Genomic DNA, 57,671 nt, shown 5'->3' on the forward strand with positions numbered 1-57,671 from the left:
CCGTCATCTCCCTGCTTGAGAATAAACACCTTCTGAGCGTCCGAAAACTTCGATGCTTTCATGCCTTCCACTCCTTCTTCCAGCCAGGAAAATAGCGCGGAAAACTCTCATTATAAACGGTCCAGTTTTAAGGGAGCAGAGCAGTCGAAGCTCCTCAGAAATACGCAATGCTCTCGAAGCGGAAGCTGCTTCTTGAGGTGCAACTATCAGAAAATTGAGCGGTCCCGTTTAGCGCCGAGATCGTTTTGCTTTGATCATCCGTCACAAACGGTTCGAAGCTGCTTTTACAACGGGGCAAGGTCAAGATGACACGCAACTGGAGCGTCATACCGGGCGTGAATTAGGAACGTCGCGCCCGTTTCGTCGAAACCGCGACCCTCGCAATAGCTGCGCTTGCCCTCAATATTTGGTGTTCTCGATTAGTTAACTCGACGACGTGGTGAAAGCTTGCTCAGCCAGCTTTTCCATTGCTGACCGAAGATGCAATTTGATGTTACGACCGATCAGCCTTCCAAACAATGGGGCAAGAAAGCCACGAAACTCGACAGTATGCGTGATCATAGCCTCACTACCAGCGTTGTCACTAGGAAAATAGTAATGGCCAAAGTCCAGCGTTGTAAGTGGCAATCGCGCCCGATCTACAAAGCTTTCGTTGGGCACAACTTTAACCAATTCGAACGTGACTTTAGGCCCTTGTCGAGGCTTCATCGTGCCTTTTGTTCCCTCCACAAAAGGGCCATGAAGAATAACCCATTCCAATTCACTGTCCCATGTTGGCCAGTGTCCGGAGAAGACCATAAAGACCAAATCTGGCTCGCATTTGCTTGTAAAGTAATAGTCTCGCTGTGTTTCCAAATAAACATTCTGATCCGCCGATGAAACGATTTTTTGTTCGGTTATTGATTAATAGTGAATGGACGACGTCCGATTAATCGCATAAGACTAAAAGGTAAATAATTACAATAAAATCAACTTTTTATAATATTATTAGAGAATATAAAAATCCAGATCGAACGATTTCCTAAAATATAATGCACAAACTTGAAATTTTCTGCTTTAAGAAGCCCCCTACCGGGTATTGTTTTTATCGACAACCAAGGGCAGCCCTACAATGGATTATCACTGAAAAGCTGCCCAAAATGGAAAACTTTTATTTAAGCAGATATGGCGTAGTATCCGTCTCGCAAAAGTCTTGTCATCATTGATTGGAAAAAAAAGTTTTCCAGAATTCTATATCCATATTCAGAACAAATGCTCTCCGGATGGAACTGTACGCCTTCAATGCACCAGTCTTGATGCTTGAGACCCATTATATAATTGTCTTCAAGCGACCTTGCTGTCACCTTAAGTGGCGAGTTTTCCTGTTGCGCCGAATCGTCTGCAATCAGTGAATGATAACGAGTTACCTTAAATTCATTTGGTAACCCGCTGAAGCAGTTTGTTCCAGAGCAACGAATTGTGCTAATCTTGCCGTGAAGTCTCTTCTCTGCTTGAACTACTGGTAAGCCGTAAAACTGGGCGATTGCCTGCATTCCAAGGCAAATTCCAAAAATTGGAACCTTGCCTTCAGCGTGTCTAATGATGTCCAGATACCCACACTCCGTTGGATGCCCCGGCCCCGGTCCCAAGATGATAGCGTCATAGTTTACGACAGCATCCAGTCTAACATGATCCCATCTGACGATCTCGGAATCATGCCCCATTACATCAATATAATTTTTTACGATGTAAACAAAACTATCGTATGCATCAATAAGCAAAACTCTCATCACAAAGCTCCTTGTCAGTAATAGCAAGATATGTCGAGCTTAGCTTACTGATTGTTTCATTCCATTCACCCAATGCTGTAGATTCTTCAACCACACCACCAGATGCCCTTATACTATACTCTCCGTCCTTCCAAATCGCCGTTCTAATACATAAAGCGCTAATCATAACATCATTGAAACCAAAGTACCCCAAGGCTCCTGCGTAGATACCCCGTGGAGAACGCTCAATTTTTTCAATAATCTCTACAGCTTTCAATTTCGGTGTCCCCGTCATTGTACCAGCAAGGAACGTCGCAGCCACCGCATCGAACTTATCCAACCCCCCACTCAATCTCCCGGTGACGTTTGATACAAGATGAATTACATGGGAATATGCTTCAGTTGCCATGAGCTCATCGACCGCAAGGCTCATAGGCTGACAGCAACGTGCAATGTCATTCCTACAAAGATCAACAAGCATCAAGTGTTCAGCTGTCTCTTTTACATCGCTTTTCAGGCGGTCCGACGCCTCTTTTCGTTTCTTTTCGTCAGTAGGGTTCCTAACAGTGCCCGCAATTGGTCTCATCACCACATTTCTTTGGCTGTCCAGATTTGTAAACATCTCCGGACTCGCACCAATTAACGTCACATCGTCCGCCGTCGTGAAGAAATACATATAAGGTGAAGGATTCTTCTTTCGCATTCTCATATAGACTTCGAAAGGCTCTAGCTTTGAGCGTATGCGTATCTCATGACCAAGCTGAATTTGGTATATGTCACCAATATCTATATGATGCTTAACTTTCTCAAACCAACGAAAATACTCTTCTCGGCCTACACTAGGAAAAGCTTGATATTCGGGGTTTACGGGCAGTTCCCCATGACTAACCTCTGTTTCCAAAAGTGCTTTCAATTCGTCTAGGGAGAACGCCTCTTCTCCTTCAACAAAGTTCGCCGTAAGCGTACACTGCCCAGTCTGTAGATCGTGCTGAACGATACCCCGATATACTGCGAGGGATATTACAGGCACTTCTTTGTCCCTACACAGACAGCGTTCAATCTCCTCAATCATGAATATTGTATCGTAACCGAAGTAACCAAACCATCCTAATCCGTCGACGCCGCTTGCAGGCGTTTTCATCATAAATTGAGCTTCGGTATTCCGCAGCAGCGCAAACAGCTCCTCCGCATTGTTTACTGGAGCTATATAGACATCAGAACATTCCACTCCCAGCATAGCTGCCACAGCCTTTGCGACAGCCGCTGATGTAAAATTCATAAATCTGGCCTGCCCGTTCATTACGCCGAACGAGAACATCGGGGAGAACCCCAAAACAGTTTGATTGCAATCACGAGCTGGACCGCCGAGCGATTCCAAAAAAATAACTCTTTGCTTGAGTATTTACGACGCAAATTGACATACAAATCAATCGAACTAAATTTTCTATCTATTTGACAAACCTGCCTATCAATTGAAACTTTCAATATAATTATACTTAATAATTCTCTCGTTAGGCCTTTCGCACTCTGCTTTGCAGGCCGTAATACTATTCGCGATCTCTATACTGCGTAACAAAAGCTGCTCTAGTGCGACCTTCTCTTCTGGGTCGGCAATTTCTTTAGTTTCTTCATTTCCATGAATTAGAACAGGAAACCCCGCCCCAGGAACAACCATCCGGTTAAGAAGCATATTATTGACGAGTTGATCGTGAACATGACCAAGATTGTACTTGCGACCAATCACGACCGGGCAACCAATTTTGTTAATCAATGGCCTCGTAAATCTCAGATAACCAACACCTGCTCTCTCCAGAAATATCTGCATCAGATGCCCCATCCCAAAAGCATGAACCGGGCACACATAAACAACTATGTCAGAACCAATCATCTTTTTGATCACTTCCGGCATATCGTCTTGTTTTTCACATGCCGAACTTCTGTAATTGCAGCTAACTTTCCCTTCACCACAATTATTGCATGCGGAATAATTCAAATGACATAGTGAAATAATCTCCGAATTCACTCCCTTCTCACTAAAGAATACTTTTATTCTTTTGGAGACGGCCGAAGCGATACCATTTCCCCTTTCCGAACCCGATAATATCAGAGCCTTCAATATTTCTTTTCTTCTTCATTATTTCTTTTGATAAAAAGAATATACTTATAACTACGATCACCATTCCAACAATATCCTTCGGCGTTATCTTTTCTCCAAGACAAAGGTAGCCAGCGAACATTGTGATGAAAGGACCGAGATTATTTGCACCCGCGACAAGCGAGGGCCCGCATCGCTTGATGCCCCACGCTAAAAAAAACGATGGAAATACAGTGGAGAAAAGCGCTAAACAAATCGGCATAAGCATGCCGTTAAGATGGTGCGATATAAGCGTTGGTTCATTCATTGCGGTTAATGGGGCAATGGATGGGAGAGCGGCGACCAGCATAGTGCGAGCGTTAAATCCCACTGGCCCAAATCTCTTTATTCCGTTAGCACTGACCACCATATAGAAGGAGTAACTCGCAGCGCTAATTATCACGAGTCCCGCGCCATATACTGTTGTAGCGCCTGAAGATATCTTATCTCCTTCTATAAAGGATACTGCGATACCTGCCCACGACAGCCCACAGAATAATATTGCTCGCTTGCTATAGGTTTTTCTTTCCAGAAAAAATGAGATCAGCATAGTGAACATTGGAATTGAGAATAGAAGTGTTCTCTCCAGACTTACAGGAATATATTCAAGGCCAGATATATCCGCCATACCTGATATATAATATAAGCAGGCACAAACAATAATTGTCTTTATGGACCCATTGCCTATATCTTCTTTCTTTTTTACAAACAGAAGCGCTGCGAGAAAAAGTGGAAAAGAAATGAGCATTCTTAACCCCATTATACTGCTCGCAGAATAGCCGCTCTCCATGGACAATTTTATAAAAATCGATTTAAGGGAGAACCCAAGAACTGACAAAAAAAATGATAATGAAACTCATGGGATATTTCCATCGCTTGATACCCACAAGTGTCGATATCAATCTCCAATTTATGTTCAAAGGTATTCATTTTTATCGATTGAGAATTAGAAACATGATTGTATCGAGAAAGTATTATGTTGAATTTACGGTTCGTAACATACTTATCAATCACCCTGATTGAATCGTAACCAAATCATTGATCGCAACAGCGTGCTCGACATCAATCAAGCACTCGACATCAATCAAGCAATTGAGGCGTGCAGTCTATAACTTGAAGTAGGCTAAGCGTTCGTCAGCGTTTATAGGCTATAGAGTCCCAGAGCTTCTTTAGTATCCTCCAGAGTCGACTGGGTGAGCTTTTGCGCGTTCCTCGTTCCCTCACGAATGACATCGCGCACCATGCCAATATCGGTCGCGAACTCACTGCGCCGTTCGCGGATCGGGCCGATAATATCCGTTAAAATCGACGACAAGCGGTGCTTCAGAACGCTATCCCCCAACCCGCCCTTTTGGTAATGCGTTTTTAATGCGGTTAATTCATCGACGTTTGGATCAAAGGCATCGAGATATGTAAACACCACATTTCCTTCAACCTTTCCGGGGTCACTAACACGGAGATGGCCTGGATCTGTGTACATCTGTTGAACAGCTTTCCTGATATCATCGTCCGTTGCCGAAAGAGAAATTACATTCCCGAGCGACTTCGACATTTTTGCTTTTCCATCGAATCCGGGCAACCGCCCGACCTTCGACAGAAGTGCGCTTGTTTCTGGTAACAACTCACGCCCAACAAGTCGATTGATACGGCGCACAATCTCATTCGTTTGCTCAATCATGGGCAACTGATCTTCGCCGACAGGAACCACTGTTGCTCGAAACCCGGTGATATCCGCCGCCTGAGAAACAGGATAACAAAGAAACCCCGCTGGGATATCGCGCTCAAAACCGCGAGCGCGGATTTCTTCCTTTATGGTGGGGTTGCGCTCCAGGCGCGCCACGGTGACGAGATTGAGGTAGAGCATTGCCAGCTCAGATAACGCTGGCAGTTGGGACTGTAAGCAGATCGTGGTGAGACCCGGATCAATTCCAACAGCCAAATAGTCGAGCGCAACCTCTGTCACGTTCGTTGTAATTTTGTCTGGATTGGACATGTTGTCGGTGAGCGCCTGCAGATCAGCCAACAGGATGAACTGCTGATGGCTCTCTTGCAACGCAACCCGGTTTCTAAGCGAACCAACAAAGTGGCCGATATGCAATGGTCCTGTCGGTCGGTCACCGGTGAGAATAATCGGCCTGTCTGCAAGAGGGCCAACACCGAGGTCTAGTTCACGAGTCATGAGAGATCTCCAATCGTCAGGCATCAACCAACAGCAGCGACTGCTTGTGCACAGGATTGATTACGGTAAAGATGTGCAACTCCGCGCTCTGCGCTTTCCAGCGCTCCTTCCACCCAGCCTAGGTGTTGGGTGAACAAGTCTGAACAGACGCATGCATCATCGTCGATTGACCAGAAGCCAGACCCAATAAAGTTGACGCCACTTTTCCAAAAGGAGATGCCTTCATCCCAGAATTGATGACCACTGCCCGTAGGCTTCGGAATGGCATCCGACACAAGTCCGAAAGGCAAGTGGTCAAGCATCGCCTCAATAAATGCGGAATGGACGTTCCTGTCGTTTTTAAGGGCTTTTTCCAGCAGTACGGCACTTTCACCGTCGGCATATATGAGCAAGTTATTCGCATCGGCAGGGAAATAGGCCTTTCGAAATATCGTATCCGAAGACACGCAACGGCCTTCGATGTGCGTGCCTGCCCACCATCGGTCAGCATAGGAGAAATAGGCCTTCGTAAGCGGCACAGCACTTATGCTCTTGCGAAAGAACGCAGACATATTCAAACCGCGAAGCTTCTGTATGCTCCAGATTGGTATTGCAAATACGACTTTATCAAAACCCTGCGACTGAAGACCATGAGGGGTCTCGAAGCAAAGTTCATATCCGCCGCCGTTGCGCGGCATGACTTCCGTCAGCTCGTGCTCGAGCGAGATCGTCACATCGCGCTCAATCTCGCTGACCATCGCTGCTGTAAGCGCACTGAAGCCATGCGAAAAAGCTAACCACTCCGACAACTCACCTTGGAACAGACCGCAAGTCTCTGGATGATGCTGGAGCAATTCATACCCATCATCGAAAGTAAGGTCCGGGTTCCGGAGAGTGTCGTATCCGGTCATCGTAACCAGACATTCGAATTTATACCTGCCAATCGAGGACAGCGCCGCTTCCTCCAGAGTTAAGCGCTGGCTCTCCATTGGTGACAGCGAACCACGCAAATCGCCTAAATCACTACAAAAGGACTTTAGCAGTTCAAGCGAATGCTGATGAAGACCGTACTGCAATGGTTGTAATGGGAAAGAAAAGGGTTTCGTCGCGAGACCATATTTGTCAACCAGCTTCTTGAGGCGAATGTGCCTTGAAGGATTAAACCGGCCTGCCCCAAGTTCCGCCACACCGCCAGTATCATCAATGCTTCGAGAAAAAACGCGCCCCCCGATACGATCAGTTTTCTCAAAAATCGTTACGTCAGAGACGCCGCGACGGCGAAGCTCTCTCACTGCCGTAATCCCAGCGACGCCGCCGCCGACCACTGCGCACTTTCCTGTCATGCCTATTCTCCATCAAACGCGACGCGCAACCAGCCATCATAGCCGGGGCCGAATATCAAACGTTCGCTTCCACATCACCGGAAGCCTTGATCCGCGTAATTTTGGAGTAATGTGTCTTTCCGTCTTCGCCGACGCTGACGGTGTCAGTATATCCAACCGTTCTTCCGACCTCCCCCTCGAAGTAGGTCCTGACATTGTTTGCCCAAATATCTCCCTTGTCGGTGAAATTCAGCCGATTACCGTTGAGCATAAGATACCCGTTAGCAGTCAATTCACTCACCTGCTTTTCGAACACATCGAGAAACGGGGAACCAAATCGGGTCTGGAATGGCGCAAGATCAAGGTCGCGCATACGCAGTCCCATAACAGCAAACCGCTGCATCCGCTCGCGTTCAGTTGTTAGTTTGATGCCGTCAATCGGCAACTCCCCGGGATTCTGCTCAATGAATTCCATGTATTTCACCGTCGAACGAATTGAGCGATAGGTGAAACCTGCAAGGTAGCCGTGTGAACCTGCGCCAAGAGCGAGGATATGATTCGACTCGGCATTCATTCGAATGTAGCGGCAGTCTCGTCCCGGCTTTGCCCAGTCGCGCACGGAATAACGATTGGTGTAAGGGCTGTTCTCGATCTGAGCCAACGCACTTCGGTACATCTCTATTTCCCGATTTTCGTCAGGCACCGGAAACTTCTTGTTCTTGACGTAATCAGCAAAAAAAATCGTATTTTCGAGAAGCACCAAAGGATAGACTGTGAGATGCTGGACTCCCGTCTGGAGCACCATTCGCATATCATCAGCCCATATTTCGTCAGTTTGCCCGGGCAAATTGTAGATCATATCGAGATTTATGTTCTCAAAATGAGATTGCATCTTCTCGATACCAAGCAACAGCTCATCAGCACCATTACGCATGTGAAGATGCGCTTCGCGGATGTCCCGGTTGAATGTCTGAATGCCTGCGGAGATGCGGTTCACACCTCCATGCTTAAGTGCATCGCAGCGCTCAGTGTCGAAGTTTTGAACTATACCCTCACATGTAATCTCGACACCTTCCGCAATAGGCAAAAAGCGCCTGATTGCTTGCAAAAGGCGACCAATTTGATTGGCATTGAGAGAGTTCGGGGTTCCCCCACCAATATAGACAGCATCTATATTCAGTGACTGAACATAGGGCTTGCGTCCGTACCGTTCAATCTCGTCTAGCAACGCGCTGATGTAACGCTCCTTAACGGGTTCGGAACTGACCGCTTTGTTAAAGCCACAGAACGAACATATCTGATCACAAAACGGAATATGCACGTATAAAGTACTATTCGGGAATGGAGTAGAACGCTCATCAAGACGGCGCGTAATATCCTCGCGCTTCGGAACATCATTCGGTGCCGGATAGGTACTGGATCCGATAGGCTCGCGATGACTGAATTGAATGCTTTTCAAAATGGACTCCTTCATAAACAACGAATTGGACTTTCAAAATCAATTAGGCAAGAAGGAAGGGCTATCATTTGATGAAATTGAAAAAAATACCTTAGTTATCACATTTATTTGACAACAATTTGAAGAAATTATAAACACTTCTTTATATTCTATTTAAGAAATATTATTTTATATACTTATTATATAAATTTCATCTCAATAAATTACTTCTTAAATATACATAATATTTATGTTTGCAATCCAGCCCAACAACGCATCATGTCCTCAACCTCCGGTTTGCACGGATATTTTTCGTAGGCATCGGGGTCGTTTGAGCCAATACCGACCAGAAGGCCCAGCAATGTTAGTAAAGATGTTCAATCCTATTCCCCAAATCACCCTCAAATTTGCGCAGAAATTACGAGATGATAAAATAAAATAAAATCCCCCAATATAGCGAACAAAGATCAATGAATAGCGGGAATATTTCCAATATCATTGATTGCAAATCGGGGTATTTTCTCTGCCGATTTGCTTTATTCGTCTTGGCCGCCCGACATGTTTTCCCCTGAGCTTGGCAGCCTCCATACCCGCTTTCGTCCGTTCACTGATCAAACTGCGCTCAAACTCTGCCAAAGCTGCCATCATGTGAAACACCAATCGTCCTCCGGCAGAGCTTGTGTCGATATTCTCAGTCAGCGAATGGAATTCGATACCCCGCTTTCCCAGTTCACTCATCAGCGCGACAAGATTGATCAATGAGCGTCCAAGACGATCCAATCGCCATACAACAAGCGTATCGCCGGGGCGCAGGCTTGCCATTGCCTTCTGCAACCCTGCCCTTTCGGCTATTGCACCGGATACGCCCTCATCGATAAAGACCTGCTCGCACCCCGCTTGCTTCAGCGCATTGAGCTGTAAATCCACCTTCTGCTCATCCGTTGACACACGAGCATAACCGATCCTTTTCTGCGTAAAGTATAAATTGCTGGCGCTTTCGAGCGCGCTGTTACCAGTATTCACGAGTTGGTTTCTCTGCCTTTCGTTCAGTATTCGCGCCGCTTTCATGGCTGTCGAGGCCCTAAATTGTTTACAGGAAAGGCAACCCTTTTCGAGATCAAGCCCCGTCAACAATTTTTACAGGAAATATTTTCGTCATCCGCCCTCTGTCGGCACAATGACTGCATTTTTGACTTTGGTTTTTCTTCGAACGGGTTTTCGCCGGATTTCTGTGAAAGGGTTCCGTTTAAGAAACTCCCTGACTGTCAGCGGGGGGCAAACTGATGTCAGCATCAACTTTGAAGGTCGCACGAATATCGTTGGCGCTGCGTGCACGGCGCTGACGGTCAGCATGGCTGTAGCTGCGGTTTGTCAGCTACAGCCATGCCCAAGTGCGGCGGCGAAAGCGGGCAAATTCGATCTCTTCCCCTAACGCACATCCCTAACGATGGGGCACTTCGTTAGGGAAGTCGCGCAGATTTGCGATCAAAGCCCGCACAGCGTGGACGCGGTGCATGCGACGAAAGCTGTCGAATGAGTGGAATTTCCAGCGCCAAATCAAAGCATTGCCGGACAGCGTCAACGCCCCGTCAGCCTCAAACGCATTCGCAGACAGCAATCAACACCCCAATCAATGAGGTATCGAATTGATGAAGCTATCCGAACCTGGTGTAACGGCTGTCTCCGGCGAAATCGTCCAGATCAGCGCCAGCATATCGCAATTGGACGTGAGCAATCAAAACGTCAACCGCCTATACCCATTCATCATGCTGAAGACAGGCAATGGCGACGTCATCCGGATCAACGATCTCGTCGCAGATGTTCACATCGACCAGCATGTCGGCGTAGGACTGAACAGCACGTTTTATCTGATCAAAATTCGTCACATGACAAAGTTCAAACAGATAAACCTCGCACTGGCAGCCGTGAGCGAGAATGGCACAGGCATCATCGACCTGCCTCAGCGCCTGATCACCTCTCTCTTCGTAATGAATATTTTTATCGGCTGTGTTTCGATCTTTTTCTGTGTTGGGCTTTTAGGCCCAGAGCTTGCCTATTTCTTCGGCTTTCCCGCCATTGTTCTGGGCGCGCTGATCGGCTTCGGTTTTTTTGCCCATCTTCTGCGCTCCGCAATGAGCTTCGCAAGGGCCAGAACCAAGGCTGAACGCCTGCGCAAGAAGCTCATCGGTGCAGCCAACGACCGCGACGCCTATCGCGGCATGGCGGTGAAAAACATCTAAAGTACAGACCATCGACAGGTGGGGGCAGCGGTCGATCATCTGAAACAGCAAGAATGGTGTCAGATTTTTCTGATCGTTATGGAATCTGTAACTTTGTACTCGTGGATGGCTCTATGATCGCCCACGAGCCACAAACAAAAGCGGCACCCGTCGATGCCGCTTTCAGCGCGTTTATGAGGAGTGAAAAAAGACGCGCTGGAATTTAATTATGGTCGAATATTCTATCGGCGCAAAGCCGATCTTGCGCTGCGTTTCTACCGGGCAGAAACAGGTGTTTCCGTGTCAAATCGTTAACATCGAGATAGTCCAGAGCTTTTCCCTCAGCATAGGTCTGAAACAGGCTGTTCCGACGATTTGCCGATACGATTTTCTGTCATGCCGAATAATTCAGTTCCGAGCGATGCCAACATCATGCCGACACTTCCACCGCAACATTCATTTGTGTTCGCCAGCAAACCGGTTGCGCGACTGGCCCTGCTGGAACGACCGCCAGCGGTCGAAGACGTATTTCATCCGGCCAGCCTAAAATGGCCGGACGGAAAGAACCAGTTTGTGGGCCGTGATTTGCGATGCGCCAGACGAAAACATTGTTGACCGTGACAGAGCTGGTGTGGCGCAAACGGTCCTTGCGTCTGTACCGAAAAGCCTAATCCTAAATTTTCCTGCCGCAGTCGGCATTTTCCGGCCCTGCAATACAAGCTGTCCTATTCCTATAACCATGTCGCTTTGCTGCTTCACTTCGTTCTGTCGTAGATGGATCTGGCATTTCCGATGCGGTCGCACATCGGATCCATAAATCGTTAGGCGGCGTGGACGAATTGATCGAAGCTTGATTCAAGACTGCTTTTTAGAGGCAGTCATGAGCCGAGGCGATCTGAGCGAATCCGAATGGGGTGTTTTGAAGGATTTGCTTCCGATTGAAGCCGTCAATCGGGGACGGGGGCGTCGTCCGGAGCAAAATCGAGCAATCATCAACGGCATACTTTGGAGACTTCGTTGCGGTACGCCGTGGCGGGATGTTCCACCCAAATACGGCAATTGGAATACGATCTATCGACGCTTTCGGCGCTGGAGCGATGCCGGGGTCTGGGAGGCTGTTTCGATCACGCTCGCTGAGATCATGGCTGACAGCGGCCACTACAGCATCGATAGCACCACAGTTCGGGCCCATATTTCGGCAGCGGGCGGAAAAGGGGGATTCCTCGACGCGCTCTTGGTCGCTCGCGGGGCGGGTTCACCAGTAAACTTCACTGTCTGGCTGATGCCAGAGGAAGACCGCTTGCCTTCCATCTGACGGTTGGCGAAGCCGCAGATTGCAAGGCTTACGACACTCTGATCAGCTTACCCGAGCAAGCGCCACAGGCGCTTCTTGCTGACAAGGGATATGATGCGGATGCCATTCGTGATGATCTTGCCAGCCGCAATATCAAGCCCGTCATTCCTGGCAGAGCAAACCGCCGCGTGAAGATTGAATATGATCGCACGCTGTATAAACAGCGCAACCTAATCGAACGGATGTTTGGCAGACTGAAAATCAACCGCGCCATTGCTACTCGATACGACCAACTCGCCGAGAGCTTCATCAGCATGGTTCATATTGCTACCGCAAGATACTGGCTCAAATGCGTCCACGCCGCCTAGAACAGGCCGTTTCTGGCGTTTTCTATGGCAAACGCTCCCTATATCGGGAGTGACGGATTTAATGCGAAAAAGACTGTTTCTGTGCCTTGCAGATACAAATCTCCAGTTTGGCTCACCCCGGAACAAAGTTTCCGCGATATAGGCAGCAGAAAAACCCTAACCTGTTCGGACGTAACGAAATTCGTCCACATCTGAATTTCGTTACGCGAATTGGCAGTGGCCGTGAGCTGGAGTGGACGCGTTGTCTGGCAAGAAACGACGCCACGTGACACGGCTCGAAATTCCAACTGCGGTAGGAAAATTTAGGATTGGGCTTTTCGGTACAGACGCAATGCCCGTTTGCACCGCACCCGCTCTGTTGCGGTCAATAATGTTTTCGTCCGGTCGATCTCAAACGTGTCAACAAACTCGCTCTTTCCATCCGGCCATTTTCGACACAACGGTTGAAAATACTATTTCCTGCAAAGTCCTTAGAAGCAGTACGAATCAAACGTCACATCCTGGCTGCGGATTGCCGATCTGCCCCATCTGTCTGTCGCGCTTTTGATTATCTCTTCGAGACAACAACCGTCTCGGCGAGATAGGCAATATTTCCGTTACGAAAATACGAAGTAATGGGGAGAGTAGCGTTACGCACGTTCCGTCAGATGCTTTTCAATGCCGCTGATTTCGACAAACCGTTCAAGGTCCGGGCGGATCAGTCTGGAAACGCGTCTACGCAGGACAGGAAGGGTCTTTTCTTCGACAAACCCCTCTTGCTGCAATATCCGCATTGTTCCGAGTAATAGCGCACGTAAAACCGCTCTTTCTGACGTTTGGGCAGTTCCCCGCTCAACAACATCGGCCAACACAGCGACAACTGCAGCTAGCGCCGTATCGACACGATCCGCTTCAGGCTCTCCGGCAGCCTTCAGCCGCGCGCGATAACGAGCCTGTCGTTCGGCCTTACATCTGTTGATCGGATTGGCTGGTCGTGGCATGCTACGCTCCTTGCTCGTCTGTCTCTACGAGATGATCAATGCAAGGCCTGCAAGCGACAATCCATCTCTACGAGACGAGTCCAAACACCCGAGAAGGAAAAGGGTGGAACCTGCGCGATGCAGGCTAGGCACCCCGGAAAGGCCCCCTCCCTTTTCCATACTATATATAAAGAAACGGGACGGATTTTTATAGGAAACAACAACTATTTGTTTTTTATATATTTTTTCATGCATCACTTGAAATTATTCCGAACGAGAACCGTCTCTTCTGCCCACCGCCTCACCATTCGAGTACCAGGTGAAACAGCTGTTACGCCGAAATTTCACAAGGTTCATCCGTCTCGCAAAAAACAATTGGCGCTCCCCTATAATCGCATCCATCGCTTCGAGGCTGCCATTTGGGAACACACATCGCTACGAGACGAGAAAATGCCTTGATAGCGCCTCTGCGAGACGGAGCGGCAGCCAACATCCTATAGCGCGGGAGCGAAGCGGCAATTGGAATGCTCCCACAAAGCAAGCATAACGCCTCCTCCTCACAATGCCGATTTCAGCGAGCGCTCGCGGTTCTCAATGCCAAGCAATACATACGTCGGCTTTCCACATTCCTGGCGATCCCGTGAAATCGGACGCCGCAAGCTCGATTCTGCATCCGCCATACCGCCAAACAGGAATTTCAACATGTTTCCGAAAGTCGTAACGAGACAGAGTTCGTATTGTGAGGAATATAGCTTTTCGCGCGTCCCGGCAGGAAAGAGTGACCTGACCGGGAAATTCCTATATCCACGAAAGTGGCCTGCTCTCGCTATTTCATACTATACATAGAAAAACGGGACAATATTTTTGTAATTACATTGTCTATGTGATTTTATTGAAATTTCTATATAATGATCAAATAATTTTCCCAACGTTAGGTATTCAAAAGCGGCGACATCCACTTGCCCTGGCGCTCCAGTTCCGCAAGTTGGTCGCAGCGATCCAGCACTGCTGGAAGCGTATATTCGTACTCACCCATTTCGGCAATTACCGATTCAAGAATGACATCCCTCAGACAGCAAAGCCTCGTATGACTGTCGGGCGCAATGTCGCGAATACGGCTCATAAAAGTAAGGGTCCGCTCGATGTCGTTAAAGTAATTGACGGGATGGGGTTCGTATTCAGCATACGATCTCAGATGTGACACATAGCTGCCGACAAGGCGGGTAGCTTTTCTGATATGCGGGTCCTGCACCCTGCTTGCAAGGGCAGTCAGATCGGCAGGAAAATCGTCCTGATAGCCTTTACGGATAGCCAGTTCGAACAAGTGATAGAGCGGTCCTGGATCAAGCAGCGGGCGCGTCAGTCGCAAGAGAGGTTCCAGTTGCATTGGGTTGGTGAAGTGCGGCCATATCCCTATCCTCATTACCGCCAGCACGTCGCGAACCCAGACATCTTGCCAGAACAGTTCCCTCGATACAGGCTTGGCGGGCAGGACGACGCTACGGGTTTTCCCAAAACGACGTTCATCTTCCATCCAGATCAGGATGTCCTTGATGCCCCTAATACGGCGACCGCGCCGGATGGCGATACAATCACCATGCATGAACAGGTGAAAGCCGAGATCGGCATGTGTGACGGCGGACAAATATTCAGGCAGCTTTTTGCGGCGCGTTGACCATGTCGAAGCAGCAGTTCCCGGTAACGGTTCTGCCACTTTAGCCCAGACTGCTGCCGCGAGATCGTCAACCCGGACAAGCCCCATGCCGTCACGTGGCATTGTCGCATCCAGTATCTGTGCCAGCCAGCGGATCTTCACCGGAAGCGCGTCTATTTTTTTATTCCGGAGGGGCGCTATCCCTTGCTGACGCAAATGCCGCGCCACCGTCGTTTTTGATTGACCACCGATTTTGGCGGCATTGCGCACCGTTGCCTTGCCGTAGATCTCATCCGCAAATTCAAGCAGCGCTGTCGCAGACAACTCTGTTGCAGCCCTCTCCTCCCGGCTACGTGCGGGCTTTCGTCTTGGCGGATTATATCGCTTGATGGTCCAGCGCGTCACATCGGTAACCAGTTGACTGGCTTCAGACTCTGTCAATCCGCTGCCAGCTTCATCACCCGCCAGCCACGCTGCCAGCGTTGCCGTACAATGTGCCTGCAATCCGCGTTCGTCCTTCCCATATTTCGAAACGAATTGATAGGCTGTCTTGCATAGATGGCTGAACGCATCCGGATTGGCACTCATGAGCTGGCACAGTCATTCGATTGGTTGTTGAAAGGACAAGTATGGCAGGGGTGAGGCTATAACGGCAAGCTCGCCTGAAACTGGCTTTCGAGGATTTCGACTTCGTAAATGACTTTCATCTTGGTTACGGATCACGCATTCGCAAGCGGTTGCTGTTCAGCGAGAAGTCGATAAAGTTGCTCGAAATGCGGAGAGAGAACAAGACTAGAGAGAGGTTGTACGCGGGCATAAGGGTGCGGCCGCAGCTATAGCACTCGAAGCTCATCGGTACGAAATGAAAGACACCCCAGCAACCAAAGAGCCAATGATCGAGCTGCTTCGCGATGAAGGGCATCGCGTGGTCCAGATCAACGAACGCCTATGGCGGCTCGATGCTCAACCAAATATCGTGAACTCATGCCGCAGAACCTGCGGGAATCATTCGAGAGCTGGCTGACGAGCTAGTCCAAAACAGCCCGGGCCCCGGCATATAATCCCCAAAACATATCTCACGAAACATGCGTCTTACGACATAAAGCCAATTATGTTGTCTGGAGCACAAACCACCTACGCAAATTCGTTTTGGTGGCGGTAAAACAAAGCCCGCGAAAGTTATATCTGCAAGTCATTGATTTTATTGGGAAAAAGTGGTGGGCGATGAGAGACTCGAACTCCCGACATCTTCGGTGTAAACGAAGCGCTCTACCAACTGAGCTAATCGCCCGACTGATTTGTCAGTCGCGTGAGAGCCGTTTAGGCAATTCATGCGACAAGCGCAAGAGCAAATTTTGGCAATTCGCACAGTTTCGACCATTTTTCCAAAATGACCAAATTCGATGCGCCATAAACACTCAAACTGTCGGTAGCTGAGCGGACGATAGAGTTGTGTTCAAGGGGATCGGGCCGGCGCTGCTAATGCCACGTAACATAGGGCGTTCGATAAAAAGCACAGCTGCCTTTGGCTTCTAACGCACAAATATGACGCTGATTTAAAAATCAGAAGAAACTAATTCTATTTTATCACATTTCACTAATTAATCTTTCTTGAATTTTCCCCGTGGGGAAAATCGCATTATCTCGCAATGTATTTGGAACATGGAGAAGAATTATAATGCGTAATGTCATTCGCGTTTCTTTGACCGGCCTCTTTCTCGGTGCAAATCTCACAGCAGCCCTCGCGCAGGCGACGCCTGAGCAGATGGAAATGGCTTATAGTGCGGCCCGCAATCAACTGGGCGTGCTGACCTATTGCAAGGACAAGGGCTATACCGACGATGCAGCCATCGAAATCCAGAACAAAATGCTTGGCTTGATCCCTCCTCCCGCCGATACGTCCAAGGCCGAAGCTGCCGAAGAAACCGGCAAGCAGGGCAAGGTTTCCGTCATGGGTATGGAACAGGATCTCGCCACCAGCGCAAAGGCGCAGAATGTTTCGGAAGAAAAGCTGTGCCAGACCATGGCAGACGCCGTGAAGCAGGCCGGTGCGCAGCTCCCAAAGTAAGCGCCGCTGGATAACCGAAAAGAACCCCGCTCAGGCGGGGTTCTGTTTTTAGGGCCTTGTGCGTCGGAAACGATCGTTCAGCCCCAATGCTTGGGTATATTTCAGCAATTTATTAATCATACAAAGCGCTTATCTTCTGTTTACCATGCAACTTAAGAGCGCAAAAAGAATTGCCCGTGTAATTTGGCTCCAGGTCAAGACGACCAGCTAATAAAAGCAGAGTCTCAGGAGCAACACCATGTCCAAGCTTTTCTCGCGTTTTCGCAAAGACGAATCCGGCGCAACCGCAATCGAATACGCGTTGATCGCAGCGCTCATCGCCGTCGTTATCATCGGCGGCGCAACAACGCTCGGCACGAAGATTAGCCAGAAGTTCACAGACATCGCCACCACCGTCGAAACGGGTAAGGCTCCGACGGAATAATAATCCGCACTCCAAAAAAGCCGCCACTTACATGGCGGCTTTTTTGTTTGACTTAAATTTATCTGTAGCGGCGCTGCTTGGCGGCGTAATTTTGTACACCCGAATTGTAGCTATCACACCGTAATCTTTAGTGATTTTGCCGCTTCACGCCGTTTCTGCATAATGTTTGTCGAAAGAATGTTTGCCAAATGCTGCAACATTCAGCGATGTACAGCGTTTGAGCTTTGAAGGAGCGAAGGCCATGTCATTAAAATCACTTCTGATCGCCGTTGGCATAGGCATATCCGGACTGACGCTCACCGGGTGCGTGTCCGAAGGCTATTATGGCAGCGGCGGCGGCTATTACGACCCTTACTATGTGCAGGGCAGCTATATCGGCACCGGCGTTGTCTATGATAGCGGACGCTATTATCGCAATTACCCGCGTTATTATCGTGATTCACGCTATCGCGATTACCGTTATCGGGATCGCGACCGTCGCCCGAATTACAACAGACCAGACCGCCCGCGCCCGCCGCAAGGTGAGCGTCCGCGTCCACCGCAAGCCGAGCGCCCATCGCAACCACGCCCGGAAGCACGGCCTTCGGGCAGCAACAGACCCCGCGCCTATATCAGACCGCGAGGCAATGAGCCGCGGTAGGTCGAGAGTCATAAAGGCTGCGAAATTCGCAGCCTTTTCTTTTTCAGAGCTTGATCACATATTCCTTGCGGGTGGTTTCCAGCACGTCCCAGCTGCCCTTGAAGCCGGGGCGAATGACAAAACTGTCGCCCGCCTTGACTTCACGGCTTGCGCCGCCCTCCTCGCTCACGATCGAGCGACCGGAGAGAATATGACAGAACTCCCATTCGTCATATTCGATCCGCCATTTTCCGGGCGTGCTTTCCCATATGCCGGCAAAGAGCGTGCCATCGGCATTTTCTTCCAGATTCCATGTCCGGAATTTTGGATCGCCGGAAAGAACGCGCTCCGGCAGCGGAGCGCCCTCTTCCGGTTCAATGCCGGTCAGGTCGAAGTCGAGAAACCGGCTCATCCGGTCAGACCTTGGCAAGAGCCTGTTCGATATCGGCTATAATATCGTCGGCATCCTCGATGCCGATAGACAGGCGCACGACATCCGGACCAGCGCCAGCCGCCACTTTCTGCTCGTCACTCAGCTGGCGGTGCGTGGTCGAGGCCGGATGAATCACGAGCGAACGCGTGTCGCCAATATTGGCAAGCAGCGAGAACAGGTCGAGGCTATCCACGAATTTCACGCCTGCATCATAGCCGCCCTTGAGGCCGAAGGTGAAAACCGAGCCTGCGCCCTTCGGCGAATATTTCTGCTGAAGCGCATGATATTTGTCATGCGGCAGCCCGGCATAGTTCACCCACGATACCTTCTCGTGACCATGCAGCCAGGAGGCAACCTTCTGGGCATTGTCGCAATGGCGCTGCATGCGCAACGGCAGAGTTTCCACACCGGTCAGAATCTGGAAGGCGTTGAATGGCGAAATCGCCGGGCCGAAATCGCGGAGACCCAGCACACGGGCCGCGATGGCAAAGGAGATATTGCCGAAGCTCTTATGCAGTTCCAGACCGGCATAATCCGGACGCGGTTCGGTCAGAAGCGGATAATTGCCCGACTTCGCCCAGTCGAAGGTTCCGCCGTCGATGAGGATGCCGCCCATGGAATTACCATGGCCGCCAATGAACTTGGTCAGCGAATGCACGACAATATCTGCGCCGTGTTCGATCGGGCGCACGAGATAGGGCGAAGCAAGCGTATTGTCTACGATCAAAGGCAGGCCATGCTTATGGGCGATTTCGGCAATCGCTTCGATATCCACGACTATGCCGCCCGGATTAGCGAAGCTTTCAATGAAGATTGCGCGCGTCTTGCCATCGATCTGCTTGGCAAAGTCGGTCGGATTGCTGGCGTCGGCCCAGCGCACCTGCCAGCCGAAGGATTTGAACGACTGACCGAACTGGTTTATCGACCCGCCGTAAAGCTGGCGCGCAGCGACGAAATTATCGCCGGGCTGCAAAAGCGTATGGAAAACGAGCAGCTGCGCGGCATGCCCCGATGCCGTTGCGACAGCTGCGGTGCCGCCTTCAAGCGCTGCGATGCGCTCTTCCAGCACGGCCGTCGTCGGATTGGTAATACGTGTATAAATATTGCCGAACGCCTGTAGCCCGAACAGGGAAGCCGCATGATCCGCATCTTCGAACACGAACGACGTCGTCTGATAGATTGGCGTTGCACGCGCGCCCGTTGTCGGATCAGGCTTTGCGCCTGCGTGAACGGCCAGTGTTTCTATGCCGGGTGAGCGTTTGGACATCTATTCCTCCTGATAACGAATGCCACTCTTTGAGGGCGGACGTTAGGCTCTGCCAAAAAGAAAGCAAAGGAGGAATTTTTCGACTGATATCAAAGCGCGGAATTTTATTCCCGCTTCATACGCTATCCGATCAAGCGCGGGTATTCTATCGCGGGACAACGATCCATGATGACGGTCAGCCCTGCGTCTTCGGCACGCTTGCCAGCTTCTTCATGGACAACGCCGAGCTGCGTCCACAAAACGGATGGACGCTGCTTCATGGCGAGGATTTCATCCACAATAGCCGGCAGCGAATAAGGCTCACGAAACACATCGACCATGTCGACCTGCTCTTCAATATCGGCCAATCGCGCCACGACGCGCTGGCCGTGAATTTCCTTGCCGACCTGCCCCGGATTGACGGGAATGACGCGGTAGCCCTTGGAGAGCAGAAACTCCATCACGCCATTGCTTGGGCGCTCTGGCTTCGGGGAGGCACCAAGAAGCGCAATTGTTTTGACGGATTGGAGAATGTTGCGAATTTTGTCGCCAGACGGATTGTTCATGTTCTTACCTCACCAGTCTCAACTGCGCGACCGTATTTATCGTTCGCACGACAGGATGCCGCTTGCAACACAAGGGTCCACGCTTCTATTCCTATAAAGATTGGGAGGACTGGATGAATATCAATATGACAAGACACACAAGTCTGGCTCCGGTGATGGATATCGACGAGCTGCGCACTTTCATGAAGCGTGAGTTTCCGCAGCTTGGTACGAGTTTCGAGATTGTTGCGATTGATGAAGGTTCCGCCACGATGCGCCTTCACGCCGACGAGCAACATTTGCGTCCCGGCGGGACGGTTTCCGGCCCTGCGCTATTCGCGCTGGCCGATGTTGCTGCCTATGCGGCTATTCTGGCGCATATCGGCCCGGTCGCGCTTGCGGTGACGACCAATCTCAACATCAATTTCCTGCGCAAGCCCTCACCCGGTGCGGTGGAAGCTGTCGCGCAACTTCTGAAGCTTGGAAAACGCCTCGCCGTCCTCGATATCAGCCTGACCGATGGCGCGACTGGCGAACTGGTTGCTCATGCAACAGCGACTTATTCAATCCCACCGCGTTAAAAGCACCACAAAAACATAGGGTATTATAATACCAAATAAACAAGCCATTGATTTTATTATGCTTTTAAAATCACCGTGCAAATACGGGACTTGACGGCGGGGCAGAGTTTGTGTATCGACCCGCCGGAAGCGCGCGAAACTTAATTTTTGCACGCCCGTTCGGGTTGGATATCACCAACACAAGCAACAAAAAAAGCCCTGATGTTCATATCGGGGATTAGTCTAAGGAAGACTTCAATGGCAACTTTTTCTCAGAAGCCGGCTGAAGTGGTGAAGAAGTGGGTACTGATCGACGCCGAAGGTCTCGTCGTTGGTCGTCTCGCAACTATCGTCGCCAATCGCCTGCGTGGCAAGCACAAAGCAACCTTCACCCCGCACGTTGACGATGGCGATAATGTCATCATCATCAATGCCGACAAGGTTGTTCTGACCGGCAAGAAGTACACCGACAAGGTTTATTACTGGCACACCGGCCATCCGGGCGGCATCAAGGAGCGCACTGCTCGCCAGATTCTCGAAGGCCGTTTCCCGGAACGCGTTCTCGAGAAGGCTATTGAGCGTATGATCCCACGTGGTCCGCTCGGCCGTCGCCAGATGAAGAACCTGCGCGTTTATGCAGGTCCGAACCATCAGCATGAAGCTCAGCAGCCGGAAGTCCTCGACGTCGCAGCGCTGAACCGCAAGAACAAAGGGAATGCATAATCATGGCTGAGCAGCTCAACTCGCTCGAAGAACTCGGCACTGTTGCCAAGACCGAAGCTGCCGCTCCGGTTCACGTCCAGAAGCTGGACGCACAGGGCCGCGCTTATGCCACCGGCAAGCGTAAGGACGCCGTTGCACGCGTTTGGGTCAAGCCGGGTTCCGGCAAGATCACCGTCAACGACAAGGAATTCGAAAAGTACTTCGCACGTCCGGTCCTGCAGATGATCCTCCAGCAGCCGATCATCGCTTCGAACCGCGCTGGCCAGTTCGACATCGTTGCTACCGTTGCCGGTGGCGGCCTGTCCGGTCAGGCTGGTGCCGTTCGTCACGGTATTTCGAAGGCCCTCACCTACTACGAACCGGGCCTGCGCACGGTTCTCAAGAAGGGTGGCTTCCTGACCCGCGATAGCCGCGTCGTCGAACGTAAGAAGTACGGTAAGGCCAAGGCTCGCCGTTCGTTCCAGTTCTCGAAGCGCTAATCCGCTTAGGGCCAGCCCTCGAAGCGCTGGCCCGTTTAAAAATCACCCAAGCGCTCCGGCGCTTGGGGTTGCATTTCCAGACGGTAATATTCCTGTCATCTTGATATGCGAAAAAGCGAGCCGCAAGGCTCGCTTTTTTGGTTTCTAAAGCCCTCTGCTCCCTATTGGTAGCAAGCTCATTTAAGCTATTCTTATTATAATATTTTTATTTGCATAAAATTAACAATATTAATCAGGATATTTATTTTGAACTATATTTTTTATAAAAAATCAAATGCTTTATTGGCTGCAATCACCTCTATTTCTTTTCTTTTTTCCACTACGGCTTATTCACGAAGCATAACTGACAATGACGAAACGACTTATTTCAACAGAGCGATCATCTTCGGCGACAGCCTGAGTGACAACGGCACGTTTGGAGATTGGGCGACACGCCTTAAGGGCCGCGAAACGACCGACGGGCGTTTCAGCAATGGGCGCGTCTGGAATGAATATCTCTTCCAAAACCAGAAACGAGGTACAGAATTCAGGTCCAGCCTGGTCCCGCCTTTTGTACATCGAGTTCGGACTGATAATTTCGGCGACAACACCCCCAACCGCGACACCAATGTAAACTATGCGATCGGCGGCACAAAATATCAGAATGCTGGTATTCCAGCGTCATGGATAATCCCGTCTATCGCAGATGAAGTGGACGAATTCATTGACGGGAATAATTCCATTTCCCCTCACAGCCTAGTATCGTTATGGGCGGGCGGCAATGACGCCATGGATGCGCTTGACGATGGCGATTCGACCCGAGTAAAGGCGGGATACAGCGGAAACGAATTATCCAAAGCGCTGGAACGCCTTTATAGCGCAGGTGCGCGACAGTTCCTGCTGCCCGACTTGCCCGACTTTTCAAAAGTTCCGCGCTATGCGAACTCGCACGGCATCCCTTCCAGGGAGGCAACAGACGATTTCAACAACGCCATCGCCGACAGCATTGCCGCCTTCAAGAAAAAACACCCAGACGCTGTGGTCTATGCGCCCAAAGTAGCCAACATACTGGATATGGTTATTAAATATCCCGGCATTTTCGGCTTCACCCATGCGACCGGCAGTTGTGTGGACACCCCCTCATGCCTCGACCAGCCACGGGGCTCTGCATTACAGAACGAATATGTTTTCTGGGATGATATTCATCCTACAACGCGAACACACAATTACATTGCCAATTACATGCGGGAATACTGGTCAAATCCCGATCTAGCGGGGTTTTATGTCCGATCTCCCGAAGGACTGTTCAAGACCGAGCGCAACATTTTTTTTCCGACATCCGATAGAATCGTATCGGGCTACCTGGATGGAAACAGATCCCTATACAAGATGCAGTCTGGAAAACTGACGCTGATTGGAAAAAACACCTATACCGGCAACAGCTTTGTGCTCGAAGGCGGACTGGAGCTTGGCAATGGCGGTGAAACCGGCTCCATCATCGGTAATGTCGATTTAATGGGCAAGGACACCTTTCTGTCCTTCAACCGCAGCAATCTGCTTGAGTTCGATGGAAATATTACCGGCGATGGCCGTCTACAGCAAGTCGGACACGGCATTACCGTTCTCGGAGGCCAGAGCAGCTACAAAGGAAAGACCGACGTTTATGCGGGAGAGCTGATGGTCAACGGATCGATCACATCACCCGTTATGGTCCATACCGGGGGTATACTGAGCGGCGCTGGATCTACTGGGAATATTATAGCGGACAACAACGCTTATGTCTCACCGGGCGGTTTCGACGCGTCACGGACCAAAACGTTGAAAATCAACGGCGACATTGATCTGCGAACAGGCAGCGTTCTCAATATCACCGTCGGCGCAGATGGCAGCACGTCGTTGCTCTATGGCAATAACCGGGCAAGGATTGAGGGCAACCTTTCCTTTGACGGTGTTGAACGGGGCATACCGCTCACTGTTGACGAGATCAATGCAAGGCTGGGCAAGAGCAGCATTTTCCTCAAAGCAGACAATGGGATCACAGGGCGCTTCAACCAGGTTTCATCGAAATATCGGTTTATCGATCAGAAGCTCGACTACATGCAAAATGAAGTCGGCGTTACTTTCATGAAGACGAACAAAAGATTTGCAGAATATGCGGTAAGCAATCAGCAAAGAAGGGTCGCCAACGCATTGCAAGCGCTCGGCCACGATCAAAAGCTCTACAAGAACGTGCTTACATCGCGGATGGAAGACGATCTGTCGGAAGCCTATACCGAGCTGTCTGGCGATATTTACGCATCCACGCTCACATCGCTTCTTTATGACAACCAGTTGCCACGCGAAGCCGTGACACAGCGTATGATTGATCTGTCCGACAGTCGCTTCCATCATTCAGCGCTGAATGCTCCGCTCAAAAACGGCGTATGGGGACAAGCCTATAATTCCAGAGCGCATTTCCAGAGCATTGGAGAAGCGCAAGCTATGAGCCGCAGCGCGACGGGCTTTATCACCGGCATTGACGGCCAACTGTCGGATAATTGGCAATTGGGTCTCTTTGCCGGTTATCTGCAATCCTCGCTCAATAGCGGCCTGTCATCGGCGAAGGTCGATAGCTATCAGATCGGCGCCTATGGCGGCTATGCATGGAAGAACTTCAACCTGACTTTTGGTGGCAATGCCAATCTGCACGACATCGACAGCAAGCGCACAATCCGCTTCAAGGAAGTCTCAAACGATAATCGCGCAAGTTACAAAGGCAACAGCTTCCAGGGTTTTGCGGAACTCGGCTACAATATCGACACCAGTCTGGCGCTGCTGGAGCCATTTGCGGGCATTTCCTACGCCTATGCGAAAACCAATGGTTTTACGGAAAATGCGGCTGTCACCGCCCTCTCCGGCTCTGGCGCAACCAGCGATCTTTTAACCAACTATCTCGGCGTGCGTCTTTCGAACAAATACGCACTCTCCGAAAACACCAGCGTCAACACCAAACTGGCGCTCGGCTGGCAGCATAATAGCGCCGACCAGCCGGAAACAATGCTGCGTTTCAGCGACGGTCCCGGCTTCATGGTTGAAGGTCTGCCGCTCGACAAAAACATGTTCTACGCACATGCCGGGTTGGACCTCAATCTGGCGCATAACACGTCTCTCGGATTGCACTACCGGGGACAATTCGCAAACAAGGCGCAGGATCACGCCATTAAAGTGAACCTCGCGGTCAACTTCTGACGATCAAACAACGGAAAGCGGGCCTTCGGGTCCGCTTTTTGCTATGAATTTCAGGAATCAGCCAGCAGGGAGCCAGCATGATGTCGTCCAGCCGCTTTGCCGTCACACCGGAGCCACCTTATTACGTCGTGAGTTTTGCCTCGCAGCGCATTGGCGACGACGATGGCTACGCCGATATGGCGGTGCGCATGGCGGAACTCGCAGCGCAACAACCCGGCTATCTTGGCGTCGAGAGCGCCCGAGACGCGGAAGGTTTTGGCATAACGAACTCGTTCTGGGCGGACGAAGACAGCATTCGCGCATGGAAGCGCGAAGTGGACCACCTTGTGGCGCAAAAGCTTGGTCGCCAGCAGTGGTATGAGACCTATCGCGTGCGCATTGGCCGTGTCGAACGCGCTTACGGTTTTGATAGAGACTAAAACCTCTTCCCAATTTCTGGCGTGACCGGTTATAGAAGTCAGAACTTCACCGGGGAACGGCCATGCCATCCAAGACCATTGATCACGCATTTACCGCACGCAGCCTGACGAGCGCTGCGACCGACCCGACCCATGCGGGCGTGCTGTCTTTCATGCGGCGCGTCTACACCAAGTCGCTGAAGGGCGCGGAAGCCGTTGTCTGGGGCATTCCGTTTGATGCAGCTGTGTCCAACCGGCCCGGTGCGCGTTTCGGCCCGCAGGCGATCCGGCGCGCATCGGCGATCTTCGACAATGATCCGCAATATCCGTTCCAGCGCGACCTGTTCGAAAACCTCGCTGTGATCGATTACGGTGACTGCCTGCTCGACTACGGCAACCATTACAAGACGCCCGCCACGATCGAGCGTGAAGCAACAAAGATCCTCAAATCCGATGCATTTTTGCTGACACTTGGCGGCGATCATTTCGTGACATGGCCGCTTCTGAAAGCCCATGCCGCGAAATATGGCCCGCTGGCACTGGTGCAGTTCGATGCGCATCAGGACACGTGGTTTGACGACGGCAAGCGGATTGATCACGGTTCCTTCGTTGCCCGCGCCGTGCGTGATGGCATCATCGATCCCGACCATTCCATTCAGGTCGGCATTCGCACCCATGCGCCGGAAGATTGCGGCATCAAGATCATTTATGGTCACGAAGTCGAAGACATGACGGCAGCAGAGATTGCCGACGCCATTTTGAAACGCACTGCGGGCAAGAAGACCTATCTGACCTTCGATATTGATTGCCTTGATCCGGCCTTTGCGCCCGGCACGGGCACGCCGGTGGCGGGCGGTCCTTCGTCCGCCAAGATGCTATCGATCCTGCGCAAGCTCACGGCGCTTGACTTCGTCGGTGCGGATGTGGTCGAGGTTGCACCAGCCTATGATCATGCCGATATTACGGCTATCGCTGGAGCGACAATCGCAATGTATTATCTGGGTCTGCTGGCAGAGCAGAAAGAACGACGATGACGGTGCCGCGTTTATGCGGTTGAGAAACTGATTCAAGCGGTTGAAAGACCGATTCCGGATATTGTCGTAACTTTATGAAATCAAAAGGCAAAAGCATGAAACCGAAAATCTTCATCGATGGCGAACACGGCACCACCGGCCTGCAAATCCGCAGCCGTCTGGCCGAGCGCGACGATCTTGAAGTGATTTCAATCCCGGAAGCCGAGCGGCGCAACAAGGATTTGCGCGCCGACTATCTGCGCTCTGCCGACATTGCCATTCTGTGCCTGCCCGACGACGCTTCGAAAGAGGCCGTCTCCCTGCTGCGGGATCACAATTCGACTCGCATCATCGATACTTCGACCGCCCATCGCGTGCATCCCGAATGGGCCTATGGTTTTGCCGAACTGGCCAAAGGCCAGCGCGAACGCATTGCGGAAGCGCGGCTCGTCGCCAATCCGGGCTGCTATCCAACCGGCGCAATTGGGCTTGTTCGCCCGCTGCGCGATGCAGGGCTGTTGCCGTCTGACTATCCGGTCAGCGTCAATGCCGTCTCCGGCTATACCGGCGGCGGCAAGCAGCTGATTGCGCAGATAGAAGACAAGAACAATCCGGACTATCTGGCCGCTAACAACTTCCTTTATGGCCTGCCGTTGCATCACAAGCATGTGCCGGAATTGCAGCTGCATGGACGCCTCGACCGTCGCCCGATCTTCAGCCCGAGCGTCGGACGTTTCCCGCAGGGCATGATCGTGCAGGTTCCGCTGTTCCTGAACGAGCTTGAAGGCAGGCCGTCGCTGACAAAGATTCACGCAGCCCTGAGCGAGCATTATGCCGGTCAGGACATTGTCGAAGTCGTGCCACTGGAGGAAAGCGGCAAGCTTCCGCGCGTCGATGCGGAAGAACTTGCCGGCAAGGACGGCATGAAGCTCTTTGTCTTCGGCACCGAAGGCGACGATCAGGTCAATCTGGTCGCCCTACTCGACAATCTCGGCAAAGGTGCTTCGGGTGCCGCTGTCCAGAACATGAACCTCATGCTTGGCAAAGCCTGATGACGACTGAACCGGTATTCCCCGGAAAATGGAATGTCGGTTCATTCGAACCACTGGCGGATACGCATTCAAGCCTCGTCTGGAAGGTCGAACGCATCGATCATCCGGGCGAGGTTTTTGTTATCAAGCAGCTGAAACCCGCCGGAATGGAGGAAATGCGCGGTGCGCATTATCTGCGCTGGCAGGATGGACATGGCGCGGCGCGCCTGTACGATCTTGAAGATACGTCGATGCTGCTCGAATATGTGGGCAGCTATCATCTCGATGAACACCTCAAAAGCGGGCTTGACGCAGATTGTCTGGTGGTCTTCGGGCAGGTTCTGGACGCATTGCACACACCCTCGCCTGCGCCGGTGCCGTCAGACCTGCAACCGCTCGACAGGCATTTCTCCGGCCTTTTCGCAGTCGCAGACCAGACGCCGCTTTATGCGGAGGCTACAGCGCTTGCAAGGCAACTGCTGGCGACGCCGCACAAGCCCATTCCGCTGCATGGCGACATTCACCACGAAAACATCCTGCGGGGACAGCGCGGCTGGCTTGCCATCGATCCGCACGGGCTGATTGGCGATGCGGCCTTCGATGCCGCCAATATCTTTTACAATCCGCTGAATCGTGACGATCTCTGCCTCGACCTTGATCGCGCAAAGCGCATGGCCGAGCATTTCGCGCCAATCATTGGTCGCTCGCCGTCCTATATTCTTGATTATGCCTTTGCCTATGGCTGTCTTTCAGCCGCGTGGCATCGCGAGGATTGCAATGGTGCCGACGAAGCGCGGGAGCTGAAGATTGCCACCGCGCTGAGATATTTGCGCCAGACGGCTTATCCTGCGTAAGCGCCCTTGGTGCCGCGCCAGTGCGCGACTGCGAAAGCCAGTACGATCAATGCGACGAACTGGTGTGTCAGGCCCATATGCAGCGGCACACTCATCAGCAACGTTCCGATGCCGATGACCGCCTGCACCAGCACCAGGCCGAGCAGAACAATCGTGCGGCGCGCATGGGTCGTGCCCGGCACGTCTTTCCACACCTGAACGGCATGGAGAACAGTGAGAACCAGCACCGTATAGGCGAACATGCGATGCACGAACTGTACGGTTTTCGGATTTTCGAACAGATTCCGCCACCATGGCGACTGGATGAAGAGGTCGGACGGAATGATCGCGCCGTCCATCAAAGGCCAGGTGTTGTAGGTGAGACCGGCATGAAGCCCGGCAACCAGACCGCCAAGATAGATCTGCACCAGAACGGCAAAGACCAGCCACCCGGCGAAGCGCTGCACCGACCGCTCCGCCGGACGCTCGGTATAGGTCACAAGTCCTCTGGCAATGTAGAAGACCGCCGTAATGATCACGCAGGCCGTGGTGAGATGGATTGCAAGCCGGTACTGGCTGACGCTGGTCAATTCGCTGAGGCCCGATGCCACCATCCACCAACCAATGGCGCCCTGAAAGCCGCCCAGCGCCAGAAGCCCCAGCATGCGGTATTTCAGCCCGCCCTTCAGACGCCCCGTCGCCCAGAAGAAAGCAAGCGGCACCGCAACCAGAAAGCCGACGAAGCGCGCCAGCAGGCGATGCGCCCACTCCCACCAGAAAATATACTGAAACTCTTCAAGGGACATGCCCTTGTTGATCTGTTGATATTGCGGGATCTGGCGATATTTATCGAACTCTTCCACCCATTCAGCATGGTCGAGCGGGGGAATGACGCCATGGATAGGCTTCCATTCGGTGATGGAAAGGCCAGAGCCGGTCATGCGGGTGGCCCCGCCCACCATCACGATGGCGATTAGCACGACAAAAACCGCATAAAGCCAATAGCGCACAAGGCGCCGGTCGCGTTCGTCCTTCGACGTTCTCGAACTCCGCTCTCCGCGCTGCGCCATCGATGCTGCCGTCATGCCGTTCTTCCTTCAAACCATCTGGAGCGATACATGCCGCATCGACCCGTCAGTTACAAGGCAAGTCCACGCGACATGCCGCCGCGTTTTTTGCCCTTTCGCAGATCAGGCACAGCGGTTAGTGATGGTGCGGGGAAAAGGAGAGACGCAATCATGCCCGTTAGGCTGAAGAAACTGATCGGCACATTTCTGCTGGTAACGCTGGTGATCGTCTATGCGGTTCTGGCCACGATCATCGCCGTCGCGCATCTCGGCAATTCTCCGGCATGGGTGCATCTCCTCTATTTCATTGTTTCAGGCCTGCTCTGGGTCCTGCCAGCCATGGCGATCATCTGGTGGATGGCGCAGCCACCGCGTAAAAAGCAGCTCTGAGCATATTCAAGGGGCGCAATACAGCATGACTGAGCGGGGCAACATAGCGGGATCGGCCACGCTTACGGAACGCATTATCAGCGATTTTTCCGAAATCGAGCGTCTCTGGGCGATAGGGCCTGCCCTGCACGGCGCACCGCAATCCTTCGCCTGGATTGATTGCTGGCAACGTTGCGTCAACAGCGACTGTTTCGTCGCGGGAATTTTCGATGCTGATCGCCCCGTCTTTCTCCTGCCTCTGGAAGTTATCCGCCAGAATGGCATGAAAATCGCGCGCTATCCCGGCGGCAACCATGCCAACGGTAATTTCCCATGGTTGGCCGCAGCACGGTCATCCGCAGTCAACCGCAAAGCTCTGGACCGGCTCATTGCCGCCATATGCAAGGCGCGACCGGATATCGACGCTTTGGCGCTGACGCGCCAGCTTGACGCCGTTGATGATATCGACAATCCGCTTTTTACCCTTGGGCAGAAACGAAACCCGAATCCGGTCCTGATGGTCTCGCTTGATGGTGGTTTTGACGCGGTGCTTAATCGCACCAACCGTCGCCGCAGATTGAAGAAGCACCGCCAGCATGAGCGCCGCTATCAGGAAGCCGGCGGCTGGCGCATTGAACAGCCGCAGACACAGGACGAATCCGACCGCGTTCTCGACCTTTACTTCGCCATGAAAGCCGGACGTTTCCGGCAGATGGGCATAAGCGACCCGTTTGCCGACAAAGCCGTACAGGCTTTTTTCAAGGCACTCTACGGGCAGGCTCTCACGGCACCATCGCCGATCTGCGAATTGCGGTTTTTGGAAGTGGCCGGCATTATCCGCTCGATCGTCGGCAAAAACCTCACCGCCACTGGACCGACAGCCGAATTTGCCGCCATCGCCGATGACGATATGGTCCATGCCAGCCCCGGCGAATTTCTGTTCTTCGAAGACATAAAGCGCTGTTGCAATGCCGGTTATGCGGTCTACAGTTTTGGTGTAGGCGATGAACCCTACAAGCGCGACTGGTGCGATATCGAGCTTGAAATCTTCGACACCGTTCTGCCGCTCTCGGCCAAAGGCAGGCTTTTTGTGGCGCTGCAAGCCGCACGCAGCGCTGTCGCCAGCACAATCAAACGCAATCCCCGGCTCTGGCGACTCGCCAAGCGCATCCGAGCAAGGCTTGCCCGGAGGTAAATAGCGATTTTGATTCAGCTTTCCGCTTTAAGACGCTGTTTTTGAATCGAATTATGCGCGTGGCTGCGGGGTCTTGTCGTCCATCAGAATGACGACATCTTCATAGCCACCCTGATCAAGATCGAGTGCGGCAAGCGCTACATCATTGTTCTCGGGATCGACAATGCTCATCACAACCGTCGCGTCATTATCAGCAACACGGCGAATCTGTGCAGAGGAAGATGGGCCGCATTCCACGATCACGAAGTCATAAACGGTTTCGAGCGCATCGAGAATGAGCGGCAGACGATCAACGGCGCGCATGGCTTCAACCGGGTCTGCTGCACCGAGCGGCACGACATGCGCCTGCGAAAAGCGGTCGCTATGAATGACTTCATTGAAGCGTTTCTCGCCAGTTAGAAGCTCGGTGATGCCGGGCAGTTTATGCCCGTCGAGCATTGCGCTCCCCACCGTGCCCTGAGCTGTCATATCCACCAGAAGCGCACGCTTGCCACGGTCGGCCAGATCGCGCAACAGCCGCACAGTCGTTGCCGACGCTTCGTCGCCTTCGGGCGAAACCACAACAATGCGCTTGTCGCGACCATCCAGCAGGCGGTTGGCGATGGCTTCCACGCCATTCGGGTTCTTCGGTGCAGACATGGTCGTCTCCTTCGCCGATGGCGCAGGTGTCGTCCGTGCGTCAGAGCCAGACGATCTCGTGATAAAAGGCACTGTCCAGGACCGGCGCGGAGCAGCAAGCGGCACTTCCTGCTCGGAAAGGGTCGGCGGAACGGCAGCCGCTTGGGCGGCAGCGGTAATCACCGGCATTTCGATTTCCTCGACAGCCTCGACGCGTCGGCCATCGGCGGTCACGAAGGCCCGCCCGCTGAACAGTTCACGCAGCAACACGAAGATCGAGAGTAACAGCAGCCCCGCCACAAAGGTTGCAGCAACAGTCGGCAAAACCATTGGGAAATAGGGAAGCGCTGGTGCGTCGCCCGACAGAATGCGTGCATCGACAGGCACATAATTGCGATCAATACGGGAAGCTGCCTCACGATAACGGGTCAAATAGGTTTCCAGAAGCTCGCGCTGCGCTGCCGCCTCGCGTTCGAGTGCGCGCAACTCGACTTCCTGATCGCCTGCCTGCGCGGCTTGCGACTGCACGCGGTTGAGTTCGCGGGTCAGCTCGTCTTCACGCAGCTTTGCCGTCGTGACATCGTTTTCAAGACTGGCAAGCAGCTTGCGCCCTTCCGCCTTGGTCTGGCGATCAAGGTCGGCCAATTGCGAGCGCAGCGCCTTGATGCGCGGATGGCCATCAAGAAGCGTCGTCGACAAATCGGCAATCTGGGCGTTAAGTTCGATGCGGCGCTCGGCGAGCCGCTGCATCATGCCGGAAGCAACAACTTCGGGCAGCGTATCGACCGGTGTGCCTGCAGAAAGCGCCTTGCGAACACTTGCCGCCCTCGCTTCCGCCGTGGCGCGATCAGAGCGCACACGCGTCAAGTCCGTCGAAACTTCGGAAAGCTGCTGCGATGCAATCGTATTGTTGGTCTGCCCGGTCAATAATCCACGCGAGGCGCGGTAATCGGCGACTTTTTTCTCGGCATCGCGTACACGTGTGCGCAAGTCTTCGATTTCCGGCGCAAGCCAGTTAGTCGCATCGTCATTCGATTGCAGCTTCGCCGCGCTCTGTAGCGCGATATATTCTTCCGCGACTGTATTGGCGATTTGTGCAGCCAACTGAGGATTAGCAGAGGTGTACTGCACTGCGATAACGCGCGAGCCCGTGATATTATATACTTGCAGGTGCTTACGCAGTCGCTGCAGAACCCGCTCATCGGGAGAGAGTTTCTCCGGATCGGCTATCATGCCGAGAAGAATAAGAATCCGGGTGTAAGGCCTTACTTCAATTGAAGTAAAAGCCTCATTCTTCGGCAAATCCAACTTGTCGGAAACACGTCTCATGAGATCGTTGGACGTCAGAATCTCTATCTGGCTCTTCACGCCTTCCGGGTCCAGCACCGGGCGCTCAGCAGGATTATCTCCATTGGGCCGCGTGAACACGGACTCGCGAGTTTCGATAATGATGCGGGTTTCCGCGCGGTAATCCGGCGTCAAAAGCAGACAAATGATCCACGCCAGCGCCGCCATGAGAAGAGCGCCACCAACAATCAAAAGCCAGTTACGGCGCAAGCTTCCAAAAAGCGCGCCTATATCGATGTCTGCGTCTTTCAACGACGAATCGACTTCCGCCATTTCGTTACTCCGCGGGCGCCCGCCGATCATTGACAATCGTCATTCCATCCAGGCCGCATACCCATTTCCGGCCGGAAAAGTAAACGCTTAAGGTAACCATAGAGTTAAGCACTCGACTTTCTGCGTTCTTCATGGGGCATCGCTGACAAAACCACGCAGGATCGTTTTCTATATATTTCAAAGTGCTTAAATGCTCTCGTTACTCTGTCGCCCTCTTCTGGAAAGTTTTTTGACCATCGCCGCACATCTTTACCAGCCATTAACCCTAATCAATCGATAACGCAGTGACAGGAATTCATCTGATCGCGCTTCGGCACCGGTCAGTTTCCATAAATGCGGGTGATGCTTTTCGGGGATACCGAGGCGAGACATGATGGCGAAGACAATTCACAACAAGCGCACAGGCCGTGCTTTGCTCACGGCGCTCGGTCTTGCGGCGATGACGCTGTCATCCGCCTGCACGAGCTACCGCCCTGCACCGCCGGCTTTTCACGAAGCGCTGAACCAGCCCTATATGCTGGATGCGGGCGACCGCGTGCGCATCACCGTTTTCGAACAGGCAAGCCTGACCAACACCTATAGCGTGGATCAGGCAGGCTACGTGGCTTTCCCGCTTGTCGGCAGCATTCCAGCGCGCGGCAAGACCGCAAAGCAGCTTGAAGGCCTGATCGCATCGAAACTGCGCGGCGGTTATCTGCGCGACCCGGATGTCAGCGTGGAAATCGACCGCTATCGCCCGATCTTCGTCATGGGCGAAGTGGGTGCAGCCGGGCAATATTCCTATGTGCCGGGCATGACGGTGCAAAAAGCCATTGCAGCCGCAGGCGGTTTCAGCCCGCGTGCCAATCAGGAGAATGCCGATATCACCCGCCAGTTCAATGGCAAGGTGCTGACAGGCCGGGTTCTGATCTCCGATCCGATCCTGCCCGGTGATACGATTTATGTCCGCGAACGTCTGTTCTGATGGCGATTGATGGCTGATGACAACACCGTTTCCCCTCTGCGTATCGTCCACTGCTTTCGCGAGCCCACTGGCGGATTATTCCGCCATGTCCGCGATCTGGTCGGCGTACAGGCGGAAAAAGGTCACCTTGTCGGGATCGTCTGCGACGCAACAACAGGCGGTCCTAGAGAGGACGCGCTTCTAGAAGAATTGCGGCCCAAGCTTGCGCTGGGCCTGCATCGAATTGCCATGCAACGCCATATTGGTATCGGCGATGCAGCGGCAGCGTTCAAAGCATACCGCGTTGTCAAGAAATTGCGGCCGGACATTTTGCATGGGCATGGCGCCAAAGGCGGCGTCTATGCCCGGTTGTTCGGCTCTGTTCTACGGGTTTTTAGGTCTCGCGTAGCCCGTATCTATTCACCGCATGGCGGAAGCCTGCATTTCGACCAGAAGACACGCCGCGGCGGCGCTGTCTTTCTGGTCGAGCGACTTCTCGCCCCGATGACCGATGCGGTCATGTTCGTTTCCAACTTCGAGAAACGAACCTATGAGGAAAAGGTCGGACGGCCTTATGGCCTCCATGCGGTGGTCTATAACGGCCTGGCCGATGACGAATTCATTCCCGTTCCCGACGCGCCCGATGCCAGCGACCTTCTGTTCGTCGGCACGATGCGCGATCTGAAAGGCCCGGATATCCTGATCCGCGCCATCGCAGAGCTGCGTGATCAGCACGACCTGCCGCTCAGCGCCACCATGGTCGGCGATGGCGCTGAAAAGCCGACCTTTACGGCGCTTGCAAGCGAACTTGCCCTTGGCGCACAAATTCGGTTTCTGCCCGGCATGGCGGCGCGCGATGCATTTGCCCTTGGTCGCCTGATGGTGGTTCCTTCCCGTGCGGAGGCTTTTCCCTATATCGTGCTGGAAGCGCTCGCTGCCGGAAAAACCGTCATCGCCAGCCGCGTCGGCGGTATTCCAGAGATATTCGGCCCCGCATCTCCCGCCCTGTTCGAGCCGACCGTGGAAGCGCTGGTCGCCAAAATCCTTGAACTCAGAGCCGACAACGGCGATTTCGATGTGCAAATGCCCGAAAATTCACGACTTCGTGAACGTTTCAGCGTGCAGTCCATGGCTCATTCTATAGAATTGATTTACCGTGAAACACATTCTTGAGTATTCAGCAGGTCCGATACCTGCGTGTTTCAGAGATTTCTTAGGAATCTGACGGTACACATCCTCCTGTAAACTGATAAGCGAGACATTATCGTGCGGGACAATGATGCTTTTTCTCCATTCGGACGCAAGGCGATTGAAGCCAGCGCCAAGCAGGATTCGAAGCCGCAAGAACCGGTGGAACTCAGCCCTCTGGCGCGCAGCATAGCCGCGCAATATCAGCGGGACACGTTTTCGCCGCTCATGCTCAGCGGCGTCGTGCGTCTGGTTGAGTTCGGCCTCATCTTCCTGATGGGCATATTAAGCCTTGGCTATTATGTCGGGCTTCAAAGCGATTATCTGCTCTATTACCCGCTGATCGTCATCGCTGGCGGCGTGCTTTATGTCGCTCTGATGGAAATCAATGACGGCTATCAGGTCAACATCCTCAGAAGTCCCACCCACCATTTGCGGCGGCTGATCATCAGTTGGGCGGCAACGCTCGGCACGCTTGCACTGGTTGGCTTTCTCTTCAAGGTCTCGGCGCATTTCTCGCGCGGCTGGTTCCTCATCTGGGCCGTCAGCACCATCGCCGTCATTCTAATATCCCGCCTTTTCATTGCCTGGAAAATCCGCCGCTGGGCACGCAATGGCACTATGGAACGCCGCGCCGTGATCGTTGGCGGCGGCCCCAATGCCGAAGCGCTGATCCGCTCTCTTGAGCAGCAGCCCGATAACGATATCCGTATTTGCGGTATTTTCGACGACCGCGACGACAAGCGCTCGCCGCCCGTGGTCGCCGGTTATCCCAAGCTCGGCAATATCAACGAACTGATCGAATTTGCGCGCATAGCGCATATCGATCTGCTGATCGTGTCGCTGCCGATCAGCGCGGAAGCGCGTGTCCTCGCCCTTCTCAAGAAGCTCTGGGTGCTGCCCGTCGATATTCGTCTGTCCGCGCTCAACAATCACCTGCGCTTCCGTCCGCGCTCTTATTCCTATGTCGGCTCGGTGCCGATGCTGGATATTTTCGACAAGCCGATCAACGACTGGGATTCGGTCGCAAAACGTATTTTCGACATCGCCTTCAGTCTCGTTGGCATTGTGGTGCTGTCGCCGATCATGATTGGCGCTGCTATCGCCATCAAGCTCGACAGCAAGGGGCCGGTTTTCTTCAAGCAGAAGCGCCATGGCTTCAACAATGAAGTCATCAACGTCTGGAAGTTCCGCTCGATGTATACCGAGCAGTGTGACCCGACGGCGCGCAATGCGGTGACGAAGAACGATCCGCGCGTTACCCGCGTGGGACGCTTCATCCGCAAGACATCAATCGACGAACTGCCGCAGTTCTTCAACGTCGTCGCCGGATCGCTATCGCTGGTCGGTCCGCGCCCCCATGCCGTGGCAGCGCATTCCAACAATCTTCTCTATAATGAAGTGGTCGATGGCTATTTCGCACGCCACCGCGTCAAGCCGGGCGTGACCGGCTGGGCCCAGATCAATGGCTGGCGCGGCGAGATCGACAATGAAGAGAAGATCATGATGCGCACTGAATACGACCTTTATTACATCGAAAACTGGTCGCTCTGGTTCGATCTCAAGATTCTTTTCCTGACACCCATTCGCCTTCTCAACACGGAAAACGCTTATTGAGCCAGGCAGCGTCCATAGTTGCGCCGATGCGCAATTCAGCGCCCCCTGAGGGCGCGACGGCGCATCAACGCCGGGGGCTGAACCGCCTGATCGTCAACTTCGCAGTTGGGTTGGGCGTGTTTCTGCTGGGTTTCGTGCTGAGCGAACCTGCGCCTTATGAAGTTTATATGGCGGGGCTGATTGCTATTGCGCTGCTGTTCGGACTTCGCCTGAGCCGAACCAACCTCGTTCTGCTGGCTATCCTCGCGGTCTTCAACTTTGGCGGGGTCCTGTCGACCTTGCAGATGGCCGACCTCAAAAACGCGCCGCTTTATATCGCCGTTTCGCTGTTCCTCGCCTTCACTTCGGTTTTCTTTGCCGCAATGATCGAGATGGATTACCGGCGGCTGCAAACGATCTTCAAGGCCTATCTGTTTGTCGGCCTGATCGCCGCCTTTCTCGGTATTGCGGGCTATCTCAGTCTATTCCCCGGTGCCGATCTCTTCACGCGCTACGGGCGTGCCAAAGGCGCGTTTCAGGACCCGAACGTGTTCGGTCCATTTCTTATTCTGCCGTTGAGTTGGACGGTCTACCGCATCCTCAGCGGACGTGCGCGCGACATGCTGGTCTATCTGCCTGCGGCCGCCATCCTGACGCTCGGCGTGTTGTTCTCGTTTTCGCGCGCAGCCTGGGCGATGGTGCCCCTCGCCTGTATGGTGATTCTGCTTACGCTCTATCTGCAAGCAAACAATAACCGCTTTCGCCTGCGCCTCATCGTGCTGTCCTTGCTGGCGGTTGCCGCTGTGGTGATCGGGCTGCTGATCCTCATCGAAATCCCCGGCATCGGCGATTTCTTTCTGCAGCGCGCGCAACTCGAACAAAGCTATGACGCCGATCGTATGGGGCGCTTTGCCCGCCACTGGTATGGCATGGTGCTTGCCACCCAGCATCCACTCGGCATCGGCCCGCTGGAGTTCGGTCCGATGTTCGGCGAAGACACGCATAACAACTGGCTCAAAGCCGCGCTCGATTATGGCTGGGTGGGCTTTGTGGCCTTCGTCACGCTGACATTCATGACGCTTGGCATCGGCTTTCGCCTGCTGTTCCGCAACAGGCCGTGGCAGCCTTATCTGCTCTGCGCTTATGCGACCTATCTGGGGCATGTGCTGATCGGCAATGTTATCGACACCGATCATTGGCGGCATTTCTATCTGCTGTTCGGGATCATCTGGGGTTGCGCCGGGCTTGAATATAAATACCGGCGTCAAAATTCCCGGCCCGTCGTCCGCCAGCCAGCACAAGCATAGGAGCCCACTTGCAGTTCATCACCTATGCCGCCGCCGCAATCTGCGAAATCGCCGGTTGTTTTGCTTTCTGGGCGTGGCTGAAACTCGATAAATCGCCGCTCTGGCTCATTCCCGGCATGGCGTCGCTGGCGCTCTTCGCCTACTGCCTGACACTGATCGAGAGCGATACGGCGGGCCGCGCCTATGCGGCCTATGGCGGCATCTACATTGTCGCCTCCATTTTATGGATATGGATTGCCGAAGGGGCAAAGCCGGACCGTTGGGATATGACCGGCGCATGCGTGGCTCTGGCAGGCACCTGCATCATCCTGTTCGCCCCGCGGACTTAAGCGATACTGGTAGTTTTCCAGATATCAATTGTGCGCATTTTGCCTTTTTGCCACTTTTAGGGCTTGCGGAAAATACCTTTGCATTCTAAGGCTTTCCCCGGCTCGGAGCGTAGCGCAGCCCGGTAGCGCACTTGACTGGGGGTCAAGGGGTCGTGGGTTCGAATCCCGCCGCTCCGACCATTTTCTTCCCCATATTGTTTTTTCTGAACAATCTCCGCTTTGCGGAGAGCGACAAACCGGTTTAACTCCACCATAAATCATGCGGAGGAGTTCGAGCTTGAAAAACGTCCTGATAACCGGCGGTAGCCGTGGCATTGGCAGAGCAACGGCATTGCGGTGCGCCGCGGACGGTTGGTCCATCGCCCTCAATTACGCCGGAAACACCTCGGCAGCAGCGGAAACTACCGACGGTCTGAAACGTGCAGGCGCCAAAGCCATTGCGCTGCAAGGCGATATTTCACACGAAGAAGACGTTATTTCCATTTACGACCGCGCGGAACAGGAATTGGGCAAGCTGCAAGGCGTTGTTTTGAATGCCGGTATCGTCGCGCAGACGATGCCGCTCGCCGAGATGAGCGCGGAACGTCTGCGCACCATGTTCGATGTCAATGTCTACGGCACCTATCTCTGCGCACGCGAAGCAGCGCGCCGCGTTCAACCGGGCGGTTCCATCGTCATCGTTTCCTCGATGGCGGCAAAGCTCGGCTCACCGTTCGAATATGTGGATTATGCAGGTGCCAAGGGCGCGCTCGACACGTTGACCATCGGCCTGTCGCGGGAGCTCGCGCCGAAAGGCATCCGGGTCAATGCGGTTCGCCCCGGTTTGATCGAAACGGAAATCCACGCGAGCGGCGGCAATCCCGACCGGGCCAAAACGCTCGGTGCCGGAACCCCGATGGGACGCGCAGGAAAAGCCGAGGAAGTCGCGGAAGCAATCTATTGGTTGCTCAACGACGCCCCCGGCTACACGACCGGCTCGTTCATCGAGGTCGCAGGTGGGCGCTAAAACCTACGCAGGCCTTTTTGATCGTGGCTCGTCAGTCATGTGGACCTGATTGAGTTATAATCGCGCCATGACACATGACCCTCTCAAACCAAGTGGGTTTGGCATCGCAGTCAACTGCATAACATTGATCTGGATCACTAGTCATCCAGCACGCAAAAGCGCTGGAACTACTGACGAGAAATGTGGCTATGGTGCCGGCTAAAATGAGTCTTTTCATGGCAATTTCCTTTAGCAAAACAGGCGTCATTAGACGCCTGTTCAGAGAATTGCGCATGTCCAAACCTGACTTCCCTTGAACTTGCTCACTTGTCGCCGGGGCGCTGACCGGAATTACATGTCCCGGAGCTGATACGACTCTGGAACATAGCGGTAGCCCGCGCCGTCCTTCTCCAGATAAGCCACTGCCGGGAAAGGCATATGATATCCGATGAAAGGCAGGCGCTCGGTCGCCAGCATGTCGAAGACGCGCTTGCGCGTCGCGACGGCGGCCTCCTTGTCCACATCGAAAGCCACGTGCCAGTCGGGCCGCTGCAACGTGATGACAAAATGATTGGCGGTGTCCGAGATCAGCATCAGCTGCTTGCCGCCGGATTCGACGCGGAATATCAGGTGGCCAGGCGTGTGCCCGAAAGCCGCCAAAGCATGAATGCCTGAGACGACTTCGCTGTTGTCTTCCAGAAAGGTGATCTTCTCGGCCAGCGGTTTCACATTCTTGCCGACAAGCTCGGCACCACCCTTCATCGGACTATCCAGTCGTGCGGGGTCGGTCCAGAAATCGAACTCCTTTTGTCCGGCTGCATAACGGGCATTGGCGAAGGCAGGCTTACCGTCTTCCATAAGGCCGCCAATGTGGTCGCCATGAAAATGGCTGAGCACGACGAGCGAAACGTCAGAGGCCTTATAGCCTGATGCTTCCAGCGCACTGACAAGTTTGCCCTGCCCGTTTGCGCGCGCACCGGCACCCATGCCCGTGTCGAATAGGACGAGGTCCTTGCCAGTGTTGATCAGCACCGGCGTAAAGCTGTTCACAAATCGGTCGGCAGGCAGCATGTTCGTTTCAAGCAGCGCAGCGACTTCCTTCGGGTCCTGATTGATCGCATAGGTTTTTTCAGGCGCCTCGCCTGCCCGGCGTCCATCAGACAATGTGGTGATTTCAAATTCACCGAGCTGGAAGCGATGGAAACCCGGATTTTCAACTTGCGACGGTTTTTGCACGTTTGAACTGCCCGTTTCGGCTGCTGCTTGGGCAAGGGCCAACGGCGAAAGCGCCATCCCCGCACCGGCAGCAGATGCTGCAACAATGAAATTACGTCTTGAGATGGTCATTGATCGATCTCCTGGCATAATTGTGAGTAAGAATGACAGGATAAACGAAAACAACAGCCGATCCACGACAGAAGCAATCAAGTTAATGTTGGCAGCAATTTCGTCATGCATCTTGCCACAGCACCAGCGAGACACTATCTATCTGGCGCGCGGGACGACCCGCGCCACTGTTTGCATAGGGGACGGCCCCATAGGAGCATCCTATGTTACGGCCAATCGAACCAACCAGCATCAAGCACATCGTCAGGTCTAGAAACACTGGCGGCCAATTGGCCAGCCTTGGCGGTTCGCACGTTTTTTTGCTTGGGACACCAACCACACCGGGACTTTGAGAAACTGATTCATCGAAACAGTTTAAGTCTTTGATTTTACCCATTTCCAAAAATGGAGCATACAAATGGCATGGGTCTATCTGGCTATCGCCGGCATTCTTGAGGTCGTCTGGGCATTCTTCATGAAAAAGTCGGAAGGCTTCTCTCTTCTGACACCCAGCATCATCACACTGGTCACGATGATCGGCAGCTTCCTGCTGCTTTCCATCGCCATGCGCAGCCTGCCGCTCGGCACGGCCTATGCGATCTGGACCGGCATCGGCGCAGTTGGCGCTTTCGTAGTCGGCATCTTCATTCTCGGGGAAACCGCAAGTTTCTTCCGCGTTGCAAGCGTTATGCTCATTCTCGCGGGCATCATCGGCCTGAAACTCTCGTCCAGCTGACGATATAAAAAAGGGAGGCCACGGCCTCCCTTTTGTCGATCCTAGCGAACCTGATCCAGCAATCGCTTGCACTCCAGAAGATCGAAAAGCGCTTCCTGCAAGAGCGAGCGGTTGTCCTTCGACGGACGCTTACCGTCCGCGCCAATGGGGCCGTCATCCTCGCCTTTCAGCAAGCCGAACAGCTTGCGTGACGGCTGCGGCGCCTTGATGCCACTCGGCAAGGCCATTTCATTGTCGGCAGCTTCTTCCGCTGCACGCTTGTCAGCCGCAGCCTGCTTCTGGCGCGAGATGACTTCGATGGCCTGCACATCGCCATTGCCCAGAGCAATGATAAACTGCGGATTGTTTTCGCGCAGCAGACGCTGCACGCCCTTGATCGTATAGCCTTGATCGTAGAGCAGATGGCGAATGCCCTTGAGCAGCTCAACATCGATTGGACGATAATAGCGGCGACCGCCGCCACGCTTCATCGGCTTGATCTGTGTAAAGCGCGTTTCCCAGAAACGCAGCACATGCTGGGGAAGATCAAGATCCTCCGCAACCTCACTGATCGTCCTGAATGCATCAGGGCTCTTGTCCATCCACCTGCCCTTTCCAGCAGCAACGGCCCGCTCACCGAGCGATATCCGTATAGGCTTTGAAATTCCACTTGCGGTCCGCACGATACACGGACAGTGACAATAAGGCGGAATGCCACCAGTTTTCAAAAACCGTGGCCTACTTATACTGTCCGAACGCCGATTGAAACCCGAGGCGTTTCACGCTGAAACTCTTTCCGAAAAGCCTGTGCGCTCCCGGATTCGAATATTAGCGAAATGATTCGTTCCACTATATCCATTATATAATATCAGAGCTTTATGCGCATCCCTTCACATGGATGGCGCTCAACAGCCAGCTTCTGACAGAGGAATAGCGGGAGCACATGGGGCGAGACGGCACCGCCTTCCGGCGAAGCAGGTCCTGTTCCGCGATGTGAGATGGATCAAGACGGCAGCGCAAAAGCAATCATCGCCCTGCGCCAGAACGCGCAAGCCGCCGCTTTTGCCACCTGATCTGGAAAAACAAATGCCGCCCGAAGGAACTGGGGCGGCATCGATCTGGATTATTTGCTCTTGGTTTCGCGCTTCTGATGTTCCTGCAGAATGCGCTGCTTGAGAACATTGGAAGCCTTGAAGGTCATCACGCGTCGCGGAAGAATTGGTACTTCTTCGCCGGTCTTCGGATTGCGACCGATACGTTCGTTCTTGTCGCGGACCTGAAAAGTGGCAAATGACGACAGCTTCACTGTTTCGCCATTGACGATTGCGTCACAGACCTCATCGAGAATCATCTCGACCAAAGCCGCCGACTCCGTTCTGGAAAGACCGACCTTACGGTAAACAGCCTCTGCCAGATCAGCCCGCGTGACCGTTTTACCTCCCATAACCGAACCCACCTGGTTAGCGTTTGAACAGATAATATCCTTACGTGACAGGACGTTACACAAATAAAAGCGGCTCGGTCAAGCCGCGAGTTCCCTCGCGGTGGATCAATTTTGTTGCTTTTCTTTTCCGATCCGATTCCGAACGTGACCCGACGCGCCTGTTTTGTGGCAATTGGCTTACCAGCGCAGCAAAACCGCACCCCAGGTAAATCCGCCGCCCATGGCTTCGAGAAGAACCAGATCGCCCTTCTTGATCCGGCCGTCGGCAACGGCTGTCGCCAGCGCCAGTGGCACCGATGCAGCCGAGGTGTTGCCGTGGCGGTCAACGGTGATGACGACCTTGCTCTCGGCGATATTCAGCTTCTTGGCCGAAGCATCGATGATGCGCTTATTGGCCTGATGCGGCACAAACCAGTCGATATCGTCTGCCGTAAGGCCCGTTTCCGCGAAGGAAGCTTCGATAACGTCGGTGATCATGCCGACAGCGTGTTTGAAGACCTCACGGCCTTCCATGCGCAGGTGGCCGACGGTCTGCGTCGTCGAAGGGCCGCCATCCACATAGAGCTTTTCCTTGTGGTTGCCGTCCGAGCGCAGATTTGCAGCCAGAACGCCACGGTCCGAGGTCAGGCCCTTGCCTTCGGCAGCTTCCAGCACAACAGCGCCAGCGCCATCACCAAACAGAACGCAGGTTGTGCGGTCGGTCCAGTCCAGAATGCGCGAGAAGGTTTCCGCACCAATGACCAAAACGCGCTCGGCCATGCCGCCGCGAATATAAAGGTCGGCGGTGGTGATCGCATAGATGAAGCCGCTGCAAACGGCCTGCATATCGAAAGCGAAACCGGAGGTAATGCCAAGCTCACGCTGGATTTCTACCGCACTCGCCGGGAACGTGTTGTTCGGCGTCGATGTGGCGACCAGCACAAGGTCGATATCGGATGGCTGCAGGCCTGCATTTTCGATGGCCGCGCGCGCGGCGGCTGCACCCAGCGAAACCGTGGTTTCGCCCTCACCCGCGATATGGCGTTGGCGAATGCCCGTGCGCTGCACGATCCATTCGTCCGAGGTCTCTATGACACCCTCAAAATCGGTGTTCTTCATGACCCGCTTCGGCAATGCCGAACCGATACCCCGCACGACAGATCGTATCATTTTTTATTCCTGTCCTCATAAGCGAACGGAACGGGGCTATTGCCCGCACCGTCGAAATCCGCGCCCGTTCAGGGCAAATAATTACCTGGCCGCTTCGCCGCCTTCACTGGACGAAACATGCGGGTGACTGTGGTGAAAATGCGCCAGATCGGCTTCAATTTTCTGCAAAAGACGATTGCGCACCATGTCGTAGCCCACTTCGACTGCCGAGCAGAAGCCTTCGGCGCTCGCGCCGCCATGGCTCTTGATGACAATGCCGCTCAAGCCAAGGAACACGCCGCCATTGACCTTGTTCGGGTCCATCTTTTCGCGAAGGCGATCAAAAGCGCCCTTGGCAAAGACATAGCCGATCTTGGCCAGCAAAGTGCGGCTCATGGCCTGACGGAGCAATGTCGCCATCTGACGCGCCGTGCCTTCAGCGGCCTTCAGAGCGATATTGCCGGTGAAGCCTTCGGTCACCACGACATCAACGCTACCTTTGCCAATGTCGTTGCCTTCCACGAAGCCGGAATATTGCAGACCATCCAGCGGCGTATCGCGCAGGATCTGCCCGGCTTCCTTGATTTCATCGAGGCCCTTGACCTCTTCCGTGCCCACATTCAGCAGGCCGACCGTCGGCTTGCGCACTTCAAAAAGCGCCCGCGCCATGCCAGCGCCCATGACGGCGTAATCGACCAGCTGACGCGCATCGGCCCCAATCGTCGCGCCAACGTCCAGCACGATGCTTTCACCGCGCAGCGTCGGCCAGATGCCCGCAAGCGCCGGACGTTCGACATCCGACATCATGCGCAGGCAGAATTTCGACATGGCCATGAGTGCACCGGTATTGCCCGCGGAAACGCAGGCATCGGCTTCACCCGTCTTCACCGCTTCAATGGCCTTCCACATCGTGGACTTGCCGCGCCCGTTGCGCAGCGCCTGGCTTGGCTTGTCGTCCATACCGATGGCGACTTCGCAGGCACGAAACTCGGATGCGGCCTGCAACTTCGGAAAGCGCGCCAGCACCGGTTCAACCTGTCCGGCCAGACCGAAAAAGATAAAACGCATGTCGGGGTGGCGCTCAAGCGCCTTTGCCGCGCCGGGGACGACCACTTCAGGACCGAAATCACCGCCCATCGCGTCAATCGATATTTTTACCACTCTTGATTATTCCTGTTCGATCCCTGCTCGCCCCCTGCTCCCGGGCCGCGCTCGGGGCGCGACAGGGCTTTCGGCGAAAATAGTGGTTTTGCGTTACCGTACAACAATATTCTGTCAAACGCGGCGCAAATCACCGTCAATTACGACTTGTCGCGCCATTCCGACAGCTTTGCAAAGGGCGAAACAGGCTTGTCACCCTCATCACCGGCATCGCCAAAGACCTGAGGTTCTGCTTCGTCAGGCAAACCGGGTTTGCGCGGATAAGGATCGATAGCCAGTTCGAAGAACTCTTCGGCAACCGCGCCCACATCAATCCGGTCGCCAACAAAGGTTTCCGGGCTATCGGCACCGTCTGCATCCAGCATCATTTCACCGCTTTCGTCGAGTTGAACGCGGGCCAGACGCGAATTTTCCGGCACGAAGATCGTATCGACTTCTTCCGCAATCACATTGGTCAGCGGCTCCAGCGTGGTGACACAAGCCTGCACGATTTCCGCATCGATGCGACCGCGCACACGAATGCCGTCTTTTTTCCACGGCGTCAGCAGAAATTCAGCCGAGAACGCGTTCACCGCCTCAAGCGCATGGCTGGCGGCAAGCGCGGCGCGTTCTTTCTCATCGGTGCCGATTGTCACTGTCACGCCCTTCTGGGGCAGGTGCAGAACCGGAACGGGATAGGTCAGCGCCGGCTTGTCAGTCATTTTGTTTTGCCTCTTCAGTATTATCATGCGTCAGCGCGAGCGCTGGATCTTCGGCATCCATAAAGGAAATCTCGCCAGCCACCAGAGTGCTGTCGTCGATTGCGCGCAACCGGTCGCGACAACGCAGAACATATTCGCCTAAATGGCGAGCTTGTGGCCAAAATTCCAGATCAGGCCGAATATTTCGCGTCAGCGCGGCTGCTAGCGCTTCCGCATCGTCGGTGTCTAGCGCCGCGCCGTAGGTGGCGACCCGGCCATAAAACATGCGGGCAAGTTTTTTCATGCGTTTTGGAACACCCTGATCGCCGATTCCCAACTCGCGCAGCGAGTGGTCGACATCCTTGAAAAACTCGTCGGCCACCTCCTGGGCAAGCGCCATAAGAGCCGGATTGTCGCCGCGCATCCGGTGCAGTGTCAGGAAAATATGCACCGACAACATCTCATACCGGCCAAGTGGCGTATCCGGCACATGAAATTGTGCATAAAACCGTTTTTGCCGCGCCGCTGCCACGATCGCCTCGTAAACGCGAAGCACGATAGCCTCATTGGCCTTCGATTTGCGGCGGAAAAGTTGGAGAATCATCCCTGTACGACCGTTCCAGTTGCATATAGAAGCAAGGTGGTTTACCGAAGTTCTCCCGACGGCGAAAGTGCCGCGCTGATAATAGAATTATGGAGAGGTCTTTGTTGCAGCGGATTTTCTCAACTGTGCGTTCCGGCGCATCAACAGGCGCACGCAAGCAGCGTGCTCTTCTGGCTGGTACGGCAATTCTGTTTTCGGCCGCCCTCGCCGGATGCAACACCGCGTCCACGCTGAACCCGTCCGAGACGCTGACGGAAGGCTATGTGCTGGATCAGCAGGCGCTTGATTCGGTGCCGGTCGGCTCCAGCCGCGAGCAGGTGCTGCTGGCGCTTGGCACGCCGTCGACCACCGCGACCTTCGACAACGAAGTGTTCTATTACATTTCGCAGAAGCGCCATCGCATGGCTCAGTTCATGAAGCCGAAGCTGGTTGATCGCCAGATTCTTGCAATCTATTTCGACAAGGACGGCAAGGTTCAGAATATCGCCAATTACGGCATGCAGGACGGCAAGCTGTTCGATTTCGTATCGCGCACCACGCCAACCGGCGGCAAGGACCAGACCTTCTTGGGCCAGGTTATCCAGGGCGTTTCCAAAGCTCCGACCTCCGTGCCCGGCGCTGGAGCCGGTGGACCGGGCGGCAGCTGATCGCCGCAATATCTTATCCAAAGGAAAACCCGCCTCTCGGCGGGTTTTCTGTTTTCGCGATTTGAAAACGGATCAAGCCATATGCGCCAGCACTGCAAGCAGCAGAAGCGCCACGATATTGGTGATCTTAATCGCCGGATTGACCGCGGGACCGGCAGTATCCTTGTACGGATCGCCAACCGTATCGCCCGTCACCGACGCTTTATGCGCTTCCGAACCCTTGAGGTGCTTCACGCCATCGGCGTCGGTAAAGCCGTCTTCGAAGCTCTTCTTGGCATTGTCCCATGCACCCCCACCGGAGGTCATGGAAATGGCCACGAACAGCCCATTGACGATGACGCCGAGCAGCGACGCGCCAAGCGCTGCGAAGGCCGCCGCCTTGGAGCCCGAAATCATCAGCACGCCGAAATAGACGACGAGCGGCGCCAGCACCGGCAGAAGCGACGGAATGATCATTTCGCGGATTGCCGCTTTGGTCAGAAGATCGACCGCGCGGGCATAATCCGGGCGTTCCTTGCCGGTCATAATGCCGGGCTTTTCCTTGAACTGGCGACGAACCTCCTGCACCACGGCCCCGCCTGCGCGACCCACAGCCGTCATGGCCATGCCGCCAAACAAATAAGGAATAAGGCCGCCGAAAATCAGTCCTGCCACCACATAGGGGTTGGACAGATCGAACGAAACCGGCCCCATATCCGCAAAGTACGGATAGGTCTGACCATTGGCAGCGAAGTAAGCAAGGTCGTTGGAATAGGCTGCGAACAGCACCAGAGCGCCCAAGCCCGCTGAACCGATGGCATAGCCCTTGGTCACGGCCTTGGTCGTGTTGCCGACCGCATCCAGCGCATCAGTGGACTTGCGCACTTCCGGGTCGAGACCCGCCATTTCCGCAATACCACCGGCGTTGTCAGTCACCGGTCCGAAGGCATCGAGCGCCACGATCATCCCGGCAATGCCCAGCATGGCCGTGACCGCAATAGCCGTGCCGAAGAGACCCGCCAGCTGATAGGTGCTGATGATGCCGCCAACAATCACGATGGCAGGCAAGGCGGTTGATTCCAGCGAAACGGCAAGGCCCTGAATGACATTGGTGCCATGCCCCGTCACGGAAGCCTGTGCGATGGAATTGACGGGACGCTTGTTGGTGCCTGTATAATATTCGGTAATCACCACGATCAGACCCGTCACGATGAGACCGATCAGCCCGCAGATGAAGAGATTGGTGCCGGTGATGCTCTTTCCGGCCACAGTGCCGATTTCGCCCCAGCCAATCGTCAGCGTGTTGGCCACCCCAAGCCCGATGATGGACAAGAGGCCCGTCACGATCAGGCCCTTATAGAGCGCGCCCATGATGGAGCCGTTGACGCCAAGCTTGACGAAGAACGTGCCTGCTATCGAGGTGATAACGCAGGCTCCGCAGATCATCAGCGGATAGAGCATGACGCTCGACAACACGTCCGAACCATTGAAGAAGATCGCGCCCAGAACCATGGTGGCGACCACGGTAACGGCGTAGGTCTCGAACAGATCGGCCGCCATACCGGCGCAATCGCCGACATTATCGCCGACATTATCGGCGATGGTTGCCGGATTGCGCGGATCATCTTCCGGAATACCGGCTTCCACCTTGCCGACGAGATCGCCGCCGACATCCGCACCCTTGGTAAAGATGCCGCCGCCGAGACGCGCGAAGATCGAAATCAGCGACGCGCCAAAGCCGAGCGCCACCAGTGCATCGATAACCGTGCGATCGGCAGGCGCATAGCCCAGCCAGACAGTGAGAATGAAATAATAGACGGAGACGCCAAGCAACGCGAGACCAGCCACCAGAAGGCCGGTAACGGCACCGGACTTGAAAGCCATTTCAAGCCCGCCTGCCAGACTCAAGGAAGCGGCCTGCGCTGTGCGCACATTGGCGCGCACTGAAACATGCATCCCGATAAAGCCTGTGACGCCGGACAGGATTGCGCCGATCAGAAAGCCGATGGCGGCGCTCAACGACAGCAAATACCATGCGGCGAGGAACACGACGACGCCGACAATCGCAATCGTGGAATATTGTCGTGTGAGATAGGCCGACGCACCCTCACGGATGGCGCCAGCGATTTCCTGCATACGCGGTGTTCCCTGATCGGCCGCCAGGATCGAACGGATCGACCAGAAGGCGAAAAGAACGGAAACCACGCCGCAGGCAATAACGAGAAGTAAAACTGCCACTCCCATTTGCATAAAGGCCAACTCCTATTGAGTTTGCGCCGGCTACCGTCAGCTTGACCTCAGATAACATCCGATTACTCGGCAATTAACGGCAGGCATATGCGCATGAAGGCCCGAAAACCCCTCCCCGGGCCGATTAGAGCGGCATGGAAAGTGCTTGAAGCCACCACTTCGTACCGGGCTTCAACGGTATAGTTTCATCAGGAACTTAACGCCTTGAAATCAAATAATTACAAAGTTCCCTTGCAGTCGAGCATTCTCAATGCCGCATGACCAACATGCGAAACGGTTTAACAAACGTCAAGACGTTCTTTGCCAGCATACAATGAAAGAAGGGCTGTGATTTCTCACAGCCCTTCTTGCTTTTATCAATCTCTAAAACCGCTCTTAGTGGCGCGGCTTGGTCCCACGGCTTTCACCGCGAATAACGAAGGCAAGGCGGTCGAGCACGGCATTGACGAGCTTCGGCTCGTCTTCGGTGTAGAAAGCCTTGGCGATATCGACATATTCCGAGACAATCACGGCGGTCGGCACATCGTTGCGCGAGGTCAGCTCCCATGCACCGGCGCGCAAGATCGCGCGCAGCGTGGAATCGAGACGCGACAGCGGCCAGTCCTCGGTCAATGCCTGATGGATCATCGGATCAAGCTTGAGCTGGCTGTCGACAACACCGGCGACGATGGCGCGGAACCATTGCGGATCGGCATCGAGATATTGCGTACCATCCACTTCCTTGCCGAGGCGGAAGGCTTCGTATTCTGCGACCACTTCCATCACGCCCGTACCGGCAACGTCCATCTGGTAGAGCGCCTGCACGGCTGCAAGCCGGGCAACGCCACGCTTGTTCGCCGTACGCGGCAGGTTTGGTGTCGGGCGACCTTCTGCGGAAGAACTCATAATATTCACGCTCCGAACTTCTTGCGCAGATCAATCATGGTCAGTGCGGCGCGGGCAGCAAAACCGCCCTTGTCCTTGTCTTCACGACGCGCGCGCACCCATGCCTGTTCGTCATTCTCGACGGTCAGAATGCCGTTGCCGATGGCAAGGCTTTCTTCAACGGCCAAATCGGTCAGCGCACGGCAGGATTCGTTTGCAACGATGTCGAAATGATAGGTCTCACCACGGATCACCGTGCCCAGCGCGACATAACCGTCATATTCGGTGCCGTCATTGTCGGCGCCATCGAGGGCAAAGGAAATGGTGGCCGGAATTTCCAGCGCGCCCGGTACGGTCACGACGTCATAGGTGGCGCCCGCATCGTCCAGAGCCGCCTTTGCGCCATCAAGAAGTGCATCGGCAAGATCGTCGTAGAAACGTGCTTCAACAATAAGCAAATGCGGCGCGCGCGCCTCGTGATCGGACATGAGAAACTCCATGACAAATTTTGCGGACCGCAAGACCTGCGGTCAACGCTTAAATCGGGATATGCTTTTACAGCCTGGAATTTTAGGCTGTAAGCCTATTTCCGATATTGCGCAAGCCTTGCCGCATAGCGTGCGAGCTGGTCGATCTCGATATTCACCTTGTCACCCGCTTTTCGCTGACCCCAGGTTGTCACTTCCAGCGAATGGCGGATGAGCAAAACGTCAAATTCATTACCGTTCACACCGTTGACCGTCAGCGACGTGCCATCGAGCGCGACCGAACCCTTCTGGGCGATGAATGGCGCAAGCTCTTCCGGCGCACGCAGGGTGAAGCGCACCGCGTCGCCCTCATCCTTGCGTGCAACGATTTCCGCCTGTCCATCGACATGGCCGGAAACCAGATGCCCGCCCATTTCGTCGCCAAGCTTCAGCGAGCGTTCCAGATTGATATTGGTTCCATTTTCCCACGTGGAGATGGTGGTCAGGCGCAGGGCTTCTTCCCATGCTTCCACTTCAAACCAGCGGGCATTGGTGCCCTTTTCCGGCAGCGCAACGACGGTCAGGCAAACACCGGAACACGCAATCGATGCGCCAAGCTCGATGGTTTCGGGATCGTAGACGGTCTCGATACGCAGCAACACGCCTTCATTCAGCGGCTTGATCCGGTCAACCTTGCCGATATCGGTAATAATGCCTGTAAACATCAAGACTTCCTTACATATTCCGCATAAGCATCGTCACCGAAACGCGCCTGCCTGAGAATTTTGAATTCTTCTGCGATATGGGTTTCAAGACCGGGCACGGCAACCCCATCGGCAGTACCAATTTCAATTGGCGAGCGGAAGGTAATCAAGCGGTCAACCAGCTTTTCTTCCAGAAAGCTCTTGGCAACACCCGCGCCGCCTTCCACGAGAACGGAACCAATACCCTGCGCGGCAAGGTCGTCCATCAATTCCGGCAAGGCAATCCGGCAATCATGCGCCTCGGTCGCCAGAATGCGGCACCCCGCCGCCTTCAGTTCGTATCGCCGTTCCGGCGATGCATCGTCTGCACAGGCAATCCAAAGCGGCTGCGCATCCGCCGACTGAACCAGCTTCGAAGCCAATGGCAACCGCAAACCACTGTCGAGCACGACGCGGATGGGCGAGCGCTGTTCAAGCCCCGGCAGGCGGCAGTTCAAAACCGGATCGTCTGCAAGCGCCGTTTCGATACCAATCAGGATAACATCAGTTTGCGACCGTAAGATGTGGGATTGGGCGCGCGACACCTGGCCGGTAATCGGCACCTGCCCCTCGCCCTTTTTTCCGATCATGCCATCTGCGGAAAGTGCAAGTTTCAGAATCACTTCCGGGCGTTTCCTGGAAGAGCGATTCAGGTAGCCAGCGAGATCGTCGGCTGCCTTTTCGGCGAGGATGCCCGGCTCCACTTCAATGCCCGCTTCGCGCAGGATGGCAAAACCCTTGCCGCTGACCCGATCATCCGGATCGGTGGCCGCGACGACAACGCGGGCCACACCGGCACGCACCAGCGCTTCAGCGCAAGGCGGCGTGCGACCATGATGGGCGCATGGTTCCAGCGTCACATAGGCCGTTGCGCCTCGAGCCGCCTCGCCTGCATCGGCAAGCGCCTGCGGCTCGGAATGCGGCCTGCCGCCCAGTGCGGTCACGCCGCGTCCGACGATGACGCCATCCTTGACGATCAGCGTGCCGACGGATGGATTGGTGCCCGTCAGCCCCTTGTGACGACGGGCATAACGGATTGTCGCTTCCATGAAGCGGATATCGTCCGAAGTTACGTCGGAATGCGGAAATTCCAGTGCAGTCATGCCTATCTATCCAGATCGTCCTCGGTATCGGGAGCTGCCAGTTCATCGATCACATTATGGAAATCGACGGCCTTGCTGAAATTGCGATAGACCGATGCAAACCGGATATAGGCAATATCATCCACACCCTTCAGCGCATCCATCGCCAGACGACCGATCTCGTCGGATGTCACCTCCGCCTCCCCCGAGCTTTCGAGCTGGCGAACAATTCCGGAAATCGCACGTTCGATACGCTCGCTGTCGACTTCGCGCTTGCGCAGCGCCACTTCGATGGAGCGGGTCAGCTTGTCACGATCGAAAGGCACACGGCGTCCGCTTTTCTTCACGACCATCAGGTCGCGAAGCTGGACACGTTCGAATGTGGTGAAGCGCCCGCCGCAAACCGAGCAGACACGACGCCGGCGAATGACCGCACCATCCTCCGCAGGACGGGAATCCTTCACTTGCGTATCTTCAGATTGGCAATAGGGACAACGCATGGAACTCTTTCACTCACTCTTCGAAGACTGATTCCTACAGATCATAGCTGATCTGCGCCAATGAACCTACCGAATGCGACACACCGGGTATGACGGGCAAAAAAGCCCCGCTCAACAGGGTTGAACGGGGCTTTTGAAATTCAGGCGGTCAGGTTTACCCCTGATAGCCATACATCGGGAAACGGTCAGTCAGAGCGACGACCTTATCCTTCACAGCCTGTTCGACGGCGGCATTGCCTTCATCGGAATTAGCGACCTTCAAACCGTCGAGAACTTCGGCAATCAGCGAGCCGATTTCCTTGAATTCGGTTACGCCGAAACCGCGCGTGGTGCCGGCTGGCGTGCCGAGACGAACGCCGGAGGTGACGAATGGCTTTTCAGGGTCGAACGGAATGCCGTTCTTGTTGCAGGTGATGTTGGCGCGACCGAGAGCGGCTTCCGCACGCTTGCCGGTTGCGTTCTTAGGACGCAGATCGACCAGCATCAGATGGTTATCGGTGCCGCCGGAAACGATATCGAGGCCATGCGACTTCAGTTCTTCCGAAAGTGCGCGCGCATTGTCGACGACGTTTTTGGCATAGAGCTTGAATTCTGGCTTCAGCGCTTCACCGAAGGCAACAGCCTTACCGGCGATAACATGCATAAGCGGACCGCCCTGAAGACCGGGGAACACAGCCGAGTTGATCTTCTTGGCAATGTCCGCATCGTTGGTCAGAATCATGCCGCCACGCGGGCCGCGCAGAGACTTATGCGTCGTCGTCGTGCAGACATGGGCATGCGGGATCGGCGACGGATGCTGGCCACCGGCAACCAGACCGGCAATATGCGCCATATCGACCATGAGATAAGCGCCAACTTCATCGGCGATCTCGCGGAAACGCTTCCAGTCCCAGATGCGCGAATAAGCGGTGCCGCCAGCGAGAATCAGCTTCGGCTTGTTTTCGCGGGCAAGGCGAGCCACTTCGTCCATGTCGAGCAGATGGTCGTCCTGACGGACGCCATAGGACACGACATTGAACCACTTGCCAGACATGTTGACCGGCGAACCATGCGTCAGGTGACCACCCGAATTAAGATCGAGCCCCATGAAGGTGTCGCCCGGCTGCAGCAGAGCCAGGAACACGGCCTGATTCATCTGGCTACCGGAATTCGGCTGAACATTGGCGAATTCGCAGCCGAAGAGCTTCTTGGCGCGTTCGATTGCCAGTTCTTCCACCACGTCCACATACTGGCAGCCACCATAATAGCGCTTACCCGGATATCCTTCGGCATATTTGTTGGTGAGGATGGAGCCCTGCGCTTCGAGAACAGCCCGCGAAACGATGTTTTCCGAGGCGATCAGCTCGATTTCATGGCGCTGACGACCGAGTTCGTTGCGAATTGCACCGAAAATTTCGGAATCGATGTCCTCGAGGCTTGCATTGAAGAAAGCGTCGGAAAACGCATTCTTGGCGGCGGCGTTGGCTTGAGACATTTTCACACCCTCCGGGTCAGCCGGTAAAAGCTATTGGATGAGGCGCATTATCACACTTGAATGCCCAAGGCCAATGGCCGCAAAGCGAAAAGCATGTTCCAAAATGCGGCAAACCGATTTGATATCGGTTTAACAACTAAAAAAGCCGCCCCGAATATTCGAGGCGGCTCTTTTTCAGTCGGAAATATCGAAAAATCAGGTGTCTGTACCAAGCGCCAGCGAGGCTGCGCCGTCCATCTTGTAAATGTCGTCGCGGAACTGCACGACACCATCACCCGTCGACCAGGCCGAAATGTACACGAAGTGCAGCGGCACGGGATCAGCAACCTGAATAGGCGTGTTGTTGCCCGTACGGATCGTTTCTTCGATGTTCTGGCGATCCCAGCCAGCGGTGTTTTTCAACAGCCAGACGTCCAGATCGCGAACATTCTGCACGCGCACGCAGCCCGACGAGTCGAAACGCATGAGCTTGTTGAAATAGCTCTTCTGCGGCGTGTCGTGCATGTAGACGGCATACTGGTTGTGGAAGTTGATCTTGGTCGAGGACATGGCGTTGATCTTGCCCGGGTCCTGACGGAACATCAGCTTCACGGCGTCGTCCGTGTTCCAGTCGATGCTTTCCGGCGGAACTTCCTGACCGGCCTGATTGTAGAGCCGGATCTTGTTCTTCGCCAGATATTGCGGGTCCTTCCGCATCAGCGGAATGATGTCCTTCTGGATGATGGACTTCGGCGCCGTCCAGTAAGGATTGAGAATGACTTCATGAATCTTCGAATTAAGGATTGGCGTCTGGCGGTCGATCTTGCCCACAACGGCGGTGTGGCGCTGCATGACGCTGCCATTTTCAACGGCTTCAATCCGCGCAGCCGGGATATTCACCATCACGAAACGCTGTTCCTGCATACCGGCGCTGACCAGCGGCGAAAGACGCTGCAAGTTGGTCTGGAGCTGACCGAGGCGGGTATTCACGTCCACATTCATCGCGGCATAGGTGAACTGGCCCATCACGCCGTCTGCCGGCAGACCATGACGCGACTGGAAGCGCTTCACTGCGGCATCAACATAGGTGTCGAAGGCGTTGGAAAGACCAGCGCCCTGCGGCAGATCGCCAGAGACGATGAGGCGCTTGCGCAGATACTGGACCGACTGGTCATTCACGCCAAGCTGAAGCTTTGCATTGCCCGGAACGGTCGGCCAACCGCCGCGACCGGCAATATCGCTATATTGTGCAATGGCATTTTGAAGATTGCCGACAGTCTGCTGGCTCAGAACTGGCTGGTTGGTCGCAACCTTCTGGCCGCCTGTCGCGCGCGCATCGAACTGGTCATCCCAGTTACCGCGCCGCGGCGACGCGAGCACATCGTTAAAAGCCTGTTGCGCAAAGGACGAGGTCGCAAAAGCCGAGGCTGCCACGGAAAGGCCAGCTGTTGCAGCACCGCGCAGGAAGCGGCGGCGGTCCACTTTGAAAGCTTCGGCATTCTTGTCAGTTTTGGTCATTTGCTTGGTCCCAAAAAGGCGCGCCGCTCATAGGTCAATGTCGGCGGCAGTCGTCCGAGAATATCAGCAACAGTGTTTCAAGGCGATAGCCGACCCGCAACCATATGCGCGCCCGCTTATATCTCCCGACCTGTTGGAAGATGGCACATTCTTGCCCGTACAGTCTTGAGGACTGCTTATGTCGGTTTTTATGGCTTAATCATGTCGCGCGGCCCAGTTTGCAAGCCACGCGCGTCAAGATCGAAGCATAATTGCCCATCCGCCTCAGCAAATGCCGGTCTGTTGTGTCCGTTCTGCAACAAATGCGCCCAAAGGCCGGTCCATTTATCAGAGACGGTAAGCGATGCTATCGTTCCAGAAGCGGTCGAGACGCTGCAAGGACTTGTTCATCGCCATGAATTCTTCAACCTGAATTCCGCCGACCTGTTCGATGGACAGGACGTGACGTTCGTAAAGTGCTGCAACCTGATTGGCGATCTCATTGCCCTTGTCGGTCAGGCTGACGCGCACCGAACGGCGGTCGACACGCGAACGCTGGTGATGAATGAAGCCCATTTCGACGAGCTTCTTGAGGTTGTAGGAAACATTCGAGCCGAGATAGTAACCGCGTGAGCGCAGTTCACCGGCGGTCAGTTCCGAATTACCAATGTTGAAAAGCAGCAGTGCCTGTGTTGCGTTGATATCGAGCTGACCGTTGCGGTCGAACTCATCCTTCACAACATCGAGCAGACGGCGGTGCAGACGCTCCACTAGTTGAAGGGCTTCCAGATACAGGCTGCGGAGTGCGGCTTCCGGAGCATAGAGCGGAGCGTCGATTTTGCGCTGAGCATTCATCATTGTCTTTGCCTCTCTGTCGGAGCCGCATTCGGGAAATCCACGATGCCGCTCTCTTCCTGTTTTATGCAGCGATGTTTCTCGCTGTTCTGAGAGGACTTTAGGCGAGATGCATAAAATTCGACTTAAAAGTCAGACTTAACAGTAGCTTACCAAAGGGAATGCAAATTCAGGCTTAATGTTTAC

54 protein-coding genes, 2 tRNA genes and 1 pseudogene are annotated in these 57,671 nt (G+C 54.1%); 24 read left to right on the forward strand and 33 right to left on the reverse strand.

The window, feature by feature from the left end; translation table 11 throughout:
* Positions 1 to 423: 423 nt before the first annotated feature.
* From FIC94_RS09885 to FIC94_RS09925, 9 genes are all read right to left on the reverse strand, one after another.
* A complete protein-coding gene (locus FIC94_RS09885; RefSeq protein WP_235891986.1) occupies positions 424 to 855 on the reverse strand; it encodes an SRPBCC family protein in 432 nt (143 codons plus the stop codon).
* 299 nt (positions 856 to 1,154) lie between these two features.
* Entirely contained in the window at positions 1,155 to 1,769 is a 615-nt protein-coding gene (locus tag FIC94_RS09890) for an anthranilate synthase component II (protein ID WP_140024768.1), read from the reverse strand.
* The gene (locus FIC94_RS09895) at positions 1,750 to 3,126 is read right to left on the reverse strand and encodes an anthranilate synthase component I family protein (protein WP_140024769.1); all 1,377 of its coding nucleotides are present in this window, start codon (positions 3,124 to 3,126) and stop codon (positions 1,750 to 1,752) included. Before FIC94_RS09895 ends, FIC94_RS09890 begins: the two co-directional genes overlap by 20 nt.
* Before the next feature lie 90 nt (positions 3,127 to 3,216).
* Positions 3,217 to 3,864: a flavodoxin family protein gene (locus FIC94_RS09900; protein WP_180917952.1), complete on the reverse strand. Its 648-nt coding sequence runs from the start codon at positions 3,862 to 3,864 to the stop codon at positions 3,217 to 3,219.
* Entirely contained in the window at positions 3,782 to 4,720 is a 939-nt protein-coding gene (locus FIC94_RS09905; RefSeq protein ID WP_140024771.1) for a DMT family transporter, read from the reverse strand. The genes FIC94_RS09900 and FIC94_RS09905 overlap by 83 nt, the downstream gene beginning before the upstream one ends.
* 303 nt (positions 4,721 to 5,023) lie before the next feature.
* The gene (gene trpS / locus FIC94_RS09910) at positions 5,024 to 6,061 is read right to left on the reverse strand and encodes a tryptophan--tRNA ligase (RefSeq protein WP_140024772.1); all 1,038 of its coding nucleotides are present in this window, start codon (positions 6,059 to 6,061) and stop codon (positions 5,024 to 5,026) included.
* 23 nt (positions 6,062 to 6,084) lie between these two features.
* A complete protein-coding gene (locus FIC94_RS09915; RefSeq protein ID WP_140024773.1) occupies positions 6,085 to 7,383 on the reverse strand; it encodes a flavin monoamine oxidase family protein in 1,299 nt (432 codons plus the stop codon).
* 55 nt (positions 7,384 to 7,438) lie between these two features.
* Positions 7,439 to 8,821, reverse strand: a complete 1,383-nt coding sequence (locus FIC94_RS09920; RefSeq protein WP_180917954.1) for a coproporphyrinogen-III oxidase family protein — start codon at positions 8,819 to 8,821, stop codon at positions 7,439 to 7,441.
* Between the two features lie 474 nt (positions 8,822 to 9,295).
* Positions 9,296 to 9,823, reverse strand: a complete 528-nt coding sequence (locus tag FIC94_RS09925) for a recombinase family protein (RefSeq protein WP_328592133.1) — start codon at positions 9,821 to 9,823, stop codon at positions 9,296 to 9,298.
* 626 nt (positions 9,824 to 10,449) lie between these two features.
* Here FIC94_RS09925 and FIC94_RS09930 point away from each other — a divergent pair.
* Together FIC94_RS09930 and FIC94_RS09935 are read left to right on the forward strand one after the other, a co-directional pair.
* A complete protein-coding gene (locus FIC94_RS09930) occupies positions 10,450 to 11,040 on the forward strand; it encodes a hypothetical protein (protein WP_140024776.1) in 591 nt (196 codons plus the stop codon).
* A gap of 859 nt (positions 11,041 to 11,899) precedes the next feature.
* Positions 11,900 to 12,681: pseudogene (locus tag FIC94_RS09935) on the forward strand (IS5 family transposase).
* A gap of 629 nt (positions 12,682 to 13,310) precedes the next feature.
* Here the strand turns inward: FIC94_RS09935 and FIC94_RS09940 are convergent.
* The 3 genes from FIC94_RS09940 to FIC94_RS09950 form a co-directional block, all read right to left on the reverse strand.
* Positions 13,311 to 13,661 (reverse strand): hypothetical protein, encoded by a 351-nt coding sequence (locus tag FIC94_RS09940; protein ID WP_140024777.1) that lies wholly within the window; start codon positions 13,659 to 13,661, stop codon positions 13,311 to 13,313.
* A 910-nt stretch (positions 13,662 to 14,571) separates the two neighbouring features.
* Positions 14,572 to 15,882 carry a hypothetical protein gene (locus FIC94_RS09945; protein WP_140024778.1) on the reverse strand — a complete coding sequence of 437 codons (1,311 nt, stop codon included), beginning with the start codon at positions 15,880 to 15,882 and terminating at the stop codon, positions 14,572 to 14,574.
* 627 nt (positions 15,883 to 16,509) lie between these two features.
* Positions 16,510 to 16,585, reverse strand: a tRNA-Val gene (locus tag FIC94_RS09950).
* 387 nt (positions 16,586 to 16,972) lie between these two features.
* Here FIC94_RS09950 and FIC94_RS09955 point away from each other — a divergent pair.
* The 3 genes from FIC94_RS09955 (at position 16,973) to FIC94_RS09965 (ending at position 18,426) form a co-directional block, all read left to right on the forward strand.
* Entirely contained in the window at positions 16,973 to 17,362 is a 390-nt protein-coding gene (locus FIC94_RS09955) for a pore-forming ESAT-6 family protein (protein ID WP_140024779.1), read from the forward strand.
* Between the two features lie 238 nt (positions 17,363 to 17,600).
* The gene (locus FIC94_RS09960; protein ID WP_140024780.1) at positions 17,601 to 17,786 is read left to right on the forward strand and encodes a Flp family type IVb pilin; all 186 of its coding nucleotides are present in this window, start codon (positions 17,601 to 17,603) and stop codon (positions 17,784 to 17,786) included.
* Between the two features lie 241 nt (positions 17,787 to 18,027).
* The gene (locus FIC94_RS09965) at positions 18,028 to 18,426 is read left to right on the forward strand and encodes a hypothetical protein (RefSeq protein ID WP_121535784.1); all 399 of its coding nucleotides are present in this window, start codon (positions 18,028 to 18,030) and stop codon (positions 18,424 to 18,426) included.
* A 43-nt stretch (positions 18,427 to 18,469) separates the two neighbouring features.
* Here FIC94_RS09965 and FIC94_RS09970 read toward each other — a convergent pair whose 3' ends face one another.
* The 3 genes from FIC94_RS09970 to FIC94_RS09980 all read right to left on the reverse strand — a co-directional run bounded on the left by FIC94_RS09970 (position 18,470) and on the right by FIC94_RS09980 (position 20,650).
* Positions 18,470 to 18,817: a cupin domain-containing protein gene (locus tag FIC94_RS09970; RefSeq protein ID WP_121535781.1), complete on the reverse strand. Its 348-nt coding sequence runs from the start codon at positions 18,815 to 18,817 to the stop codon at positions 18,470 to 18,472.
* Between the two features lie 4 nt (positions 18,818 to 18,821).
* Positions 18,822 to 20,105, reverse strand: coding sequence for an O-acetylhomoserine aminocarboxypropyltransferase (locus FIC94_RS09975; RefSeq protein WP_140024781.1), 1,284 nt, complete (start codon positions 20,103 to 20,105; stop codon positions 18,822 to 18,824).
* Between the two features lie 122 nt (positions 20,106 to 20,227).
* Positions 20,228 to 20,650: a CoA-binding protein gene (locus FIC94_RS09980; RefSeq protein WP_140024782.1), complete on the reverse strand. Its 423-nt coding sequence runs from the start codon at positions 20,648 to 20,650 to the stop codon at positions 20,228 to 20,230.
* A 113-nt stretch (positions 20,651 to 20,763) separates the two neighbouring features.
* On the opposite strand from FIC94_RS09980, the gene FIC94_RS09985 reads away from it, so the two are divergent.
* From FIC94_RS09985 to FIC94_RS10020, 8 genes are all read left to right on the forward strand, one after another.
* Positions 20,764 to 21,210, forward strand: coding sequence for a PaaI family thioesterase (locus FIC94_RS09985; protein WP_109368752.1), 447 nt, complete (start codon positions 20,764 to 20,766; stop codon positions 21,208 to 21,210).
* Between the two features lie 237 nt (positions 21,211 to 21,447).
* Positions 21,448 to 21,912 (forward strand): 50S ribosomal protein L13, encoded by a 465-nt coding sequence (gene rplM, locus FIC94_RS09990; RefSeq protein WP_078340528.1) that lies wholly within the window; start codon positions 21,448 to 21,450, stop codon positions 21,910 to 21,912.
* A 2-nt stretch (positions 21,913 to 21,914) separates the two neighbouring features.
* Positions 21,915 to 22,391 carry a 30S ribosomal protein S9 gene (gene rpsI, locus FIC94_RS09995; protein WP_078340527.1) on the forward strand — a complete coding sequence of 159 codons (477 nt, stop codon included), beginning with the start codon at positions 21,915 to 21,917 and terminating at the stop codon, positions 22,389 to 22,391.
* A 246-nt stretch (positions 22,392 to 22,637) separates the two neighbouring features.
* Entirely contained in the window at positions 22,638 to 25,598 is a 2,961-nt protein-coding gene (locus FIC94_RS10000; RefSeq protein ID WP_140024783.1) for an autotransporter domain-containing protein, read from the forward strand.
* A gap of 80 nt (positions 25,599 to 25,678) precedes the next feature.
* Positions 25,679 to 26,017 (forward strand): antibiotic biosynthesis monooxygenase family protein, encoded by a 339-nt coding sequence (locus tag FIC94_RS10005; RefSeq protein WP_109370209.1) that lies wholly within the window; start codon positions 25,679 to 25,681, stop codon positions 26,015 to 26,017.
* A 62-nt stretch (positions 26,018 to 26,079) separates the two neighbouring features.
* The gene (gene speB, locus FIC94_RS10010; RefSeq protein WP_140024784.1) at positions 26,080 to 27,030 is read left to right on the forward strand and encodes an agmatinase; all 951 of its coding nucleotides are present in this window, start codon (positions 26,080 to 26,082) and stop codon (positions 27,028 to 27,030) included.
* A 95-nt stretch (positions 27,031 to 27,125) separates the two neighbouring features.
* Positions 27,126 to 28,061 (forward strand): N-acetyl-gamma-glutamyl-phosphate reductase, encoded by a 936-nt coding sequence (gene argC / locus FIC94_RS10015; protein ID WP_140024785.1) that lies wholly within the window; start codon positions 27,126 to 27,128, stop codon positions 28,059 to 28,061.
* Positions 28,061 to 28,894 carry an aminoglycoside phosphotransferase family protein gene (locus FIC94_RS10020; protein ID WP_140024786.1) on the forward strand — a complete coding sequence of 278 codons (834 nt, stop codon included), beginning with the start codon at positions 28,061 to 28,063 and terminating at the stop codon, positions 28,892 to 28,894. The genes argC and FIC94_RS10020 overlap by 1 nt, the downstream gene beginning before the upstream one ends.
* Here the strand turns inward: FIC94_RS10020 and FIC94_RS10025 are convergent.
* Positions 28,882 to 29,958, reverse strand: coding sequence for a COX15/CtaA family protein (locus FIC94_RS10025; protein WP_140024787.1), 1,077 nt, complete (start codon positions 29,956 to 29,958; stop codon positions 28,882 to 28,884). The genes FIC94_RS10020 and FIC94_RS10025 overlap by 13 nt on opposite strands.
* A gap of 153 nt (positions 29,959 to 30,111) precedes the next feature.
* Between FIC94_RS10025 and FIC94_RS10030 the strand changes: the two genes are divergently transcribed.
* Both FIC94_RS10030 and FIC94_RS10035 read left to right on the forward strand, forming a co-directional pair.
* Positions 30,112 to 30,330, forward strand: coding sequence for a DUF2842 domain-containing protein (locus FIC94_RS10030; protein WP_109368747.1), 219 nt, complete (start codon positions 30,112 to 30,114; stop codon positions 30,328 to 30,330).
* Between the two features lie 25 nt (positions 30,331 to 30,355).
* Complete coding sequence (locus tag FIC94_RS10035) at positions 30,356 to 31,504, forward strand: GNAT family N-acetyltransferase (protein WP_140024788.1); 1,149 nt, start codon at positions 30,356 to 30,358, stop codon at positions 31,502 to 31,504.
* A 51-nt stretch (positions 31,505 to 31,555) separates the two neighbouring features.
* Here the strand turns inward: FIC94_RS10035 and FIC94_RS10040 are convergent, their stop codons facing one another.
* Positions 31,556 to 33,742: a GumC family protein gene (locus FIC94_RS10040; protein ID WP_140024789.1), complete on the reverse strand. Its 2,187-nt coding sequence runs from the start codon at positions 33,740 to 33,742 to the stop codon at positions 31,556 to 31,558.
* Between the two features lie 373 nt (positions 33,743 to 34,115).
* Between FIC94_RS10040 and FIC94_RS10045 the strand changes: the two genes are divergently transcribed.
* The 7 genes from FIC94_RS10045 (at position 34,116) to FIC94_RS10075 (ending at position 40,111) form a co-directional block, all read left to right on the forward strand.
* Positions 34,116 to 34,706, forward strand: coding sequence for a polysaccharide biosynthesis/export family protein (locus FIC94_RS10045; protein WP_371830778.1), 591 nt, complete (start codon positions 34,116 to 34,118; stop codon positions 34,704 to 34,706).
* A gap of 9 nt (positions 34,707 to 34,715) precedes the next feature.
* A complete protein-coding gene (locus FIC94_RS10050; protein ID WP_140024790.1) occupies positions 34,716 to 35,858 on the forward strand; it encodes a glycosyltransferase in 1,143 nt (380 codons plus the stop codon).
* 93 nt (positions 35,859 to 35,951) lie between these two features.
* Positions 35,952 to 37,490 (forward strand): undecaprenyl-phosphate glucose phosphotransferase, encoded by a 1,539-nt coding sequence (locus tag FIC94_RS10055; protein WP_140024791.1) that lies wholly within the window; start codon positions 35,952 to 35,954, stop codon positions 37,488 to 37,490.
* Between the two features lie 26 nt (positions 37,491 to 37,516).
* Positions 37,517 to 38,776, forward strand: a complete 1,260-nt coding sequence (locus FIC94_RS10060) for an O-antigen ligase family protein (RefSeq protein ID WP_140024914.1) — start codon at positions 37,517 to 37,519, stop codon at positions 38,774 to 38,776.
* An 8-nt stretch (positions 38,777 to 38,784) separates the two neighbouring features.
* A complete protein-coding gene (locus FIC94_RS10065; RefSeq protein WP_140024792.1) occupies positions 38,785 to 39,105 on the forward strand; it encodes a YnfA family protein in 321 nt (106 codons plus the stop codon).
* A 103-nt stretch (positions 39,106 to 39,208) separates the two neighbouring features.
* A tRNA-Pro gene (locus tag FIC94_RS10070) sits at positions 39,209 to 39,285 on the forward strand.
* Positions 39,286 to 39,382: 97 nt separating this feature from the next.
* Entirely contained in the window at positions 39,383 to 40,111 is a 729-nt protein-coding gene (locus tag FIC94_RS10075; RefSeq protein WP_140024793.1) for an SDR family oxidoreductase, read from the forward strand.
* Positions 40,112 to 40,441: 330 nt separating this feature from the next.
* Here the strand turns inward: FIC94_RS10075 and FIC94_RS10080 are convergent, their stop codons facing one another.
* Positions 40,442 to 41,437: an MBL fold metallo-hydrolase gene (locus FIC94_RS10080; RefSeq protein WP_140024794.1), complete on the reverse strand. Its 996-nt coding sequence runs from the start codon at positions 41,435 to 41,437 to the stop codon at positions 40,442 to 40,444.
* Positions 41,438 to 41,834: 397 nt separating this feature from the next.
* Here FIC94_RS10080 and sugE point away from each other — a divergent pair, with 397 nt between their 5' ends.
* The gene (gene sugE / locus FIC94_RS10085; RefSeq protein ID WP_109368740.1) at positions 41,835 to 42,152 is read left to right on the forward strand and encodes a quaternary ammonium compound efflux SMR transporter SugE; all 318 of its coding nucleotides are present in this window, start codon (positions 41,835 to 41,837) and stop codon (positions 42,150 to 42,152) included.
* A 41-nt stretch (positions 42,153 to 42,193) separates the two neighbouring features.
* On the opposite strand, the gene FIC94_RS10090 is transcribed toward sugE, so the two are convergent.
* The 6 genes from FIC94_RS10090 to FIC94_RS10115 all read right to left on the reverse strand — a co-directional run bounded on the left by FIC94_RS10090 (position 42,194) and on the right by FIC94_RS10115 (position 47,148).
* Positions 42,194 to 42,733, reverse strand: a complete 540-nt coding sequence (locus tag FIC94_RS10090; RefSeq protein ID WP_109368739.1) for a MerR family transcriptional regulator — start codon at positions 42,731 to 42,733, stop codon at positions 42,194 to 42,196.
* 521 nt (positions 42,734 to 43,254) lie between these two features.
* Positions 43,255 to 43,575, reverse strand: a complete 321-nt coding sequence (locus FIC94_RS10095; RefSeq protein WP_078340512.1) for an integration host factor subunit alpha — start codon at positions 43,573 to 43,575, stop codon at positions 43,255 to 43,257.
* A 177-nt stretch (positions 43,576 to 43,752) separates the two neighbouring features.
* A complete protein-coding gene (locus tag FIC94_RS10100) occupies positions 43,753 to 44,724 on the reverse strand; it encodes a beta-ketoacyl-ACP synthase III (RefSeq protein WP_109368738.1) in 972 nt (323 codons plus the stop codon).
* An 81-nt stretch (positions 44,725 to 44,805) separates the two neighbouring features.
* Positions 44,806 to 45,864: a phosphate acyltransferase PlsX gene (plsX, locus tag FIC94_RS10105; protein WP_109368737.1), complete on the reverse strand. Its 1,059-nt coding sequence runs from the start codon at positions 45,862 to 45,864 to the stop codon at positions 44,806 to 44,808.
* 140 nt (positions 45,865 to 46,004) lie between these two features.
* Complete coding sequence (locus FIC94_RS10110; protein ID WP_121535733.1) at positions 46,005 to 46,565, reverse strand: YceD family protein; 561 nt, start codon at positions 46,563 to 46,565, stop codon at positions 46,005 to 46,007.
* Positions 46,558 to 47,148 (reverse strand): ubiquinol-cytochrome C chaperone family protein, encoded by a 591-nt coding sequence (locus tag FIC94_RS10115; RefSeq protein ID WP_109368735.1) that lies wholly within the window; start codon positions 47,146 to 47,148, stop codon positions 46,558 to 46,560. Before FIC94_RS10115 ends, FIC94_RS10110 begins: the two co-directional genes overlap by 8 nt.
* Before the next feature lie 89 nt (positions 47,149 to 47,237).
* Between FIC94_RS10115 and FIC94_RS10120 the strand changes: the two genes are divergently transcribed.
* On the forward strand, positions 47,238 to 47,795 hold the full coding sequence (locus FIC94_RS10120; RefSeq protein WP_109368734.1) for an outer membrane protein assembly factor BamE: 558 nt from the start codon (positions 47,238 to 47,240) through the stop codon (positions 47,793 to 47,795).
* Between the two features lie 72 nt (positions 47,796 to 47,867).
* Here the strand turns inward: FIC94_RS10120 and FIC94_RS10125 are convergent, their stop codons facing one another.
* The 9 genes from FIC94_RS10125 to ldtR all read right to left on the reverse strand — a co-directional run bounded on the left by FIC94_RS10125 (position 47,868) and on the right by ldtR (position 57,488).
* A complete protein-coding gene (locus tag FIC94_RS10125) occupies positions 47,868 to 50,024 on the reverse strand; it encodes a sodium-translocating pyrophosphatase (protein WP_124915615.1) in 2,157 nt (718 codons plus the stop codon).
* A 375-nt stretch (positions 50,025 to 50,399) separates the two neighbouring features.
* Entirely contained in the window at positions 50,400 to 50,909 is a 510-nt protein-coding gene (nusB, locus tag FIC94_RS10130; protein ID WP_109368732.1) for a transcription antitermination factor NusB, read from the reverse strand.
* Between the two features lie 5 nt (positions 50,910 to 50,914).
* Positions 50,915 to 51,376, reverse strand: a complete 462-nt coding sequence (locus FIC94_RS10135) for a 6,7-dimethyl-8-ribityllumazine synthase (RefSeq protein ID WP_109370205.1) — start codon at positions 51,374 to 51,376, stop codon at positions 50,915 to 50,917.
* 95 nt (positions 51,377 to 51,471) lie between these two features.
* Complete coding sequence (locus FIC94_RS10140) at positions 51,472 to 52,080, reverse strand: riboflavin synthase (RefSeq protein WP_109368731.1); 609 nt, start codon at positions 52,078 to 52,080, stop codon at positions 51,472 to 51,474.
* Positions 52,080 to 53,201, reverse strand: a complete 1,122-nt coding sequence (ribD, locus tag FIC94_RS10145; RefSeq protein ID WP_140024795.1) for a bifunctional diaminohydroxyphosphoribosylaminopyrimidine deaminase/5-amino-6-(5-phosphoribosylamino)uracil reductase RibD — start codon at positions 53,199 to 53,201, stop codon at positions 52,080 to 52,082. The genes FIC94_RS10140 and ribD overlap by 1 nt, the downstream gene beginning before the upstream one ends.
* A 2-nt stretch (positions 53,202 to 53,203) precedes the next feature.
* A complete protein-coding gene (nrdR, locus tag FIC94_RS10150) occupies positions 53,204 to 53,680 on the reverse strand; it encodes a transcriptional regulator NrdR (RefSeq protein ID WP_109368729.1) in 477 nt (158 codons plus the stop codon).
* Between the two features lie 154 nt (positions 53,681 to 53,834).
* On the reverse strand, positions 53,835 to 55,154 hold the full coding sequence (glyA, locus tag FIC94_RS10155; protein ID WP_109368728.1) for a serine hydroxymethyltransferase: 1,320 nt from the start codon (positions 55,152 to 55,154) through the stop codon (positions 53,835 to 53,837).
* Between the two features lie 195 nt (positions 55,155 to 55,349).
* Positions 55,350 to 56,651 (reverse strand): L,D-transpeptidase family protein, encoded by a 1,302-nt coding sequence (locus FIC94_RS10160; protein WP_140024796.1) that lies wholly within the window; start codon positions 56,649 to 56,651, stop codon positions 55,350 to 55,352.
* 327 nt (positions 56,652 to 56,978) lie between these two features.
* Positions 56,979 to 57,488 (reverse strand): transcriptional regulator LdtR, encoded by a 510-nt coding sequence (gene ldtR / locus FIC94_RS10165; protein ID WP_078340499.1) that lies wholly within the window; start codon positions 57,486 to 57,488, stop codon positions 56,979 to 56,981.
* Positions 57,489 to 57,671: the final 183 nt, after the last annotated feature.

It is taken from the genome of Ochrobactrum teleogrylli (assembly GCF_006376685.1).
Taxonomy (GTDB): Bacteria; Pseudomonadota; Alphaproteobacteria; order Rhizobiales; family Rhizobiaceae; genus Brucella; species Brucella teleogrylli.

Excerpts from the sequence above, each read along its gene's own strand:
- FIC94_RS09890 (WP_140024768.1), bottom strand. The coding sequence starts at position 1,769 with ATGAGAGTTTTGCTTATTGATGCATACGATAGTTTTGTTTACATCGTA.
- trpS (WP_140024772.1), bottom strand. The coding sequence starts at position 6,061 with ATGACTCGTGAACTAGACCTCGGTGTTGGCCCTCTTGCAGACAGGCCG.
- FIC94_RS09915 (WP_140024773.1), bottom strand. The coding sequence starts at position 7,383 with ATGACAGGAAAGTGCGCAGTGGTCGGCGGCGGCGTCGCTGGGATTACG.
- FIC94_RS09930 (WP_140024776.1), top strand. The coding sequence starts at position 10,450 with ATGAAGCTATCCGAACCTGGTGTAACGGCTGTCTCCGGCGAAATCGTC.
- FIC94_RS09940 (WP_140024777.1), bottom strand. The coding sequence starts at position 13,661 with ATGCCACGACCAGCCAATCCGATCAACAGATGTAAGGCCGAACGACAG.
- FIC94_RS09945 (WP_140024778.1), bottom strand. The coding sequence starts at position 15,882 with ATGAGTGCCAATCCGGATGCGTTCAGCCATCTATGCAAGACAGCCTAT.
- FIC94_RS09955 (WP_140024779.1), top strand. The coding sequence starts at position 16,973 with ATGCGTAATGTCATTCGCGTTTCTTTGACCGGCCTCTTTCTCGGTGCA.
- FIC94_RS09960 (WP_140024780.1), top strand. The coding sequence starts at position 17,601 with ATGTCCAAGCTTTTCTCGCGTTTTCGCAAAGACGAATCCGGCGCAACC.
- FIC94_RS09965 (WP_121535784.1), top strand. The coding sequence starts at position 18,028 with ATGTCATTAAAATCACTTCTGATCGCCGTTGGCATAGGCATATCCGGA.
- FIC94_RS09970 (WP_121535781.1), bottom strand. The coding sequence starts at position 18,817 with ATGAGCCGGTTTCTCGACTTCGACCTGACCGGCATTGAACCGGAAGAG.
- FIC94_RS09975 (WP_140024781.1), bottom strand. The coding sequence starts at position 20,105 with ATGTCCAAACGCTCACCCGGCATAGAAACACTGGCCGTTCACGCAGGC.
- FIC94_RS09980 (WP_140024782.1), bottom strand. The coding sequence starts at position 20,650 with ATGAACAATCCGTCTGGCGACAAAATTCGCAACATTCTCCAATCCGTC.
- FIC94_RS09985 (WP_109368752.1), top strand. The coding sequence starts at position 20,764 with ATGAATATCAATATGACAAGACACACAAGTCTGGCTCCGGTGATGGAT.
- rplM (WP_078340528.1), top strand. The coding sequence starts at position 21,448 with ATGGCAACTTTTTCTCAGAAGCCGGCTGAAGTGGTGAAGAAGTGGGTA.
- rpsI (WP_078340527.1), top strand. The coding sequence starts at position 21,915 with ATGGCTGAGCAGCTCAACTCGCTCGAAGAACTCGGCACTGTTGCCAAG.
- FIC94_RS10005 (WP_109370209.1), top strand. The coding sequence starts at position 25,679 with ATGTCGTCCAGCCGCTTTGCCGTCACACCGGAGCCACCTTATTACGTC.
- speB (WP_140024784.1), top strand. The coding sequence starts at position 26,080 with ATGCCATCCAAGACCATTGATCACGCATTTACCGCACGCAGCCTGACG.
- argC (WP_140024785.1), top strand. The coding sequence starts at position 27,126 with ATGAAACCGAAAATCTTCATCGATGGCGAACACGGCACCACCGGCCTG.
- FIC94_RS10020 (WP_140024786.1), top strand. The coding sequence starts at position 28,061 with ATGACGACTGAACCGGTATTCCCCGGAAAATGGAATGTCGGTTCATTC.
- FIC94_RS10025 (WP_140024787.1), bottom strand. The coding sequence starts at position 29,958 with ATGACGGCAGCATCGATGGCGCAGCGCGGAGAGCGGAGTTCGAGAACG.
- FIC94_RS10030 (WP_109368747.1), top strand. The coding sequence starts at position 30,112 with ATGCCCGTTAGGCTGAAGAAACTGATCGGCACATTTCTGCTGGTAACG.
- FIC94_RS10035 (WP_140024788.1), top strand. The coding sequence starts at position 30,356 with ATGACTGAGCGGGGCAACATAGCGGGATCGGCCACGCTTACGGAACGC.
- FIC94_RS10040 (WP_140024789.1), bottom strand. The coding sequence starts at position 33,742 with ATGGCGGAAGTCGATTCGTCGTTGAAAGACGCAGACATCGATATAGGC.
- FIC94_RS10045 (WP_371830778.1), top strand. The coding sequence starts at position 34,116 with ATGGCGAAGACAATTCACAACAAGCGCACAGGCCGTGCTTTGCTCACG.
- FIC94_RS10050 (WP_140024790.1), top strand. The coding sequence starts at position 34,716 with ATGGCTGATGACAACACCGTTTCCCCTCTGCGTATCGTCCACTGCTTT.
- FIC94_RS10060 (WP_140024914.1), top strand. The coding sequence starts at position 37,517 with ATGCGCAATTCAGCGCCCCCTGAGGGCGCGACGGCGCATCAACGCCGG.
- FIC94_RS10080 (WP_140024794.1), bottom strand. The coding sequence starts at position 41,437 with ATGACCATCTCAAGACGTAATTTCATTGTTGCAGCATCTGCTGCCGGT.
- sugE (WP_109368740.1), top strand. The coding sequence starts at position 41,835 with ATGGCATGGGTCTATCTGGCTATCGCCGGCATTCTTGAGGTCGTCTGG.
- FIC94_RS10090 (WP_109368739.1), bottom strand. The coding sequence starts at position 42,733 with ATGGACAAGAGCCCTGATGCATTCAGGACGATCAGTGAGGTTGCGGAG.
- FIC94_RS10095 (WP_078340512.1), bottom strand. The coding sequence starts at position 43,575 with ATGGGAGGTAAAACGGTCACGCGGGCTGATCTGGCAGAGGCTGTTTAC.
- FIC94_RS10100 (WP_109368738.1), bottom strand. The coding sequence starts at position 44,724 with ATGATACGATCTGTCGTGCGGGGTATCGGTTCGGCATTGCCGAAGCGG.
- FIC94_RS10110 (WP_121535733.1), bottom strand. The coding sequence starts at position 46,565 with ATGACTGACAAGCCGGCGCTGACCTATCCCGTTCCGGTTCTGCACCTG.
- FIC94_RS10115 (WP_109368735.1), bottom strand. The coding sequence starts at position 47,148 with ATGATTCTCCAACTTTTCCGCCGCAAATCGAAGGCCAATGAGGCTATC.
- FIC94_RS10120 (WP_109368734.1), top strand. The coding sequence starts at position 47,238 with ATGGAGAGGTCTTTGTTGCAGCGGATTTTCTCAACTGTGCGTTCCGGC.
- FIC94_RS10125 (WP_124915615.1), bottom strand. The coding sequence starts at position 50,024 with ATGCAAATGGGAGTGGCAGTTTTACTTCTCGTTATTGCCTGCGGCGTG.
- nusB (WP_109368732.1), bottom strand. The coding sequence starts at position 50,909 with ATGAGTTCTTCCGCAGAAGGTCGCCCGACACCAAACCTGCCGCGTACG.
- FIC94_RS10135 (WP_109370205.1), bottom strand. The coding sequence starts at position 51,376 with ATGTCCGATCACGAGGCGCGCGCGCCGCATTTGCTTATTGTTGAAGCA.
- FIC94_RS10140 (WP_109368731.1), bottom strand. The coding sequence starts at position 52,080 with ATGTTTACAGGCATTATTACCGATATCGGCAAGGTTGACCGGATCAAG.
- ribD (WP_140024795.1), bottom strand. The coding sequence starts at position 53,201 with ATGACTGCACTGGAATTTCCGCATTCCGACGTAACTTCGGACGATATC.
- nrdR (WP_109368729.1), bottom strand. The coding sequence starts at position 53,680 with ATGCGTTGTCCCTATTGCCAATCTGAAGATACGCAAGTGAAGGATTCC.
- glyA (WP_109368728.1), bottom strand. The coding sequence starts at position 55,154 with ATGTCTCAAGCCAACGCCGCCGCCAAGAATGCGTTTTCCGACGCTTTC.
- FIC94_RS10160 (WP_140024796.1), bottom strand. The coding sequence starts at position 56,651 with ATGACCAAAACTGACAAGAATGCCGAAGCTTTCAAAGTGGACCGCCGC.
- ldtR (WP_078340499.1), bottom strand. The coding sequence starts at position 57,488 with ATGATGAATGCTCAGCGCAAAATCGACGCTCCGCTCTATGCTCCGGAA.